The 57,671-nt window shown below is 42.5% G+C and carries 50 protein-coding genes and 2 pseudogenes (1 of these 52 running past the window's edge); 21 read left to right on the forward strand and 31 right to left on the reverse strand.

Features of this window, described 5'->3' with window-relative positions; genetic code table 11:
• The coding region (locus V7L01_RS08090; protein WP_442936953.1) for a WD40 repeat domain-containing protein at positions 1–529 on the forward strand (529 nt) is incomplete at its 5' end.
• 17 nt (positions 530–546) lie between these two features.
• Here the strand turns inward: V7L01_RS08090 and V7L01_RS35400 are convergent.
• Positions 547–636: a MerR family transcriptional regulator gene (locus tag V7L01_RS35400; protein WP_442936954.1), complete on the reverse strand. Its 90-nt coding sequence runs from the start codon at positions 634–636 to the stop codon at positions 547–549.
• 447 nt (positions 637–1,083) lie between these two features.
• On the opposite strand from V7L01_RS35400, the gene V7L01_RS08095 reads away from it, so the two are divergent.
• Genes V7L01_RS08095 through V7L01_RS08105 form a run of 3 tightly spaced genes read left to right on the forward strand, consistent with a single transcriptional unit; the run spans position 1,084 to position 4,144 of the window.
• The gene (locus V7L01_RS08095; protein ID WP_335033555.1) at positions 1,084–2,799 is read left to right on the forward strand and encodes a Mu transposase C-terminal domain-containing protein; all 1,716 of its coding nucleotides are present in this window, start codon (positions 1,084–1,086) and stop codon (positions 2,797–2,799) included.
• Positions 2,800–2,801: 2 nt separating this feature from the next.
• A complete protein-coding gene (locus tag V7L01_RS08100) occupies positions 2,802–3,638 on the forward strand; it encodes a TniB family NTP-binding protein (RefSeq protein WP_335033557.1) in 837 nt (278 codons plus the stop codon).
• Positions 3,638–4,144 (forward strand): TniQ family protein, encoded by a 507-nt coding sequence (locus tag V7L01_RS08105; protein WP_335033559.1) that lies wholly within the window; start codon positions 3,638–3,640, stop codon positions 4,142–4,144. The genes V7L01_RS08100 and V7L01_RS08105 overlap by 1 nt, the downstream gene beginning before the upstream one ends.
• A 154-nt stretch (positions 4,145–4,298) precedes the next feature.
• On the opposite strand, the gene V7L01_RS08110 is transcribed toward V7L01_RS08105, so the two are convergent.
• The 3 genes from V7L01_RS08110 to V7L01_RS08120 form a co-directional block, all read right to left on the reverse strand.
• Positions 4,299–4,496, reverse strand: coding sequence for a hypothetical protein (locus V7L01_RS08110; protein WP_118170740.1), 198 nt, complete (start codon positions 4,494–4,496; stop codon positions 4,299–4,301).
• 158 nt (positions 4,497–4,654) lie between these two features.
• On the reverse strand, positions 4,655–4,960 hold the full coding sequence (locus V7L01_RS08115; protein WP_335033561.1) for a helix-turn-helix domain-containing protein: 306 nt from the start codon (positions 4,958–4,960) through the stop codon (positions 4,655–4,657).
• Positions 4,957–5,499 carry a hypothetical protein gene (locus V7L01_RS08120; RefSeq protein ID WP_335033563.1) on the reverse strand — a complete coding sequence of 181 codons (543 nt, stop codon included), beginning with the start codon at positions 5,497–5,499 and terminating at the stop codon, positions 4,957–4,959. The genes V7L01_RS08115 and V7L01_RS08120 overlap by 4 nt, the downstream gene beginning before the upstream one ends.
• A gap of 173 nt (positions 5,500–5,672) precedes the next feature.
• Here V7L01_RS08120 and V7L01_RS08125 point away from each other — a divergent pair, with 173 nt between their 5' ends.
• Positions 5,673–5,846 carry a ribbon-helix-helix domain-containing protein gene (locus tag V7L01_RS08125; RefSeq protein WP_335033565.1) on the forward strand — a complete coding sequence of 58 codons (174 nt, stop codon included), beginning with the start codon at positions 5,673–5,675 and terminating at the stop codon, positions 5,844–5,846.
• Between the two features lie 647 nt (positions 5,847–6,493).
• Here the strand turns inward: V7L01_RS08125 and V7L01_RS08130 are convergent.
• From V7L01_RS08130 to V7L01_RS08175, 10 genes are all read right to left on the reverse strand, one after another.
• Positions 6,494–6,703 carry a hypothetical protein gene (locus tag V7L01_RS08130; protein WP_335033567.1) on the reverse strand — a complete coding sequence of 70 codons (210 nt, stop codon included), beginning with the start codon at positions 6,701–6,703 and terminating at the stop codon, positions 6,494–6,496.
• 154 nt (positions 6,704–6,857) lie between these two features.
• Positions 6,858–7,397, reverse strand: coding sequence for a hypothetical protein (locus V7L01_RS08135; RefSeq protein WP_335033569.1), 540 nt, complete (start codon positions 7,395–7,397; stop codon positions 6,858–6,860).
• Positions 7,394–8,164, reverse strand: a complete 771-nt coding sequence (locus V7L01_RS08140; protein ID WP_335033571.1) for a TIGR04255 family protein — start codon at positions 8,162–8,164, stop codon at positions 7,394–7,396. The genes V7L01_RS08135 and V7L01_RS08140 overlap by 4 nt, the downstream gene beginning before the upstream one ends.
• A gap of 134 nt (positions 8,165–8,298) precedes the next feature.
• The gene (locus tag V7L01_RS08145; RefSeq protein WP_335033573.1) at positions 8,299–8,646 is read right to left on the reverse strand and encodes a M48 metallopeptidase family protein; all 348 of its coding nucleotides are present in this window, start codon (positions 8,644–8,646) and stop codon (positions 8,299–8,301) included.
• On the reverse strand, positions 8,643–11,747 hold the full coding sequence (locus V7L01_RS08150; RefSeq protein ID WP_335033575.1) for a type I restriction endonuclease subunit R: 3,105 nt from the start codon (positions 11,745–11,747) through the stop codon (positions 8,643–8,645). Before V7L01_RS08150 ends, V7L01_RS08145 begins: the two co-directional genes overlap by 4 nt.
• Positions 11,744–12,949, reverse strand: coding sequence for a restriction endonuclease subunit S (locus tag V7L01_RS08155; RefSeq protein ID WP_335033577.1), 1,206 nt, complete (start codon positions 12,947–12,949; stop codon positions 11,744–11,746). Before V7L01_RS08155 ends, V7L01_RS08150 begins: the two co-directional genes overlap by 4 nt.
• Positions 12,950–12,960: 11 nt before the next feature.
• Positions 12,961–13,383 carry a type II toxin-antitoxin system VapC family toxin gene (locus tag V7L01_RS08160; RefSeq protein ID WP_335033579.1) on the reverse strand — a complete coding sequence of 141 codons (423 nt, stop codon included), beginning with the start codon at positions 13,381–13,383 and terminating at the stop codon, positions 12,961–12,963.
• Complete coding sequence (locus tag V7L01_RS08165) at positions 13,380–13,634, reverse strand: DUF2281 domain-containing protein (RefSeq protein ID WP_335033581.1); 255 nt, start codon at positions 13,632–13,634, stop codon at positions 13,380–13,382. Before V7L01_RS08165 ends, V7L01_RS08160 begins: the two co-directional genes overlap by 4 nt.
• Before the next feature lie 37 nt (positions 13,635–13,671).
• On the reverse strand, positions 13,672–15,315 hold the full coding sequence (locus V7L01_RS08170; protein ID WP_335033583.1) for a type I restriction-modification system subunit M: 1,644 nt from the start codon (positions 15,313–15,315) through the stop codon (positions 13,672–13,674).
• A 45-nt stretch (positions 15,316–15,360) separates the two neighbouring features.
• Positions 15,361–15,789, reverse strand: a complete 429-nt coding sequence (locus V7L01_RS08175) for a MerR family transcriptional regulator (protein WP_335033584.1) — start codon at positions 15,787–15,789, stop codon at positions 15,361–15,363.
• A gap of 68 nt (positions 15,790–15,857) precedes the next feature.
• Here V7L01_RS08175 and cas12k point away from each other — a divergent pair, with 68 nt between their 5' ends.
• Complete coding sequence (cas12k, locus tag V7L01_RS08180) at positions 15,858–17,768, forward strand: type V CRISPR-associated protein Cas12k (protein WP_335033586.1); 1,911 nt, start codon at positions 15,858–15,860, stop codon at positions 17,766–17,768.
• A gap of 932 nt (positions 17,769–18,700) precedes the next feature.
• On the opposite strand, the gene mutS is transcribed toward cas12k, so the two are convergent.
• From mutS to V7L01_RS08200, 4 genes are all read right to left on the reverse strand, one after another.
• A complete protein-coding gene (mutS, locus tag V7L01_RS08185) occupies positions 18,701–21,334 on the reverse strand; it encodes a DNA mismatch repair protein MutS (protein WP_335033587.1) in 2,634 nt (877 codons plus the stop codon).
• A gap of 86 nt (positions 21,335–21,420) precedes the next feature.
• A complete protein-coding gene (locus V7L01_RS08190) occupies positions 21,421–21,945 on the reverse strand; it encodes a hypothetical protein (protein ID WP_335033588.1) in 525 nt (174 codons plus the stop codon).
• Between the two features lie 8 nt (positions 21,946–21,953).
• Positions 21,954–23,183, reverse strand: a complete 1,230-nt coding sequence (locus tag V7L01_RS08195) for an AAA family ATPase (RefSeq protein WP_335033590.1) — start codon at positions 23,181–23,183, stop codon at positions 21,954–21,956.
• 190 nt (positions 23,184–23,373) lie between these two features.
• Positions 23,374–24,975, reverse strand: coding sequence for an alkaline phosphatase D family protein (locus tag V7L01_RS08200; protein ID WP_335033592.1), 1,602 nt, complete (start codon positions 24,973–24,975; stop codon positions 23,374–23,376).
• Between the two features lie 348 nt (positions 24,976–25,323).
• Here V7L01_RS08200 and V7L01_RS08205 point away from each other — a divergent pair, with 348 nt between their 5' ends.
• Positions 25,324–26,697: a sensor histidine kinase gene (locus V7L01_RS08205; RefSeq protein WP_335033594.1), complete on the forward strand. Its 1,374-nt coding sequence runs from the start codon at positions 25,324–25,326 to the stop codon at positions 26,695–26,697.
• Positions 26,698–26,787: 90 nt separating this feature from the next.
• Here V7L01_RS08205 and V7L01_RS08210 read toward each other — a convergent pair whose 3' ends face one another.
• From V7L01_RS08210 to V7L01_RS08235, 7 genes and pseudogenes are all read right to left on the reverse strand, one after another.
• Positions 26,788–27,891: an AI-2E family transporter gene (locus V7L01_RS08210; protein WP_335033596.1), complete on the reverse strand. Its 1,104-nt coding sequence runs from the start codon at positions 27,889–27,891 to the stop codon at positions 26,788–26,790.
• 785 nt (positions 27,892–28,676) lie between these two features.
• Entirely contained in the window at positions 28,677–29,249 is a 573-nt protein-coding gene (locus V7L01_RS08215; protein WP_442936955.1) for an ISAzo13 family transposase, read from the reverse strand.
• Positions 29,143–29,384 (reverse strand): annotated as a pseudogene (locus tag V7L01_RS35405) (ISAzo13-like element transposase-related protein). The gene V7L01_RS08215 and the pseudogene V7L01_RS35405 overlap by 107 nt, the downstream one beginning before the upstream one ends.
• A 4-nt stretch (positions 29,385–29,388) precedes the next feature.
• Entirely contained in the window at positions 29,389–29,604 is a 216-nt protein-coding gene (locus tag V7L01_RS08220; RefSeq protein ID WP_335033598.1) for an ISAzo13-like element transposase-related protein, read from the reverse strand.
• 90 nt (positions 29,605–29,694) lie between these two features.
• On the reverse strand, positions 29,695–29,865 hold the full coding sequence (locus V7L01_RS08225; protein WP_335033600.1) for a hypothetical protein: 171 nt from the start codon (positions 29,863–29,865) through the stop codon (positions 29,695–29,697).
• Positions 29,866–29,990: 125 nt separating this feature from the next.
• Positions 29,991–31,460, reverse strand: coding sequence for an eCIS core domain-containing protein (locus V7L01_RS08230; RefSeq protein WP_335033602.1), 1,470 nt, complete (start codon positions 31,458–31,460; stop codon positions 29,991–29,993).
• A 434-nt stretch (positions 31,461–31,894) separates the two neighbouring features.
• Positions 31,895–33,736, reverse strand: a complete 1,842-nt coding sequence (locus V7L01_RS08235; protein ID WP_335033604.1) for an eCIS core domain-containing protein — start codon at positions 33,734–33,736, stop codon at positions 31,895–31,897.
• A 189-nt stretch (positions 33,737–33,925) separates the two neighbouring features.
• Here V7L01_RS08235 and V7L01_RS08240 point away from each other — a divergent pair, with 189 nt between their 5' ends.
• The 13 genes from V7L01_RS08240 to V7L01_RS08300 all read left to right on the forward strand — a co-directional run bounded on the left by V7L01_RS08240 (position 33,926) and on the right by V7L01_RS08300 (position 53,177).
• Positions 33,926–34,165, forward strand: a complete 240-nt coding sequence (locus tag V7L01_RS08240; protein ID WP_335033606.1) for a hypothetical protein — start codon at positions 33,926–33,928, stop codon at positions 34,163–34,165.
• The gene (locus V7L01_RS08245; RefSeq protein ID WP_335033608.1) at positions 34,165–34,824 is read left to right on the forward strand and encodes a phage tail protein; all 660 of its coding nucleotides are present in this window, start codon (positions 34,165–34,167) and stop codon (positions 34,822–34,824) included. Before V7L01_RS08240 ends, V7L01_RS08245 begins: the two co-directional genes overlap by 1 nt.
• Before the next feature lie 23 nt (positions 34,825–34,847).
• Positions 34,848–38,633, forward strand: coding sequence for a hypothetical protein (locus V7L01_RS08250; RefSeq protein WP_335033610.1), 3,786 nt, complete (start codon positions 34,848–34,850; stop codon positions 38,631–38,633).
• A 38-nt stretch (positions 38,634–38,671) separates the two neighbouring features.
• Complete coding sequence (locus V7L01_RS08255; RefSeq protein ID WP_335033611.1) at positions 38,672–39,283, forward strand: CIS tube protein; 612 nt, start codon at positions 38,672–38,674, stop codon at positions 39,281–39,283.
• Between the two features lie 68 nt (positions 39,284–39,351).
• Positions 39,352–41,205, forward strand: a complete 1,854-nt coding sequence (locus V7L01_RS08260) for a VgrG-related protein (RefSeq protein ID WP_335033613.1) — start codon at positions 39,352–39,354, stop codon at positions 41,203–41,205.
• 17 nt (positions 41,206–41,222) lie between these two features.
• Complete coding sequence (locus V7L01_RS08265) at positions 41,223–41,726, forward strand: PAAR domain-containing protein (protein ID WP_335033615.1); 504 nt, start codon at positions 41,223–41,225, stop codon at positions 41,724–41,726.
• Between the two features lie 795 nt (positions 41,727–42,521).
• On the forward strand, positions 42,522–44,879 hold the full coding sequence (locus V7L01_RS08270) for a family 2 encapsulin nanocompartment cargo protein terpene cyclase (RefSeq protein ID WP_335033617.1): 2,358 nt from the start codon (positions 42,522–42,524) through the stop codon (positions 44,877–44,879).
• Between the two features lie 68 nt (positions 44,880–44,947).
• Positions 44,948–46,357 (forward strand): family 2B encapsulin nanocompartment shell protein, encoded by a 1,410-nt coding sequence (locus V7L01_RS08275; RefSeq protein ID WP_335033619.1) that lies wholly within the window; start codon positions 44,948–44,950, stop codon positions 46,355–46,357.
• Between the two features lie 104 nt (positions 46,358–46,461).
• Entirely contained in the window at positions 46,462–47,871 is a 1,410-nt protein-coding gene (locus V7L01_RS08280) for a family 2B encapsulin nanocompartment shell protein (RefSeq protein WP_335033620.1), read from the forward strand.
• Between the two features lie 316 nt (positions 47,872–48,187).
• Positions 48,188–48,601, forward strand: coding sequence for a GPW/gp25 family protein (locus V7L01_RS08285; protein WP_335034171.1), 414 nt, complete (start codon positions 48,188–48,190; stop codon positions 48,599–48,601).
• Complete coding sequence (locus tag V7L01_RS08290; RefSeq protein WP_335033622.1) at positions 48,598–50,799, forward strand: putative baseplate assembly protein; 2,202 nt, start codon at positions 48,598–48,600, stop codon at positions 50,797–50,799. Before V7L01_RS08285 ends, V7L01_RS08290 begins: the two co-directional genes overlap by 4 nt.
• 89 nt (positions 50,800–50,888) lie before the next feature.
• Positions 50,889–51,917 (forward strand): phage tail protein, encoded by a 1,029-nt coding sequence (locus V7L01_RS08295; protein WP_335033624.1) that lies wholly within the window; start codon positions 50,889–50,891, stop codon positions 51,915–51,917.
• A 60-nt stretch (positions 51,918–51,977) separates the two neighbouring features.
• Entirely contained in the window at positions 51,978–53,177 is a 1,200-nt protein-coding gene (locus tag V7L01_RS08300) for a DUF4159 domain-containing protein (RefSeq protein ID WP_335033626.1), read from the forward strand.
• Between the two features lie 227 nt (positions 53,178–53,404).
• Here the strand turns inward: V7L01_RS08300 and V7L01_RS08305 are convergent, their stop codons facing one another.
• The 4 genes from V7L01_RS08305 to V7L01_RS08320 form a co-directional block, all read right to left on the reverse strand.
• Positions 53,405–53,764: a type II toxin-antitoxin system PemK/MazF family toxin gene (locus V7L01_RS08305; RefSeq protein ID WP_335033627.1), complete on the reverse strand. Its 360-nt coding sequence runs from the start codon at positions 53,762–53,764 to the stop codon at positions 53,405–53,407.
• Complete coding sequence (mazE, locus tag V7L01_RS08310; RefSeq protein WP_335033629.1) at positions 53,751–53,981, reverse strand: type II toxin-antitoxin system MazE family antitoxin; 231 nt, start codon at positions 53,979–53,981, stop codon at positions 53,751–53,753. Before mazE ends, V7L01_RS08305 begins: the two co-directional genes overlap by 14 nt.
• A 162-nt stretch (positions 53,982–54,143) precedes the next feature.
• On the reverse strand, positions 54,144–54,938 hold the full coding sequence (locus V7L01_RS08315; RefSeq protein WP_335033631.1) for a Tab2/Atab2 family RNA-binding protein: 795 nt from the start codon (positions 54,936–54,938) through the stop codon (positions 54,144–54,146).
• 287 nt (positions 54,939–55,225) lie between these two features.
• Positions 55,226–56,059 (reverse strand): ice-binding family protein, encoded by an 834-nt coding sequence (locus tag V7L01_RS08320; protein ID WP_335033633.1) that lies wholly within the window; start codon positions 56,057–56,059, stop codon positions 55,226–55,228.
• Positions 56,060–56,183: 124 nt separating this feature from the next.
• Here V7L01_RS08320 and V7L01_RS35410 point away from each other — a divergent pair.
• A pseudogene (locus V7L01_RS35410) lies at positions 56,184–56,261 on the forward strand (ribbon-helix-helix domain-containing protein); the annotation flags it as partial.
• A 131-nt stretch (positions 56,262–56,392) separates the two neighbouring features.
• On the opposite strand, the gene V7L01_RS08325 reads toward V7L01_RS35410, so the two are convergent.
• Positions 56,393–56,662, reverse strand: coding sequence for a YciI family protein (locus tag V7L01_RS08325; protein ID WP_335033635.1), 270 nt, complete (start codon positions 56,660–56,662; stop codon positions 56,393–56,395).
• Positions 56,663–56,767: 105 nt separating this feature from the next.
• Positions 56,768–57,671 carry the end of a phenylalanine--tRNA ligase subunit beta gene (pheT, locus tag V7L01_RS08330; protein WP_335033637.1) on the reverse strand. Its footprint extends 1,547 nt past the window's final position, so 904 of the gene's 2,451 nt are visible here — the last part of the coding sequence; the start codon falls outside the window, past its right edge; its stop codon occupies positions 56,768–56,770.

A 57,671-nucleotide genomic window follows, 5' to 3' on the forward strand; every position in this document is an offset into this window, starting at 1 on the left:
CCCCATTGGTCAACCTTGGCACGGACATGAAAAAGAAGTTAATTCTGTCGCCTTTAGCCCTGATGGTCAGTGGATTGTCAGTGCCAGCAATGATTTGACAGTGCGCTTATGGGATATTCACGGCAACCCCATTGGTCAACCTTGGCGCGGGCATGAGTATTGGGTAAATTCCGCAGCTTTTAGCCCTGATGGTAAACTGATTGTCAGTGGTAGTCTTGATGGAACAGTCCGCTTGTGGCAATGTGGGTGGCAAGAATGGTTGCAAGTTTGCTGTAACAGATTACATTATCATCCCGTCTTTCAAAATCCTGAAAATGGCAGTGATGTAGAAATTGCCCACCAAACTTGTCAAAAATATGTATGGAATCCACAATGCCCTAAACAGTTGCACAACCAAGGTGCAGCAAAGCTAAAAGAGAAAACTTTTTCAGCAGCTTTGGAGGACTTTAACCAAGTAGTTCAAGTTAATTTCACATCGCACTGGAAACATCACCTTGCTTGGCAATCAGTACCCACAGAGAACCAATAACTCGACCTACGGTTTGTTTAATCCCTCTCTCGCCAATACTGTAGCTGGCGAAGGGTGCAGCCTGTGATTTCAGCAGCTTCTTTGCTTGTGAAAAATGTCTCCTGCATACAATTTATTTTACAGAAGACTTGTTTAATACAATTATGTTAGTACTAGACAATATTGTTTAAAAGCGAGAGCTAATACAAGTTGACCGCATAGTTAATGCGGACATTATTTTGGCAATACGGACATTAATTTGTCAACGCAAACAAATAATTTGGCAAACGACAATATCTGTACATTAACTAATTAATTGTCCATTTAACAAAATGTTGTCACAAAGCTATAAATACCTAAAACCCTGACATAGCAAGGATTATGTCAGGGTTTCTCCTATTTAAGACAGTAATACCCATCTAAGTCGGTATTCACTAATTAGATGTCAAATACCAGATATTTCACAATTTAATTGTTAATTACCAGAAACCTGGAAAAATCATGAGTTTTCATAAATTAACAAATTATTTGTCACTTTAGTAGTATAATACAACTATGTTTTGATAAGACACTGTATGCAAGATGCAGAATTCTCTACAACCTCTACGACTTGGGCAAGCTCCGCAGATGTTAATAATGATCTTGCTGAAGCAAACGTTATAGTTTCTAAACTTTCAGATGAAGCTTTGCTGAAAATGGAGGTGATTCAAAGCCTTTTAGAAAATAGCGATGGCACTACATATACTCAAAAGCTCAAGGAAGCGGCAGAAAAGCTTGGGAAGTCAGTACGTACAGTGCGACGGCTAGTAGAGAAATGGGAACAGGAGGGTTTGGCTGGGCTAGTACAAAATCAACGAGCAGATAAAGGAAAGCATCGAGTTGATGAAGACTGGCAAAAGTTTGTATTGGAAACTTATAAGGAGGGTAATAAAGGTAGTAAAAGAATGACTCGCAAGCAGGTTTTTATTAAAGTGGAGGCAAAGGCTGAAGAACTGGGAGTTAAGCCTCCTTCCCACATGACGGTTTACCGAATTTTGCAACCCTTAATAGATAAAATTGAGCAAGCTAAAAGTATTCGCAGTCCGGGTTGGCGTGGTTCACGGCTATCAGTTAAAACTCGTGATGGAAAAGACTTACAAATAGAACACAGTAACCAAGTTTGGCAGTGCGACCACACCCTTGTTGATGTTTTATTAGTAGACCAGCATGGCAAAATTCTTAGTCGTCCTTGGTTAACAACGGTTATTGATAGTTATTCGCGCTGCATTATGGGGATTAACTTGGGCTACGATCCACCAAGTTCTCAAGTTGTAGCTTTGGCGTTACGTCATGCAATTTTGCCCAAACAATATGGTTCAGAATATGGACTTCATGAAGAATGGGGTACTTCTGGTTTACCGCAACACTTGTATACAGATGCGGGTAAAGATTTTCGTTCTAACCATTTACAGCAAATAGGGGTGCAGTTAGGGTTTGTTTGTCATTTGCGCGATCGCCCATCCGAAGGCGGTATTGTTGAGCGTCTGTTTAAAACTCTAAACACAGAATTATTCTCAACTTTACAAGGATATACAGGTTCAAACGTTCAAGAGCGGCCAGAGGAAGCGGAGAAAGAAGCTTGCTTCACGTTGCGGCAGTTAGAGCAAAGGTTGGTGTGTTACATCGTTGATAACTATAACCAACGACTTGATGCTCGAATGGGCGACCAGACAAGATTTCAACGCTGGGAATCTGGTTTAATTGCTTCCCCTGATTTACTTTCCGAGAGGGATTTGGATATTTGCCTAATGAAGCAAACACGGCGACAAATTCAACGCGGGGGATATCTGCAATTTGAAAACTTGATGTATCGAGGTGAACTCTTGGCGGGTTATGCAGGGGAAAGTGTTGTGTTGCGATATGACCCCAGAGATATCACAACGATTTTGGTTTACCGCACAGAAGGGGATAAAGAGGTGTTTCTTGCCCGCGCGTATGCTCAAGATTTGGAGACAGAGGAACTATCTCTAGATGAGGCAAAAGCTATCAGTCGTAAGGTCAGAGAAGCGGGTAAGGCTGTAAGCAATCGCTCAATTTTGGCTGAAGTTAGAGAACGCGAAACATTCCAAACTCAAAAGAAAACTAAAAAAGAGCGTCAGAAAGTAGAACAGGCTGAGGTCAAAAAAGCTAAACAACTTATACCTGTTGAGGCAGAGTCATCAGGAGAGGCAGTATCTCTTGACAGCGAACCTGAGCAAGAGATGCCAGAAGTTTTTGATTACGAACAAATGCGTGAAGATTACGGGTGGTAAAAATGACTTTACAAGAAGCTCAAGCAGTCGCTCAACAATTGGGTGATATTCCCGTTAATAGCGACAAATTACAGGCGGAGATTCAACGATTAAATCGTAAAGGTTTTGTCCCACTCGAACAAGTGCAAATTCTCCATAATTGGTTGGAAGGAAAACGCCAATCAAGGCAATCTGGTCGTGTGGTAGGTGAATCGAGGACGGGTAAAACTATGGGTTGTGATGCCTATAGGCTTAGGAATAAACCCTCTCAAGTTGCAGGAAAGCCCCCAATTGTACCTGTGGCTTATATCCAAATTCCCCAAGAGTGCGGTGCTAAGGAATTATTTGGGGTAATTATGGAGCATTTGAAATATCAGGTAACTAAAGGAACGGTAGCAGAAATTCGAGATAGAACGCTGCGAGTTCTTAAAGGTTGCGGGGTGGAGATGTTGATTATTGATGAAGCTGACCGCTTTAAGCCGAAAACTTTTGCGGAAGTGCGTGATATTTTTGACAGGTTGGAAATAGCAGTGATTTTGGTAGGAACCGATCGCTTAGATGCAGTGATTAAGCGGGATGAGCAGGTTTATAACCGTTTTCGGTCTTGTCACCGTTTTGGAAAGATGTCAGGGGAAGATTTTAAGCGAACAGTGGATATTTGGGAGAAGCAAATACTGAGATTGCCAGTTGCTTCCAACCTTTCGAGTAAGACGATGTTGAAGACCTTAGGGGAAGCAACTCGAGGTTATATCGGTTTGATGGATATGATTCTCCGAGAGACTGCAATTCGGGCTTTAAAAAAAGGACTGCAAAAAATTGACTTGGAAACTTTGAAGGAAGTAGCTGCTGAATACAAGTGATGGAAGCGGAAAATATTAAGCCTTGGCTGTTTAGAGTTCAACCCTATCAAGCAGAAAGCCTGAGTCATTTTTTGGGTCGCTTTCGACGGGCAAATGATTTAACCCCTACTGGATTAGGTAAAGCAGCAGGACTTGGGGGTGCGATCGCCCGATGGGAAAAGTTTCGGTTTAATCCCCCACCGTCTCGCCAGCAATTAGAGGCATTGGCTAAGGTTGTGGAGGTTGATGCTGATAGGCTAGCGCAGATGTTAGCGCCTGCTGGGGTGGGGATGAAGCTTGAGCCGATTCGGTTATGTGCTGCTTGTTATGTTGAGTCACCTTGTCACAAGATTGAATGGCAGTTGAAGATAACGCAAGGGTGCGATCGCCACCAATTAATTTTGTTGTCAGAATGTCCAAACTGTGGAGCAAGATTTAAGATTCCAGCAGTGTGGGTGGATGGTTGGTGTCACCGATGTTTTCTGAGTTTTGCCGATATGGGAAAGTATCAAAAGTCTTATCGATGACGGAGTTTGTGCAAACATAGTAGTACTTTTCAAATGTTAGCTACAAATCATCCCCCCTTGCTTTCATGGAAAAAAAGGAGCAAGGGGGGATATCTTATGTTTCAATAAACAAGAGAATTTGCTACAAGTTAAGTTGACTTCCAGAACGATGGAATCATGGGGTAATTTGCTCTGGTTGCTCGACTGCTGGATTGAAAATGATTGTGAAAGTTGCACTTGGTATCAGTCGGTGTAGAGCTTGTGAATGAGCCTCTGCGTCACTGCGGCGACGAAAACGAGCAACTATTTGATGTTGCATACTAGGAAAATGGCGGACTATACACCAAGGATTTAGCTTTTCAATGTAGGTCATAAAAACCTCCTGCTCATACTTATGATTTAGCTGGTAAATTGCAGTCGAATAATAGACAAAAGTGACTTAAACATTCTCAAAACTAAAGCCACCCTACTGTGAGAGTGGCTGGTAAAAGAATGTCAGGATGACATTGCAATTGGTTGACTTTTCGATTCCTACTTATGCACTGCGAGAGAACATAGTATATTCAGACATTCTTCGGGAATTTCCTCGAAGTGTTCTAGCAGGAAGTCCATCAGGGCAAGATGCCGTAAATCACTGGGCATGGGACTACGATAATTGCGACCCTTGGAAAACCAACGCCGGACAGTTGAGAGTGAACGAGAGCAAATTCGAGCGATCGCCTCATGATTAACATCCCATTTGGCATAAAAATTCTTGGGTGTCATTCCTAATTGACAATGGCTATAAAGGTCAATTAAACTTTGCTCTCGTGCCTGTAAAGGACGCGGATTAGTCATAGCATTGGCTCCGCTTCTATTGGCTCTAAATCCTCTTCCCAAGCAATATCGGCAGATGTCCAAGCGGCACTGGGGCTATCTTTGCTCAACCAAATCAGGTAGCACCAACTCCAGCAGCAAAGATGGGGAGCAAAGCTATAAAATCTGCCGATCGCTGTTCCCCAATCGGTGTCAGAACCAATCCAACGCAATTTGTCGCCATACAAAAAGCGGGGTGTTTTTGCTGTGTTCGCAAAGTCGTCGGGTAAATCAACAGAACTCGCAGAAAATTTCTGGTTAATTAATCTTGGGAGTAAATCGTGGCGATTGAGCGCGATGCCTTCGGCAAAGCTAGGAGCCAACGCACTCAAATAACTAGCAACTAGTTCAGCATCAAGACTCTGAGTTAATTGGGAAATCAACAACGCTGCTAAAGTTTGTTGTTCTTGCTGTTCACAATAGTTATTGAGTTTCGCTAATAGTTCAGCAATACCGAAGTCATCTAAAGCTTGTAGATAACTTCTGTGTTCATCTGTTTTGTGGCAAACAGGTCTTAACATAGAATATGTCTCCTGTGAGAAGGAGCCAGAAGCCAGTGCGTCAGCCCTGAGAAAGTTGCGCCCTGGCTTTTGACTTATCAGTAATTATACATAAATTTTATGTGCTTCTATTTAAATTTATGTGTTTTTAGTGATTTAATATAAAAACACATAGAGAAGCTGATAATAGTCACATGGGAAAAGTAACATTGAGTATTTACATGGAAGAAGAAGACAAAGAAGCTCTGCAACAACTGGCGGATGCAGAGGAGCGTTCTTTGTCGCAAATGGCAGTGTTAATTCTGAAACGAGCTATTAAACAAGCGCAGGCGGATGGAACGATTTCGCCGCCTAGTAAGGGCAAGTGAGGCGATCGCGTATTGTGGCAGAAGATAGGTTGTCCCTTCGATGAAGTGGCTTGGGACTGTAAATTAATAATGTTTACTTAGAATGCGATCGCCACAAGTTAAGCTTGCTTTCAGAATATCCCAACTGTGGGGCAAAGTTTAAAATTCCTGCGTTGTGGATTGATGGTCATTGCCAACGGTGTTTTTTAACATTTGCAGATATGGCAAAGTCTCAGAAGACGGTTTAACTACACTTTGTAGCCTTGCTGCTCCAATGCTGAATTGAAAATAATTGTGAAAGTCACTCTTGGGATCAGCCAATGCAGGAATTGTAAATGATCCTCTGCATCATTAACGCCGACTAAAACGAGCCACAATTTGGTTTTTCATACTAGGGAAAAGGTGAACTATAGGTTCTGACGCTGTAGGTTGATGGGTGGTGTCAGTAATGTTTTATGCTTTTTGCGGAGATGGCAAGTAATTAGAAGCCTCACCAAGACTAAGCTGTTACGCTTACAAGTTGCACTCTTGGAGTTGTGGGGAGATGGGGAATTGGAAGCTCGAAAGAGAAATTGACGATTTTCCTAACGGTTAATAAAGTGCGAATTAAATATGCGACACCTTAAAACATTTACTCCACTATTATGGCTAAACTCTCATTGTAAGTATTATTTAGCCCACTCTTGAACTTTGTGCTGATATTGCTTGCTGACTTCATTCATATACTTTGCAGCTACTTTCCGCATATTGTTTTTATTAGGATCTGACTTAACAAAATCTGCAAAGTCACCATTACATTTAAGAAATAATTCTATTGCTGCTGTTAACTCAAGGTCATCTGTGGTACACAATTCATAATAGTAACGTAATTCACTCACACCTTATATAGCAATCCTAAATTACATAAAACCTAATGATACATTTATACTAACCTGAAGTTCTTTATTAATCACCAAGAATTTGATTTTTCTAAGCTGATCAGTGTACGCTCTGTTCGGATCTCAAATAAGATTGCTACCTCAAATAGGATTGCTATAGTGACTCCAAAAATTCACGTACAAATGTACTTTCTTCATTTTTAAGCAAATTCTTGGCTTCTGCAAGTATTTCTTCAGCAATAGGAACTTCACCTAGAGCAAAGCTAATTGCTTCTAAAGCAGCATATCTCACTTCGTCTGCTGGATGCTGTAGAAGCACATTGATTATGGAAGCTGCATCCTGAGAATAGGCTTCATTTTCTAAAAGAGGACTCAGAAGCCTTGCCACAGCTAGAAGTTGGAAAACACTTAAACGTCTAACTAGTTGCTTAAGAATATTTACGTCTTCTTTGGAAAGTGCAAGATGACCTTCCAAGAGTTCATCTCGAATCTCTTCTACTCTATTCTCAAACTCAGAAATATCTAAATTAGAGAATAAATACAACGATGTATTATATTTCCATGCTTTGGCTTCTAGCCTATGTCTTTGAACCTGTTGGCTTGCTTTAATTATTTCGTAGTGTTCATTACTACTACCACTGCTAGAAGTCGTACTCAAAAACTGACTGTTATCTGTAGCTAGTAACGTACTCATTTGAAAAGATCCTCTGTTTTATTGGTAATGCTCTTAAAAAATATTTCGTCTCTGAAGGATCGCAAATTTAATTCAAAAATTTTATTGATTTCATCATCATCATTATGCTGAAGATTTACTTGTTGGAAAACATCTATATCAAATATTAAAGGAACCGCTTTTTCACCCTTTTCATTTTCGGTTACTTGACCGATTGTTTGATTAATAATTCCTCTTGAGGGTTGATATTCTGGATGGACTACAATTATTTGCATAAAATAGCCTTCCATTATTACCGATAAATTACTAGATATTTCTGGTAATATTTTTACGTAATTTTTTAGCTCTATTGTTCCTGTTGCAGGTATCATAATTTGGTTGACATACCGTAGAGCAAGACGGACTACTTCTGTAGGAGATGTAATTTGAGCATACTTTTGCCATAACTGATATGCCTCTCCATAAAAGCTTTCCCAACTCTCATAGGGCTTCAACCTACTGAATGTAAAGCCATTTAGCCTAGCTTGAATAATTCTTTTTTGGTCATTAGAAATAAAAATATATCCTTCAGGTTTATTAGATACTGAAAACAATTGAGAGTTGATTTCATCCGAGTTTTCTAAGTCAAATTCAAAACCCCCTTGAAGTGCCATTCTCTTTTGAATATTTGGAAAAGAGTCTTTAATATTTTCATGGAACTTCAAAATTTCTTCATGATTAAAATTATCATGAAGATTGACTGTTATATCAATAATGGCTTCGGTGATAGGTGGGTTAAGGAATCTCATTTTTCATTTATTTAGAAACCAGTTAAGGCTCATAACTAAAATTTAGTATCTATAATCTTAGTCTACAAGACTTTAAGGTTCTTGTCCGTATCAAAAACATAACGATATAAGTCCTTTAAAGGCAGTTTCCCGCATTACCCCACAAAGCCCTGCAATCGCTTCTCCTTCTCTTCCCAATCAGGCAAATAAGCAGACATAAAGCACTTAAATAGCTTACCGTGGTTGGGAACGAGGAGATGCACAAGTTCGTGAACGATCGCAAACTCACCCAATTCTTTTGGTAAATCTAGCAGTTCAGTATTCAGCGTTAAACGTCCTGTAGTAGAAATGGATGCCCACTTGCGCTTCATCGGACGGAGTTGAATTTGTTTGACTTGGACTTTAATGCGATCGCTCCATTCTCCCACAGCGTCCCTAAGTGCTTGCGCGTCTTTCCATTGCGTTGCGGCTTCGAGTTTTTCTGGTAAAGGAGTCGTGTTCATGATTCGACTCGTTCGAGTTTCAGCAGGTTATTGGTGACTTCAATGGTTTGGTCAACTGAGCTTGTAATAGGATAAATAGTAGCGTAAAGTTCGGTTCTTAAATCAATTTCCTGACGCGCATCCCACCAGTAATCAGGGAAGTTGCTATAAATGGCGTTGATGGTTTCGGCTTGGTTGATATCAAGGCAATCAACTGCTTGCTTGATGACAGTGTAAATAGCAAAGGTGTTTTCATCAACCTTGAGCCGTTGCCGTTCTGACTCTGCCTCTATGCATTCATTGGCAATTTGATCTAGTTTAGCTAAAGCTTCTTGCGCCTCTATTTGGCGGTTTTCAAAGCTGGCGCGTACAGTTTCTGCACGTTCGCCAATGGAAATCAAAAAAGGCGATCGCTGACTTTGCTCGTGTACATCTCTAAACAGTGCCTTACTCAAGTTTAGAACTTTTACAGTATCCGTCGTGCTATTTTGGCGGAATTGTTCTAATTGTTGGGAATTGAGTTCGTGGATTGTCCCTGGCATTTCTAACTCGCCGATTGTGACGTTGCGGCGTACCAGTTCTTTGGTTTTGGCGGTGAGTTCAATATCAATATAGGGACTAGTATTATAAGCAGCGCGGATTGTTCCGTAAAGCCTAGCGATCGCTTGATAATTTTCCATGAAGGGGCGCAAGTCAGGATCGGGAGAGAGGATCTCGTAAATTGATTGTAATTGCCGGACAAATTTAAAGAATTTCTCCCGCAAATCTTTGTCTGCAAAGTGCGCCGCAGCCCTTTCTTTTGCTTTGTCGTCCCATCCCTTAGCTAGCGGTAAATACTCAGGTGCAGTATTTTCCATCATGGTTTGCAGCAGGTTTTTGATCACATCAACATTTTGGATGATGTCGTTAACTTCTCCTGACTCAAAGGCAAGGGCTTGCTCTAGTTTGTCACCAAAGATACCGATAAAATCTAGAACAAAGCCATAAGGCTTAACTAAACCTTCTGCGTCTTCATAGGGGCGATTCACACGGGCGATTCCCTGCAAGAGAACGTGATCCCGCATGGGTTTGTCGAGATACATACAGTAAAGTATCGGCGCATCAAACCCCGTCAATAGTTTCTCGGTGACGATGAGAATTTTGGGCAATGCTTTGCGGTAGTCTTCGTAAAGTTGGCGAATTTTTGTCACAGCATCAGCATCGCCACCGCAAAGGCTTTCTAAATTTTGAGCATCTTCAGCAGAACAATAACCTGTAAAACTTAGGGTTTTGCTAGTGTAGTTAAAATCTTTGGGTCGCAATCCGATAAACTCGATTACTGCATCCGGTAAGGATATTCTGGCAGAAACGACGGATTTTTTAATAAAAGCTTTGCGGACTTCTTTCTCTTCGGCATCAGTCAGGTTGTACTCGCGCAGTCCTTCGGCTGTAGTCCGGGAATAGACGACTGTTGAGTATTCAGCAGGGAGATATTTGTCTAAGGCTTGTTTATAAAGTCTACAAGCTTCCCGATCTACACCAACCATAAAAGCTTTAAAGCCCATTGGTTCAACGTAGTCGCGGAAGTGTTCGGCGACAAATTTAGCTACTTTATCTACTCTATCTTCACTTTTGAGAAACTCTTTTAATTTAACTGCGCGATCGAGAATGCCATCCAGTTCCTCAATATCGTTAATATCTTCTGCGGCTTTGAGTTGGAGAAATTCTTTTTCTAAAATTTCTTGGGGAACGCGAAACTCTGATTTAGCAAGGGCATAATTTAGCTTCAGGGTTGTGCCATCTCGTACTGAGTCGGCGGTTGAATAGGAATCTAGGCTGTATTTTGGGTCAGTAGGTTCGCCGAAGGTTTGGAAGGTACTTTGTCCTTTAGCTGCTTTACTGACAGGTGTACCTGTGAAACCAATAAATGTGGCGTTGGGGAGGGCAGCCATCAAATATATGCCGAAATTACCACCTGTGCTACGGTGTGCCTCATCGACTAAGACGGTAATCGTAGAACGCTTATTTTCTACCTTCATCTTGTCGAATTTGTGAATCATGGCGACGATTAACCCGCGATAATCATCTTGGATTAGTTTTTCTAAGTCTGCTTTACTGTTTGCCACCTCGTAGCTTTTGATGCCATAAGCTTTGAGGTTTTTGTCTAGTTGGTTTTCCAGTTCGTTGCGGTCAACAATCATAATTACGGTATTATCGCCGCTAATATTGCGGAGTTGGGCGGCAATTGTAATCATGGTGAGGGTTTTACCACTGCCTTGGGTATGCCAAACTAGTCCCCGTTTTTTATTCGGGTCTTGGATACGTTGCAGGACTTTTTTGACTGCACGGGTCTGGTGTTGCCGTAGAACAACTTTGGTTAAGCCGTCATCGCGTTCGAGGAAAACAATGTAATATCTAAGAATCTCTAAAAAGCGTTGATGGTCGAAGAAGGTTTTGATTTTCTCTTCATAGTCGCCTTCTTGAATTGTGTCGCTTTGTTTGTTCAGTTTCCATTCAAACAAGTTTTTGCGGTTGGTATTCCAGGTTAAGCCATACCAGAAATTCCAGAGTTCTGTGACTTCAAAAATTTGGGGAAAGGCGAGCAATTCGGGGGTTTGGTTGTGGTAGCGGTGAATTTGGTCAATGCCTAGTGCTAAACCATCAGTTTTCTTTTCTCCTTTGGTTTCAGCAATGGCGACGGGGATACCGTTAATTAGAAAAATAATATCAGCGCGGTTGGGAAATTTTACGCCTTTTTGCGACCATTCATCTGTGACTTGGAAGATGTTATTTTCTGGGTTGTTAAAGTCAATGAGGGTAATGTTTCTGTCGCGGTTTTCTTCTTGGGCGACAAAAATAGATTGTTTGCCTTGCAACCAGTTTAAAGCTTCGCGGTTGCCTTCGATGGTGTTGTCAATGTTTCGCAAGCGGCGAAGAATTTCATCTATATTGTTAGAGGTGACAACGCCAGGATTTAGTTTAATTAGTTGACTGCGAAGAACATCGGCAAAGTAGCGTTCTTTGAGTTTTTCCTCTCCCTTCCCTTCCCGCCGTTGTAATGCTTCTTTTGAAGTTAGGTATTCCCAGCCAATTTGATAGGCATATTTCAGCATCGGTCTTTGCACGGCGGAACTTTCGCTCATACGTAAGTCTCAGTTAAGGGTTGGGTGGAAATTTTACCTGTCATCAGTTGTTCTAGCATGGCGTGGAAGAGTTCGTCGATAAGGGTGAGTTCTTTCTCTAGGGCTTGAATTTTGCGATCGCAAAATTTTAAGACCTTGGCAATTAGTTGCTGTTCTTCTATTTTTGGCAAAGGTATTGGAAGAGTTTTTAGAGAAGATGTAGGCAATCGTTTCGTTCCATGTGCTGAAGTTCCAACAAATCGCAAAAGATAGTCTTTGAGATATTGAATTGCACACAGTAAGTATTCAGCCTCAATCTGAGAAGATGGAACAAGTGCCTTAATATCTTGATTAAAAGCCATAGATACTTCTGTTATTGCCACTGGAATATTTTTTGCAAGACACATACCACGAACAGCGACTAAAAGCGTTTTTTCAGAAACCAGGCGGGAGCCATTTTCTAAGCCTTCTTTTGAAATATGGTCGATAGCGTCTGAAAGTCTCGGTTGTTTTAAATCTTTAGTACTTACCCAAGGAATACTACCTTGCCACCATTCTGGATGATTTTTTGCAGGAGTTCCTCCGCTAAGAAACTCAACAAGTGAATCGAGTTTAACTAATTTCCAACTTTCTGGAATCTCACCTATTTCCTTCTCCTCGCGGGTTTCATTACGAGTGCCATGAGTAAAGAGATATTGCATCAGTGCAGCTTTGCGTTCCCGTTCCAGTTCTAACTCTCGCTGACGGGTTTCTTTGGCTTTCTGGATGGTTCGCAGAGTGTGTGCGATCGTTTTTTGTTCAGGAAGTGGGGGAAGATATAGATATAAATCATGAATAATACTTTGTGTAATTAGGGGTTGTCCGCCTCTCCTTTGAAACCTATTTAAATTAAAAAATTTTAGATATTCTGCTAAAAAGTCAATATATATATCATTAATAACCCATTTTTCTGAGTATAGAGCATTATCAGTAATCCAATTAGGTGATTCTGCAATGTGTACGCATCCACAGTATGCACCAACTCGACCAATAACTAGAAGTCTTTGATTTGAAAATAAGCTATTAGTATAACCTAAGATACCATTGCCACCATATACAGGGATTTTCTTCTCCTCACTGGGTTGATATACTGTATCTTTAGGTTTAGAGTTTCCACTTTTAAATTTGACAATTTCCCCAAGTTTGATTTTATTCCAATGAAGCGGCACTTGTATCTCGTCCATTCCTATCCCTTTCATATTCCATCAGCAATAATCAAATTCATCATTTCATTTTTATTTTTCCAATAAACCCAAAAATCACTATCCAACGTCAACAAACAAGTACCTAAAATTAACTCACTCATTCTTATAAAACACACATCAGCTAGTGACATCGGCACATTCTGATATCGCTTCATCAACTCTCTAACTGTTCCAATTTCACCACTGATACGAAAAGAAATTTGAATTATGCCAGTATCTAATAAAGACATAACAGCACCTTCACCGCCATAAAAATCTCGCAATATAAAACACGTCTCAGTAATTACTGCTTCGCAAGTAAAGAAAGGCGGTTCAATCTTTTTCCATTCATTAACCGCCCAATCAGGCGAATTTTCTCGATTATTGATAAATGCAACTAAGGGGCCTGTATCTAGAAGTATCTTTTTCCTCATTTCCAACCGAAGCCTTCTAAATACTTCTTATTGGTAGCTAGATCGCCAGGCCCTCCATCAACACAGCCAGCAAACTCTTTTGCAGCTTCATAGGCGGAAATAGGTTCTTTCTCTTCTTTATGCTGTACATCCTGCTTTTGCGCCTTAAACTGCAAAAATTCAATAAAATTTAATACCTCCTGCTGCTTCTCAGGAGATAATTTTTTAAATTCATCAATCACTTTTTGTTCCTTATCAATTGCTTGAGTCATTATCCTATCCTCCTGAAAAAATTAATCCAAACAAAATCTAAAGTCTCAAATTAGTAAGCACCTCAGCTAAATCTTTATCCGCCCATTCTCTCTCTTGTCTTGCTACCGCCAAATCTGTCAAAATATCCTCAATGGAACGATGCACAACTTTATCGCTAACATCCACAAACTGCGACGGACTAAGATTATAATCCGCTTCTCTCAACTCTTCTAACTTAACAACTTTACTCAGCTTATCTCGCGTTTCCCAATTGCGATAAACCTCAACAACCGCCTTAATCCCTTCCTGCGTCAAAATATTCTTCGGATCGCCTTTCACAAAATAATCAGCAGCATTAATCAGCAAAAACTCGTCCTTACGATTCAGAGGTTTCAGGCGATTTAACAAAATTATCACCCCTGGTGCAGTCGTGTTATAAAACAGGTTTTCAGGTAGTAAAATCACCCCTTCAACTCTGTCCCTTTCCAAAAATACCTTGCGAATGTCCCTTTCTTGATTTTTGTTCTGACTCCCCGAACCGCGAGACACCGCACCTGTATCCAAAACAACCGCCGCCCGTCCGTTATCTTTCAGCGATGCCCAAATATGCTGCACCCATCCCCAATCTGCTGAAGATTTCGATGCGATTCCGTCTTTAAACCGTTCAAAAGAATCTTCTTCGTAAGCATCTGCGCCGTAGTTGTCCTGATTCCACATCGGATTAGCAACCACATAATCAAAGCGCATTACCTTCTTGTCAACCGTAAATTTAGGTTGCCTAAATGTATCGCCAATCTCAATCTGAGTATCAGTAAAATCCTGCAAAAACATATTCATTTTAGCGATCGCAAAAGTTGTCCAGTTCAACTCTTGCCCAAATAAGCGAGGTGCTTTACTCTCCTCCCCTGGATGCTTACGGTTGAACACCAGACGCGGCTTAGTTAATAACCTTCCCGATCCACAAGTGGGGTCATAAATTTTCGTGTAGGGTTCAGGGTCAATAATTTCCGCAATCAACCAACCCACCTCTGATGGTGTAAGAAACTCCCCCGCACTTTGCCCCTGTCCTTCGGCAAACTTCCGCAGCAGATACTCATAGGCTTCCCCCAAGACATCCGCATTGGTATTCTTCAACCCCAACCGATGCCGACTGATGACTTCAATCAAGTCCTTTAAACGGTCATCATCCAAAACGCGCTGATTGCTTTGCTTCTCGTTATAATCCTTCAGCGTCAGCGTTCCCGATAACCCAGGATTGCGCTTTGCCACTTCCCGCATCGCCGTTGTGATAAACTCTCCTAAGCCATCTTTAGGATGAAAGCGAATCGCATCCCAACGGTATTCATGGGGGACATAGTAACGCACAATCGGCTGACGGTTATTTTTAATTGCATCTTTGTGATCTGCTTCAATGAAAGCACGGGCTAAGTCTCCACCCCCAAACTTCTCGGCGCACTTTTCATACTCATCATCAAACACATCAGACAGTCGTTTGTAGAAAATTAGCGGCAGAATAAAATCTTTGAATTTTGGTGCATCCGTTGCACCGCGTATCTTACAAGCAGCATCCCACAGCCATTGTTCCATTGCGGGAATGTCCAAACGCTCATCAGCTTGGTTCGCTAACTGTAGAAGTGGTAAATCTCCAGAACCGTTTTCCTCTGCTTGCTTTTTACTGTTTTTCCTTGTTCCACGCGGCACTTTATTTAACTCCTGCGATCGCTTTTATCTTATGAAAGAGAATCCCTATTTTCCCAGTTTCTCGGCTAATTGTTGATAAATGATATCTAACCACACAGGAATCACAGGTTGACCTTGTTCTAGAGATGCGATCGCCTTTTTTCTGTCAAACTCCACAAGCTCAAGCGATCGCTCCTGCCCTTGGGACAACAACATAAACCGCTTACCTTTACCTGAAGTAAATAGCTCCGGCTCTTGGTCTTTCAGCTTTTTGAGCGTGGTGCTGGCTATGTCAAAACTTAACCCCACAGATAGCCAATATGACATTGCAGCTAGTTCCAGCAAATTTGACTTGGAGTAATAAATACTACGTCCTGTCCCAGTATCACTGATTACAGGAACAATCACCCCTCTCTCTCGCCAATACTGTAGCTGACGAAGGGTGCAGCCTGCGATTTCAGCCGCTTCCTTGCTTGTAAAAAATGTCTCCTGCATACAATTTATTTTACAGAAGACTTGTTTAATACAATTATGTTAGTATTAAACAATATTGTTTTAAAGCGATGAGCCAAATCACTATTCAGTGTCGTCTTGTAGCCTCAGAATCATCACGCCACCAACTATGGAAGTTGATGGCAGAGCTAAATACGCCACTGATTAATGAACTATTGCATCAAGTAAATCAACATCCAGAGTTTGAAACTTGGCGACAAAAGAGCAAACACCCCAATAGTGTCGTCAAAGAACTCTGCCAGCCTTTGAGAACTGACCCTCGCTTCATCGGTCAGCCTGGACGGTTTTACGACAGCGCGATCGCATTGGTGAACTACATATATAAATCATGGTTTGCGTTAATGAAGCGATCGCAGTTCCAACTAGAAGGTAAAAATCGCTGGTTGGAAATGCTCAACAGTGATGTTGAATTGGTAGAAAGTAGTGGTGTCAGCTTAGATAGTCTTCGCACTAAAGCTGCTGAAATTTTGGTTCAATTTGCTCCTCTGAATACTGCTGAAACTGAATCAACGAATGTAAAAAAAGCTAAAAAGCGCAAAAAAGTTCAAAATTCAGATAGCGATCGCAATTTATCAAAGAATTTATTTGAGACTTACCGCAACACAGAAGATAACTTGACTCGTTGCGCCATCAGCTATTTGCTCAAAAATGGTTGCAAAATCAACGAGAAAGAGGAAGACGCTAAAAAATTTGCTCAACGTCGCCGTAAACTTGAAATTCAGATTGAACGCCTCAGAGAACAGCTAGAAACACGAATTCCCAAAGGTAGAGATTTAACATCTGCCAAATGGTTAGAAACCCTTGTCGTTGCCACTCATAACGTTCCAACAAATGAAGCCGAGGCGAAATCTTGGCAAGACAGCCTTTTAAGACAATCTAGTAAAGTACCTTTCCCAGTAGCTTACGAAACTAACGAAGACATGACTTGGTTTAAAAACCAGTTTGGGCGCATCTGTGTAAAATTCAACGGTTTGAGTGAGCATAGTTTTCAAGTCTATTGTGACTCTCGCCAACTCCACTGGTTTAAACGCTTCCTAGAAGATCAACAAATTAAGAAAAATAGCAAAAACCAACATTCTAGCAGCCTGTTCACCCTCCGTAGTGGGCGTATTGCTTGGCAAGAAGAAGAAGGTAAAGGCGATCTTTGGAAGGTTAACCACTTAACCCTCTACTGTTCTGTAGACACACGCCTGTGGACGACTGAAGGAACCAATCAAGTAAGGGAAGAGAAAGCCGAAGAAATAGCTAAAACTATCACTAATACCAAAGCCAAAGGCGACCTTAATGAAAAACAGCAAGCTCATATAAAACGGAAAAACTCTACCTTAGACAGAATTAATAACCCTTTCCCTCGCCCCACGAAACCTTTATATAAAGGACAATCTCATATTCTTGTCGGTGTTAGCCTCGGTTTAGAAAAGCCCGCAACAGTAGCAATAGTAGACGGGACTACAGGTAAAGTCCTTACTTATTCCAGCATTAGACAACTACTTGGTGAGAACTACAAACTGCTAAATCGACAGCGACAGCAAAAGCACTATTTATCCCATCAACGCCAAGTAGCTCAAACGCTTGCTGCACCGAATCAATTTGGAGAATCGGAGTTAGGAGAATATATTGACAGATTACTGGCGAAAGAGATTATTGCGATCGCTCAAACTTACTCTGCTGGAAGTATTGTTCTACCTAAGTTGGACAATATGCGAGAGCAAGTTCAGAGTGAGATTCAAGCCAAAGCCGAGCAAAAATCAGAATTACTAGAAGTCCAAAAACAATATGCCAAACAATATCGAGTTAGCGTCCATCAATGGAGCTACGGTAGATTGATTTCTATCGTTCAAAGTCAAGCGGCTAAAACCGGAATTGTCATAGAGGAGTCAAAACAGCCGATTCGAGGTAGTCCACAGGAGAAAGCGAAAGAATTAGCGATCGCTGCTTACTATTCCCGCAAAATAAACTGATTGACAAAACACTGAACCTTGACAATAAAATAAGAAAATTCAACAGCGCCGCAGTTCATGCTTGTTACAAGCCTCTGTGCTGTGTAAATTTGGGTTAGTTTGACTGCTGTTAAACAACAGTCTTGCTTTCTGACCCTGGTAGCTGCCCACCTTGATGCTGCTATCTCTTGTGGATAGGAATTAGGTGCGCCCCCAGTAATAGAGGTGCGGGTTTACCGCAGTGGTGGCTACTGAATCACCTCCGACCAAGGAGGAACCCACCTTAATTATTTTTTGGCATGGTAAAGCGGGGGCGATTTCCCTGGGACTCCTGCCAAAACTTTAAATCGCTTGTTTAATAAGGTTTATAGCCTTTAGTGTGTCAGTTGATTTCTTTTTTAAGTATTAACTGACGGGCGATTTTGGGAGACGTGACAAAAATGCCTTCATAACTATTGTTAAATCAAGGGTTTGAAGCGCAGAGTTTCAACACCCCTCCCAGCTAGAGGCGGGTTGAAAGTATGAATTATGGCGATTTCAAGAAGTTGTTCTAAGTTTCAACACCCCTCCCAGCTAGAGGCGGGTTGAAAGCGCCAAGTACAGATGTCATCGATCAGCTGATGGCAAGTTTCAACACCCCTCCCAGCTAGAGGCGAGTTGAAAGAGTGGAGTTAGTCAATTAATCAATCAATTAAATTTGATTTTCAAAAGTAATGTCAGAGTAGGGTGGGTTGAAAGATGGGGCAAATTGAGAATAGAAAAGTTAAACACAACGTGAGCTTTAAAAGCTGTGTTATCGTGTGCCAAGTTTTATACATCACATAACACATCACGCTGAAAAGTTTAATGAGATTATTTTATTAATAGTTAGCCAACACAATTTGAAGACAAAAAATTTGTTAAAAATGACATTAATCTGTTAACAGTGACAAATAATTAGTTAATGTACAACATCAATCCAGATTTTGCAGCCCCATCGCAATTTTACTATGCTTCTCAATTTGCCCCATCACTTGTTTTGCTCGTTGAATAACTACGGCTGGTAAACCCGCCAATCTTCCCGCCTCAATACCGTAAGACTTATCAGCACCTCCCGGTTGAACTTGATGCAAAAAGATAATTTGGTCGGGTAATTCTTTGACTGTCACCTGATAGTTAGCCACATTCGGCACAATGCTAGCCAGTTCATTCAATTCATGATAGTGAGTAGCAAAAATCGTTCGCGCCCGAATATCCACTGCTATATATTCCGCCACTGCCCAAGCTATGGAAAGACCATCAAACGTTGCCGTTCCGCGACCAATTTCATCTAATAACACCAGCGACCTAGATGTGGCATGGTTGAGAATATTTGCCGTTTCATTCATCTCCACCATAAAGGTAGATTGACCAGTTGCAAGATCGTCTACTGCACCTACACGGGTGAAAATGCGATCGCATATTCCCAATCTGGCAAACCTAGCGGGTACAAAACTACCAATCTGCGACATTAACTGAATCAATCCCACCTGACGCAAATAACAACTTTTGCCACTGGCGTTTGGCCCGGTGAGAATAATCAAATCGGGATTGTCATTTGTCATTTGTCCTTTGTCCTTGGTCATTTGTTCTTGGTCATCTGCTAATGACACATGACTAATGACTAATGACTCTTGACCCAATTGCGTCGAATTCGGGACAAAGAACCCCGCAGGTAAAGACTGTTCCACCACCGGATGACGACCATCAACAATATTTATCTCCCTTCCCGGCAACATTTCTGGACGACAGTAACCTTGATGCACCGCCAACTCAGCCAAACCACACAACACGTCCGCCGCCGCGACTGCACGAGACAGATTGCGAATTACCTCCGCCTCTTGTGCTACCTCTTCCCGCAACGCCGTAAAAATCTCGTACTCCAACTGATTTAAATCATCCCGCGCTGTGAGAATCCGGGCTTCCCGTTCCTTCAAATCTGGGGTGATATAACGTTCTTCATTCGTCAGGGTTTGCTTGCGGATGTAATTAGCGGGTACTTGGTCAGCTTTGGTGCGGGAAATACTGATATAATAACCAAAAGTTTTGTTAAATCCTACCTTCAGAGTAGAAATACCCGTTTTAGCTCTCTCATCAACTTCTAAATTGGCAATCCATTGCTGATCCGCTTCTACAGTTGCCTTTCTCTCATCTAACAGGGGATTTACACTAGGGCGAATCAATCCGCCTTCTTTGATTAGTATGGGTGGCGACTCTACCAGATGCGCGTGTAACTTTTGTGCTAATTCTTCCAACACAGTTGGGACTTTTTGCAAAGCTTTGAGAAATGGAGAACGCGCTTCAGTTACTAAGCTGGATAATTCTGGTAAGCGTGAGAGAGAATCTGCCAAAGCTACTAAATCTCTAGCATTAGCTGTACCAGAACCCGCCCTGCCTGTGAGTCGTTCCAAATCATAAATTTGGCGTAACAATTGCCGCAAATCTTGACGCAGAGGCGTATTTTCCATCAATTCTTCGATAGTATCTTGCCGCGCCCGAATACCTTTAATATCGAGTAGGGGTTGCAATAACCATCGCCGCAGAGCACGCCCGCCCATCGCTGTACTAGTTTTATCTAATGCCCAAAGTAGAGAACCGTGAAAAGTGCCATCTCGGACAGTTTGGGTAATTTCCAGGTTACGGCGGGTTTGATTATCAACAATTAAATAGTCAGTGACAGTGTAGCTGCGGAGTCTTTGAAGGGGGACTGGGTTTTCTTTTTGAGTATCTTCCAAGTATTCCAGAAGACCGCCAGCCGCACGAACGGCAAGGGGAAGACGATCGCAACCAAGTCCTTCGAGCGATCGCACCTTAAATTTCTGCAATAATCTAGGTCTAGCTTCGCTTTGAGAAAAAGGAACTTGCGATCGCAAACTATAACAAAATGATGGTGGCAAACACTCCGGGAGATGGGGCGAAGTTTCTCCGGGACGCAGCAAACTACCCAAATCGGGCGCATTTGTCGGAACTAACACCTCTGATGGTTGCAAGCGCATTAATTCTTGTGTCAAATGTTCTAAATCGCTACCTTGAGTCGTGAGAAATTCCCCTGTGGAGATGTCTGCATAGGCTAAACCCCAATGATTTGCGGCAATTACTACTGCTGCAAGGTAATTATTGCGACTTGATTTGAGCATTCCCTCTTCCAGCAAAGTGCCAGGAGTCAGGATGCGCGTTACCTCCCGTCGTACCAATCTACCAGCAGCTTCAGAAGCATCTTCTACTTGGTCGCAAATTACGACTGCATAGCCTTTTTCTACCAGCAGCGTTGCGTAGCGTTCCCAAGCGTGATGCGGAACACCAGACATCGCCACTCGTCCCTGTTCGCCAGCTTGTTTACTAGTGAGAACTAATTCCAATTCTTGCGCTAGCTTTACAGCATCTTGGAAATAGCATTCAAAGAAATCTCCTACCCGATACAACAATACCGCGTGAGGATATTTATCCTTCGTCTCGACATAGTGCAAGTACATTTGACTTAGCTTACTGCGATCCACCTGTTGATGGTCAGAAATAAAAGTACTTGCATCGGGCTTGGTAGATGGAGTTTCAGAGTGAGAGGCGGTCATAGATGCTATCGAGTTACGCGCGGAAATTCCACAATATCCGATGATAACGTGATGTGAAAGTTGAATGGCGATCGCTCAAGGATATTTTACCTTTTTGTTCGACTGCTTCGCCGTGTAGGTGACTGTGGCGGAGGTGGTTCCTGAGATTTTAGCTTGTCATCATCAGTTAAAAATTCTACATGGAAACCCTTTTGGTGATAGTGCCAACCCAAGATGACAATACTAGCATCACCCATAGAAGTCTTTTCTACAGCTTGATTGGGGAATTTAGCGGCTAAGTTTTTCAATTGTTCCTCTTCCCAAAGAACAATTTGCTCACGGAACTTAGCCCAAGGTGTAGTTTCATCAGCTGCATAAGTCATAATTTCGGCAAATTTTTGAGCTGCTATACGTTTACTTTCTGAATTTGCTGTTTTAGCTTGTGCAATGTGATTACCTGTTTCTATAACAGCAGCTAAAGGTAATACCAGCGTTGTTAATTTTACGATTTCTGCTTGAATTTTTTGATTTACACGTTCAAAATCCCATTCATTATTACCAGCAGTTTCTCTACCTGGAACTTGTAACCAAACGCATAAAAGCGATGTATCGATGAGTAGCACCTTTCTCATATTAATAACTATTCATTACGAGAAAGGCTTCTTTCAATTGCACCCTTAGTTGTCATATCACCCAAAGAATATGATGCAAATAGCTTAGAAAAATTATCAATATCTTCTAAAAGCGTAAGTTTGCTTTCTCCAGTTTCTTTATCGCGGTGTGCGACAACCACAAAAGGAACTATCTCTGGGTCTAAAGCATCAAGCAAAGCTGGGTTATGGGTAGTAATTAAAATATCAATTTTTCTTTTCTGACCAATTTCTCGCAGTATTCCGACAAGTAATTCTGCACGCGATGGATGCAGCCTGTTATCTACTTCTTCAATTACTAGTTGACTACCTTCCGGTTGAGTGAGTAATGCTGTGAGTATTGCTAGAAAGCTGAGAGTTCCATCTGACATAATTTTAGCATCTATTAGTGTCATCTCTCCATTCCACTCTTCTTCACAGTAAAGCATCGCATCAGCTTTAAGTCTACCAACTGGTTCTGCCCATACTTTTTGAATATCCATTTCTGGTAAATATTTGATAAAGTGAGACAGAGTTAATTCTACTTCATTTTTTCTTTCTTCAGTTAATGCTGCTAACACACCAGCAATGTTAGAACCATCACTTTCCAACCTGTCAGATAGTGGTGAATAATGCCGTATCTTAGAGGGAATAGAATCCAAGATAAATATATTTTCTAGACTTTGAGAAACAACATTAATTGCTTCAACCATTTTCATGGACAGTCCTATTAACTGGCTCAGTATAGACTGATTGCGTCTAAAATCTTGTGATTTGATAATATTTGTATCATAGGAATTTACAGTAATACTGCGAGTATTAAATGATGAATTATCTGTTTGAAATAATTTTTCTTGACATGGTTCTTCATTATTCAAGCTATATTTAATTAGCATTAAAGACTCATCTAAAAGCTGCGTATGCGGTTTAGTTTCCACAGTAATAGTGTAGAGGTAATCAGCTTTAGCATACTTACCGGTTACTAACACATTGAGTGTAAATTTAGTTTCTGGTTTAAGTGCTGCCCATTCTACACCACCTCGAATAGAACTAAGCGTTTTATCTCCTGCTAACGCAGCTTCAATATTCTCACCTCTAGCAATTCTTTGTAAAAATTCCAAAGCTTCAACTACATTAGACTTCCCACTTGCATTTGTACCAATCAGAACAGTCAACGGGTCAAGTGGAAGCTCCGCATAACGGAAACTTTTCCAGTTTTCTAAGATGAGTTGCTTAAGCATGATCAACTCCAAAACTCTACCTACCTAAATTTAGCTCCTATCAGTGGCGTTGGCAAAGCCCGCCGTAGGCATCGCACAAGATTTTTATTATTCGACATCTCAGCAAAAAAACTGCAAAGCCAGCAGACAAAGTAAAAAATTGCGTAATTACTCTATCTAACTGGCTAAATTTTGTTGCACTTTTGATGATTTATTTTTCTGGCGGCAAATCTACACTGTAGAGAGTTTTCCCAGTCAAGTTACGCAATGTTACCGTCATCACCTTTGTATTTCCATCAATTTTGACTCCTCCAAAGAATTGTAAACCTTCACTTGGCGGTCGATTTGCTTTTGTACCTGGAGGAAGACTTTGAAATACTAATTGCGGCCCAAAGGTATTTTCTAATTCGTTTGGCCCAAATGTACCAGAGTTAAGAGGCCCGGCGACGAACTCCCAAAAAGGCTTAAAATCGGTAAACTGTGCTTTAGCGGGGTTGTAATAATGGGCTGCTGCATAATGTACATCAGCAGTTAACCAAACAACATTCTGGATATTTTTATTTTTGATAAATCGTAGTAAATCGGCAAGTTCTAATTCTCTTCCTAAAGCTGGGCCATTTCCATTTGCCCAAGCTTCAAAATCAGTACTACCGTCTTTAACTATCAGTCCCAAAGGCATATCACTCGCAATCACTTTCCATGTTGCTTTTGATGACAGCAATTGCCTTTTCAACCATTGCACTTGTGTTTTGCTCAAAAAGTCTGTTTTTTTACTTGGTACTGGCTGATTATTGGGAGAGTTTGGCCCCCGGTAGGTGCGCTCATCCAGCATGAAAATGTCTAATAATGGGCCATAGTTGAAGGAGCGATAAATTTTCGCTTTATCTGGATCGTTTGTTTCATACCCAATAGGCAAATATTCCAAAAATGCTTGCCTTGCCCTTTCTGCTAGCAAATTAACATCCTTAACTGTGTAGCGGTCATCGTTCAGGATAATTTGCCCAGGATACCAATTATTCCTTGTTTCGTGGTCGTCCCACTGTGCCAATATCGGAACTTCAGCGTTGAAACGCTTGATGTTTTCATCCAGTAAATTGTAGATATAGTTACCACGATATTCTGTGAGAGTCTCTGCTACTTTGGATTTTTCTGGTGTAGTGATGTTTTTCCAAATAGTGCCGTCGTCTAAAGTTACTTCTGATTGAATGGGGCCATCGGCGTAAATATTATCGCCAGAATGAATGAAAAAGTCGGGATGAAGTTGGCGCATAGTTTCGTAAATTTTCATCCCACCAAAATCAGGATTAATCCCCCATCCCTGACCGGCGGTGTCGCCACCCCAAACAAAGAATATATCTCGTCCAGATTTGGGGGGAGTTCGGAAAGTGCCTTTGACAGGAGCGCTGTAAGTGCCTTTATAATCTAAATCTTGGAAAATTACCCGATAAAATAATTGTTGGTCTGGTGGCAGGTTCCTTAAATAAAGTCGTGCTGTAAAGTCGCTATTTTTTAAAGCATTGGGGCCCACAACTCGCTGCACATTTCTAAAAGATTCGCTGGTAGAATATTCTACGATCATTTTGGCGGGGCGATCGCTGCGGCTCCAAATAACGATGCGATCGTTGCAGATATCTCCGCTAGCTACACCATAAGGTATAGTAGGACGCATTTTGTCAGAGGTGATAATTGCAGGTGCTTGAGCAAAAACTTGTGATTTGGATACAAGATTTGTGGCAATAATTCCACCTGCTGTGATAGTTGAACGGAGCAAAAACTGGCGGCGGTTTAGCTTCAATGAGCGATTAGATTCCATGCTAAATAATGGCAAGCTTAAGAAGTATTACTGGATAAATTTTTAGCATATTCTGCGATCGCAACAAGTAAAGCTTAGGTTATCCAAGGATTAATAAAAAACTAAACCTTTCTATATTGAAAATATAATCGTGAAAAAGCGATGTCTAAGGACAAGCCGCTAAATATCTACGCAGCCAGAAAAGTATTAGATTCGCTGGAGTACTTTATATTCCCACATCTACACTGTAAATTTTGGGTAGGAATCTGGGAAAAATAAGTTTGTAACAATTAATGAATTTTGAAATTATAGAGACGGATATTCAGGATGTTACCAAAAATATTACCTCATGAGTCAAGGTTTGAGAGTATGCTCACTATTGATGGCATGACAAATGCAAATGAGTCGAACTTGCGATTAGAGTCAACTTTGCAAGAATTACCCTTTTGGCAGGTTGAGATTGAAGTAGAGCGTCCGGGCAATGATTTAGCTATGCTCTTTAAGCAAGAGCCTTTACTACCGGGAATTATCCTAAATAATAATCAACAGTATGTAGGGATGATTTCGCGGCGGAAATTTTTTGAGTATATGAGCCAAACCTATAGTTTGGCACTATTCACTATAAGACCGATTAAAATTCTTTACAAGTTTTTCCAGCAAGAGATATTAACACTTTCTGAAGATACGCTCATTGTTAATGCGACTCAGGCAAGTTTGCAACGATCGCCTGAAATTGCTTATGAGCCAATTTTAGTTAAAACTACTTCTGGAAAATATAAGCTTGTCGATTTTCATCAATTACTCTTAGCCCACTCCCAAATTCATGTTTTAACACTTGTTGAACTACAGCAAGTAGAAGAACAATCTAGAGTCGCTAAAACAGGCTTTCGCGATCTTCAACAGAACTATACGCGATTAATTCAGAATGAAAAAATGGCTGCTTTAGGACAACTCGTTGCTGGTATTGCCCACGAAATCAATAACCCCGTCAACTTTATTGCTGGTAACCTTGTTCACGCCATCGAATACAGCCAAAATTTACTCAATCTCATTAGATTGTACCAACAATGTTATCCTGAACCAGAAGCGGAAATTCAAACTGCGATCGCACAAATTGAACTGGATTTTTTAAGCACCGATCTCCCCCGTCTTCTCACCTCTATGGAGGTTGGCACTGAGCGAATTAAGCAAATCATTCTTTCCTTAAGAAATTTTTCTCGTCTTGATGAATCTGAGAAAAAATTAGTTGATATTCATGAAGGTATTGATAGCACCCTGATAATTTTACAAAATCGTCTCAAAGATCGCAAAATAGGTGAAAGCATAAATATAATTAAGGAATACGGTGAGCTTCCCCAAGTTGAGTGCTACGCTGGGTTACTCAATCAGGTATTTATGAATATTTTGGCGAATGCTATTGATGCTATAGAAGAGTCATTAGACATTAGCGATCCGTCATGGGTAAGGGATAAAAGAAAAATTTGCATTCGGACTGAACTCACTGATGACAACCAAGTAATTATTCGCATTTCCGATAATGGGCCGGGAATTCCAGAGAATTTACAAAAGCAATTGTTCGATCCCTTTTTCACCACTAAACCCGTTGGTAAAGGAACTGGATTAGGTCTATCTATCAGCTATCAAATTATTGTGGAAAAACACGGTGGTCAACTGCAATGCATATCGGCTTTTGGCGAAGGGACTGAGTTTATGATTAAAATTCCAGTTTTACTTAATTCTTAACAATTTCAGAAAAACAAGCAATAAGCAACGGATAGACAATTTTATAAATAATCAAAATTGTCTAGTTTTGCTTCACTTACATATTGAATTTTAACTATAAGTTCCTGCTCTCTCAGTAGCGATCGTAACAGGTTCTGACTCGATATCATCTATCTTATTAAACTCTCCAGCCCGCCAGCTATCTGTTATATCCTTGATAAAACTGGCAATAGGGATCGCAACTAACAAACCCAGCACTCCTCCCAACTTTGCCCCCAACAGCAAAGAAATCACCACCCACACGGGATTTAAACCAGTCAAATTACCAAGAATTCGAGGTGCAATAAAATTAGAATTAACTTGGTCGATCGCAACAGCTACACCTAAGACTTCAACTCCTAACCAAAAGTTTTGCAACGCCACCAATAAACTTACTATGGCGATACCTACCCCTGTACCAAAGGGAAAGAGAGAAAATAAACCAATACCGATGCCAAAAAGTAGAGCTAAGGGAACTTGCAGCGCCAAAAATGCCAGTGTAATTGTCATCCCTAACACAGCTCCCAATGTTGCTTGACCGATAAAGTAATTGTGGAAATCCTCTCGCAGTAATTCCCGTACTTTAAACCCAATGTTAGGGGGAAACCACTGAAAAATTCCGTCCCAAAGACGTTCGCCGTTTAATATTAAATAGATAGTCAGCACTACCGCCAGCAGCACGTTGAGGACAATACCAATGGTATCAACAGCAAAACCAAGAATTCTACCAGTGAAGGACTGAAGTTGATTAGATAATCGATCCAGAACTTGGGTAAATAAACCACTTAAATTAATCGGAAGCTGTTGTTGACTTAACGCCCAATCCTGGAAAGCTTGCAACTGCTGAGTACCAGAATCAATCCAACTGGGCAAAATATTAGCTAGCTCGTTGAGCTGTTGGATAATCAGGGGAACCAAGGTGATGCCTAAACCCACTAAAACCACCACAGTCAAAAGCAACACTCCTGCGATCGCTAGGTTGCGTTTTACCCCTTGTTCCTGGAGAAACTGGATTGGATAGTTCAAGACAAAAGCCAGTAAGATGGCGGCAGCAATAATGCTGACTAGGGGTTGAAAATATTGCACAACCTGGAGCAATAGCCAACCATTGAGGATGGCAATAGGAAATGCCAATCCTATAGTTAACCATCGCGGCAGTTTGTTTGCTGATTGCATTAGTGGTGACTCCACAAGTTTATTTTGGCTTTTGGCTAGTAGACTCATAATAAAGGCATATCGCTATCTAAAAGATAGGGTTGTCAGTCAGGAAACTATAGAATATTAGATTATCTAGTTAGGTAAACAGAAAATCAAATTTTTTTGTATACGGTGGATGGATCGCGCTGTCTTCTATTATATTGACTTGACATAGCTAATCCCATACCTGCAAAAATAGCAATTACAAAAAACCCATAGCCCAGGCTAGATTAATGGACTTGTGCGTGTAAGAATTGTTAGTTATGGCGATTCTTATTTGAATGGGTACTGGGTAGGGGCGCAAGACCTTGCGCCCCTACATGAACCGACATTACCATTTTGAAGGATTAACTAGATGCAATTGATCTGTATTCCAAGATAGGAGATTTCTCTGCACATATTCACGAATTTTGTATAGTGTTGCTTCATAGGGAATGATATGTTCGTAGTGGCATTGCTATATCGGCAGGCTAAGTGTATCTCACAATACATTATTAATCCGCTTTGTCACACCCATTTTAAACCCTGCAATCAAAGATCCCAGCGAGCGCGGTTTTCGACTGAGTATATTGGTTGCTTGGAGCGCATGGGATTGTAGGGGCAAATAATTTATTTTTTGGAAGTCCTTATAGGGAAAATAAATTAGGTGTAGTTTTATTGTTTGGTGTCGGTACTCAACCCTACCTACAAGATCGGCGATCGCACTACAGGAGAACACCTCGGAAACCGCGTAAACTCTCTGGACAGACTCTTAGGATCGTGGATTAAATAACCTGTAACTCTGGTTTAGCGGTGTAATTCCATTGCGGCAAGAATTCATCAAAAACAATCTTCATATTTGATTTGAAGTCAAGAGCCACTTTTCGGCCCGTTTGATAGGTTTTATCGAGAATCGTCGTCAACACTTTGAGTCCTGTACGAGTGGTAGCGGTTGCCATGAGGTCTTTTACAGTCTGGACACTCTCAAAAATCACCCCCTGACAAACGCGAGAGATATGAGGAAACAAACGATGCTCAATCGGATTGTACTTGGAGGTGTAAGGCGGATAATGAGCAATGCGAATTTCGATGCCCAGTTCATTGACCAACGTCTGTAAGTCCTGTTTGAAGATGTAATAGCGAGAGCTATTGCTACCGCCCCCATGACATAATAGCAGAATCGAATTTGCTGAATGATAGCGCACCTTACCATAAGTGTTCCACCAGTAGCGAATTGAGTCACAGGCTAATTCACTGGTGTCGTGGCTGATGCCAATCTGGATATAGCCCACATTGTCTGTCATGTCGTACAGTCCCGTGGGGAATGGCAACTCCAGTCGCCAGCGTAGGCCAATCATGGTCAAATACCTCGATCGTTTCTTGGGTGTACAGTTGTCCATCTCGGTATAACTGCCCAATTAATTCTTTTTTTTGGTGTCCATACTCATGACTGGATTGCCTGCCATTTGATAAGAGTGTTTAAGTTGCTCAATCGTCTCAAATTGCTCGTTGCGATGTTGATTCTCTCCGGTTGCTAGGGTTTATTACTGCTTTGCGTTTACGAAAGTTGTGTTTCTCCAACAACTGGTCTACCACTGTCACACTCACTTTGATTCCTTCATTTTCAAGCAATCCGGCAATCTCATGACGCTTGAGATTAGTCCACTTGACGCTTTCATCCATCGGTGAACCTGCGGTGTGCCGCTCCAACACTCGCAAAAACGCCTCATCTAAGCCAGCAATCCAGCAATTGTCTCAAACGCTGATTTCCGTCCACCTCCGGGTTGGCGAATCCGCTCCTGCTCAAGCACTAGTTTCGTCCTGAAGTTCCCGCAAGCCCAACTGTAAGGTTTCGTGATGGCATAAGAGCAAGCTGCGGATGTATGCCTGTCCGCCGTACCCTAGTTTTACCGCTTCAATCGCGGCATATCGGCGGCGATCCTTCTCTGACAACGACTCATAGTATCGTTGCATTTGAATCTCAATCTCAATCCTGTAAGGGCGCATCATCTACCAGTTCATCCATTTACCCCTCTAGTGTATAGATATCATTGGCAGTATTACACCTTATTTAATCCACGATCCTTAGTAGTCACGCGCTAAACAGGTTTCCACTGCGCGGAAAAAGCACTGTGTGCATTTTGGATCAAATTGGCTGTGCTGAGAAAAATCGTGTTTGCTTCCATCAAACCCACGATCTCTTGTTGTCGTTCCAGAAGTTGTTGCAAGTTGGGCACCATTTCGTTTGCACGTATTGTGTCTTCAATCTGATTTTTTTCGTTGACCAAATCTGCCCACTGCGGTTCATCCATCGCATCTCGAAAACCAAGCGGCGTATAGAATGGTGCCCGTGCATCGGTCACATGCCTTGCGATGATATACTTAATATTTTCTTCTTGTGCAAGCAATCCGAGATGGTAGGCCAAAATTTGACCAATTCGCTTGCTTCGAGGACTTGCATCGACGACCTTGATCTCAATGACCGTTGCCTTTCGATAAGCAGCCCCTAATGCGCTGTTGTCCACCTTTGCAAGTGGCACGGATGTCCTGCTGAAATTTAAATGTGCTTGGATAGGGTCTACAGTTATGGCATCACGTCGCAAATTCCCGGTCATCGTAATCTGATTAGCGCCTACCGCCACATCCGAGGAAATACATGAACCATCAGCACGATCATAGCCTACCCTTTGCACCAAGCTGGGGGTTCCGCCTAAATTCGTGCTCTGATTGACAGGAATATAGTCTGCTGCCGGAGCACGTTGAAAAGGGAATGCAGATAGAGTTTCGATGGCTGGGTGTTGCGGTAATTGCTGCGATGATAGAGGCGATCGTTGCACCGCCCCGCCATTTTGCTGCACAACATGGGTCAACTCATGCGCCAACAACTCTTGCCCGCCCCGACTCTCTGGATTATATTCCCCCTGCCGAAAGAACACATCCTGTCCCGTCGTGAAAGCCCGCGCCTGAATTGACCGATTCAACTGGTCAGATTGACTGTCCGTGTGAACCTTCACCCCACTGAAATCTGCGCCAAATGCCTGTTCCATCGGTTCGCGGATGTTGTCTGCGATCGCCTGTCCACCACCCCGCGCTTGGTTAATAGACTCTTCTAAATCAGGCACAGCAGCCGTTCTAGCCTCAGCCTGACGCTGCATCATCGGCTTCATCTGCAATTCTTCCTCATCCTTTGGTAATGCTTCTCGTTGCACCAAAGGTGTGATGGAGTTTGCTAGAGGTTTCATTTGCAATTCTTCTTCATCTTGCATCGCCTCTCGTTGGATAGACTGACGATTTACAGGCTGTGCCATTCTCTGCATTACCTGCTGTGCAACGTTATCAGCTTCCTGTTCGTAAATGTCTCCAGGCTGGCTAATTGAGAGTTTTGCTTGCCTACGCAGGGGTATGCGACTGATATCGTGAGTAACTGGTTTATGGAGTGGTTGTATATCAGGAACCGCTTGGCGTGAAATTGCCGACGACTCCGAACCAAAGCCAGGTGTTGGGTGTTTCAGGGATGGAATTGAGAAGCCTGTAGTAGTTTTTTTCTTCTGGCTGACGTGTTCTCTCATTTTCTTCTCCTGTTGCCCAAGCAGTAGCTAGATGAATATTTTGCTGTTACTAACATCTAGAATACTGCGATCGCACTTGTAACACAATTCACTCAAGGTCTAAATTTTTGGCAAACCCACTTTTTAGTATCGGGCGATCACACTCAACCCAACCGATAAGATTCGCGATCACCTCTGGCAAGCGGGTACGCCACCATCGCATGTGAATATCTGCTTGTGAGCCAAACTGAACCCTACATTGAGCAGAGTATCACAATCTCGATCGTAACAGTAACGATTGCTGGCTATGGCAAGTTCACTCTTACCTTGAGCGGGCGATCGTTCTCTACAATTTAAACGTAGAACTTCCGTTGACTGAAATCTATCGTCGCATTATTTTTTCAGAGTGAGTTGTCAAATGTTGCTACAGTCCATAACTTTTTTCAGGTAAATTTCTAGTAAATGCTCCCGTTGTAAGGATTTTTGATTGCTTGATCAGGCGGCAGAGCGTTAGGAGCAACCTCAGTAACATGGACAAATGATGTGTTGCGAAAACTACCAATCTTTGTGATTTGGAATGTCACTGAATCTTTAAATAGTACCTCATGCTGACCCTTTTCCTGTCCTGAATACTTAGCAATGTATTTACCTGTTCTTCCATTTATGATAAAGTAAACCTTAGGATGTGATGTGGTTCCATCCTCACCCCAAGTTCCGGCCGACCCACTGATACGGAGCGCACTGGTAGACCAAAATGTCGTATCTCGAATATAATCTCTTACATTGATACTTCCTCCATAAACTGAAGTATTTGCTACACCAGCTTGGCGATAAGACATACCATCATGGTCTGGTAGTGCATCTAATGCTCCTCTAATATCATTTCGTGCCTCATTGAGTAATTGAGTACCAGCTTGTATTTTTTGAGCCTCTGAATAGGTGTTAAAAAGGTCGGTATTGTTATTCTGATCGTCTAACATATATTTCAGCGTACCGATTTGCTTATATTCATCTTCGGTAAGTCTGCCGCGCAAATGCTTTCCGATCATGTTCCAATTAATTCCCCTTTGCGGATCACCAGAAACCCACATTCGCAAACCGGCTTGCACAACTTCGTTAGTAGCAGTTGCATTCCCATATTTGGAAATAAGGGCGAACTTTTCTAAAAATCCTGACGGTTGATTTTCTGTAACAATGTTTGTTTTTACGTTCAACTTATCATCTATAAACTTGATTAATTCCTTATTGTTATGAGTGTCTGCTTGTTTGATCTTGGTGTACAGTTCCGCTAGTGATTTTCTCCTGCCTTCATCATGCAGTAAATTGATGAGTGATTTCGCGGCATCCAAATTATTTGTATCCAAGTCTGCTGTTAGCCCTGCTACCGTATTTTGTGGGATAATCACACGCTGTATACTGCGTGTTGGTAAAGAAGTGGTAGAGAGAAAATTCAAATTCTGTATCCCCTCCTGTGTCTGAGGCGATTGCTGCACCGCCCCCCCATTTTGCTGCACAACATGGGTCAACTCATGCGCCAACAACTCTTGCCCACCCCGACTCCCAGGATTATATTCCCCCTGCCGAAAAAACACATCCTGTCCCGTCGTGAAAGCACGCGCCTGAATTGACCGATTCAACTGGTCAGATTGACCATCCGTGTGAACCTTCACCCCACTGAAATCAGCGCCAAACGCCTGTTCCATCGGTTGGCGGATATTGTCCGCGATCGCTTGTCCACCCCCCCGTGCTTGGTTGATGGACGCTTCCAAGTTAGGCGCAGCAGCCATCCCAGCCTCAGTCTGACGCTGCATCATCGGCTTCATCTGCAATTCTTCCTCTTCCTCTGGCAATGCTTCTCGTTGCAGTGTGCTATTGTCCAGAGGTTTCATTTGTAATTCTTCCTCATCATCTGGTAATGCTTCTCGTTGCACCAAAGGTGTGATAGAGTTTGCCAAAGGTTTCATCTGCAATTCTTCTTCTGACTCTGGCAATGCTTCTCGTTGGATAGACTGGCGATTTACAGGTTGCGCCATTCTTTGCATTACCTGCTGTGCGACGCTATCAGCTTCCTGCTCATACTTATCCCCAGGCTGGCTAATTGAGAGTTTTGCTTGGGGACTACGCAGGGGTATGCGACTGATATCGTGAGTAAGTGATTTATGGAGTGGTTGTATTTCAGGAACTGCTTGGCGTGAAATTGCCGACGACTCCAAACCAAAGCCGGGTGTCGGGTGTTTCAGGGATGGAATTGAGAAGCCTGTAGTAGTTTTTTTCTTCTGGCTGACGTGTTCTCTCATTTTCTTCTCCTGTTGCCCAAGCAGTAGCTAGATGAATATTTTGCTGTTACTAACATCTAGAGTACTGCGATCGCACTTGTAACACAATTCACCCAAAGTCTAAATCCAGGCAAAAACTAAGTTCGACTTTTGGCTAATTTTGATTCTGATGCACTACCTTTAGCCTGGATTTAGGGAGAGTTTTTATTTATGGACTCAAATCAGCAACAAACTTTTTTCACGTTCGATGGAGATGTTGGCGGAACTGCTGGCTACGCTGGGGTTTCAGTAACTTCTGATGCCAGTAAGGTCGCTAAAACAGCAAGTAAATATCTCAATGATTCACTGCTGCTGAACCAACTCACAGAGCATGTGTATAAGCTCTTGCTAGAAGATATGCGATCGCAGCGCGAAAGGCTAGGTAATTATGGTTCTCAGAGGTGGTTGTAATGGCTCCAAAGGCTAATAATAACAAGGTTACTCCAAGTCCTAGTAATGCCAAGGTTACTCCAAGCCCTAGTAATGGCAAAGTTACTCCAAGCCCTAGTAATGCCAAGGTTACTCCAAGCCCTAGTAATGGCAAAGTTACTCCAAGTCCTAATAATGGCAACATTACTCACGAACTAAATTATGTCACTACTAATCGTTTCTATGTAGAGATAGACAATACTATTGCTGCATCTTTTACTGAATGTTCGGGATTAAGCGTTCAAATTAAGAAAAATGTTTTTAATGAAGGTGGTGTCAACGATCAGCAAAGAATTTATTTAGGTCATACAGAATTTGCAGACATAACTCTTAAACGTGGAGTTACCGATCATCCAGGTTTTTGGAACTGGATGAGTGCAGTTTTTGATGAAAAAAAGAAGACATCTCGATGCAATGTCAATATTCTGATTTTCAATCAAGCTGGTGAAACCATGATGAGTTGGACTTTGATTGGTGCTATTCCCATAGCCTGGAAAACACCTGCACTCCAAGCAGATGGAAAAGCAGTTGTCATTGAAGAATTAACTTTAGCTTATGAAGGTTTGCAAGTTGCAAGGGCTACAGGAGGAGGCATTTCTGTACAAAGAAATCCAAAATCAGGATATTTCGTTTCTAGCTAATTGGCTATTTTTCAACTATCACTATGCAACTTAATCAATCTCCACTAGGAAACAATATTCGTCCCCTTGGGGTAATCTCATATTTATCTCATCCTCACATAAGTTTATTGAGAAAAGAGTCTTATTCTCTACATTCACGAAGTAATTTTATCAGTCCCATACAAACTAAACCACCGTTAGCTACATCTTCTAAGTTTTTCTTGTCTCGCGAAAATGAACCGTCGATACAACCCTTAATAGGTTGGGATAGTTGGGAGGATCGCGATATAAATAGTGATTTTTCATTACTTGAGTCTGATTCTTTTGATTCAATAGCTCTACCCGAAAATAATAATATTAATAGTAGCGACTCAGTAAAAAACAGTATTCCAGAGATACTGCCAAATAGCATTGATAACAATACGAGTAATAATATCTCGACAAAACTAAATATTAAAGGTAAATCTAAATCAAAAAAACCAAATAAATCTCAACAGCCACAAGAGAAAAAATCAAAACCTAGAACTAAAAAAGCAGTCAAATCATCTGTGGCTAAGAATGACAACCAATTTGTTGATGAAAGCGATATTACCATTAATCGTAATGAAGATAGCTTATTAGCATCAGATGAGCCTTTGTCTATTGAAGCTTCGGAACCCCCCACTTTACAACTGGAGACTGGTTCAGAAAATACTACAAATGATAATAATGTTAGGAATCTGATGCCAGGAATAACGGCATCAGCTTCGCCTATTTTAGAAGATAATTCGACTTTACTCAGGGATATTACTAACGATGCTTTGCAATTAAATCCTGAGGTGCAATCTAGTTTTACCAGTGCAGAGTCATCTGTTACAGAAAGCATTATGTCCTCAGAAGGAAAGATTGAATTAGACAAGAATAAAAGTGGATCGGTCGAAGATTCGCCTAGAGAATTTCCTTTGTATAATGCGGAGGAAATATTTACTCCATCTAGCAACTTTACCAATAAAGTAATCCCTGAAGCATCAGAAGTACTTAATATCCCAGATATTCCAGTCAGCCCAACACCATCAAAACAGGATATAGAAACATCTCAAGCTGCTTCTATAGTTGATAATAAAACCACTGCTTCTCAAACAAACTTAATCCAAGCAAAAGAGGTGTCACCAAGTTTAACCTCTCCATTGCAGGAAAAAGAATCACCACATACAAATAGTAATCATGAGGCAATTACAGCCATTGAACCAAGTTTAATATCAGAAAGTATCGTAAATAATTTTGTCAGAGATAATACTGTTGTTGATAATTCTCTAACTTTGTCGTCAGCACTTACCTCATCTGATGTTAATGATGCACCAACTTTACTCCATCCTTTGGCGAATGATGAAAATACCGTAGGGGCGGATACCTATGCGCCCGCGCCCCTACCAGATGTTACTACACCTAATTCTGAGTCTTCAGTTGCAAAAAGCCCTATTGCAATACAACAAAAAATTGATTCGAGTATTTCGAGTGAGTTTCCAGCCAGTGCACCTGTTCAGTTAACACCTACCTCAGCCGATATTACCGCCACATCACCTGAAATTGGTGAAACACCAACAATTACTGGAACATCGCCTGAAATTGGTGAAACAGCGATCGCACCACTTACGACTACATCGTCTGAAATTGCTGAAACACCAACAATTACGACTACATCGCCTGAGATTGGTGAAACTGCGATCGCACCACTTCGCGCAACATTACCTGAGATTGGTGAAACACCAAAAATTACGGCTACATCGCCTGAGATTGGTGAAACTGCGATCGCACCACTTATGGCTACATCGTCTGAAATTGTTGAAACACCAACAATTACGGCTACATCGCCTGAGATTGGTGAAACTGCGATCGCACCACTTACGACTACATCGTCTGAAATTGCTGAAACACCAACAATTACGACTACATCGCCTGAGATTGGTGAAACTGCGATCGCACCACTTCGCGCAACATTACCTGAGATTGGTGAAACACCAAAAATTACGGCTACATCGCCTGAGATTGGTGAAACTGCGATCGCACCACTTCGCGCCGCATCGCCTGAGATTGCTGAAATTGCGATCAAACCAAAAATTACGGCTACATCGCCTGAAAATGGTGAAACTGCGATCGCACCACTTACCGCCACATCACCTGAAATTGTTGAAACACCAATAATTACTGCCACATCATCTGAGATTGGGGAAACAGCGATCGCACCACTTATCGCCACATCACCTGAAATTAGTGAAGCGCCAAAAATTACGGCTAAATCACCTGAGATTGGGGAAACAGCGATCGCACCACTTATCGCCACATCGCCTGAAATTGTTGAAACACCAACAATTACTGGAACATCATCTGAGATTGGGGAAACAGCGATCGCACCACTTACCGCCACATCGCCTGAGATTGTTGAAACACCAATAATTACCGCTAAATCACCTGAAACAGCGATCGCACCACTTATGGCTACATCGTCTGAAATTGTTGAAACACCAACAATTACCGCTACATCGCCTGAGATTGGTGAAACAGCGATCGCACCACTTACGGCTACATCGTCTGAAATTGTTGAAACACCAACAATTACCGCTACATCGCCTGAGATTGGTGAAACAGCGATCGCACCACTTCGCACAACATTACCTGAGATTGGTGAAACACCAACAATTACTGGAACATCGCCTGAAATTGGTGAAACTGCGATCGCACCAAAAATTAGTGCTACATCATCTGAGATTGCTGAAACACCAACAATTACCGCCACATCGCCTGAAATTGCTGAAACACCAAAAATTAGTGCTACATCATCTGAGATTGCTGAAACTGCGATCGCACCACTTCGCACAACATTACCTGAGATTGGTGAAACACCAACAATTACCGCTACATCGCCTGAAATTGGTGAAACTGCGATCGCACCAGTTAGCGCCGCATCGCCTGAGATTGGTGAAACTGCGAGTATTTTCAGGAAAACTATTGACAATGAACAAACAGTAGAATCAGAATTTACCTTTGCGGTAACAAATCCTGAAATATCAACCTTTGTTGATACCCCAGATAATCCAACCTCCCCACAAGATGAGGTGAGCACACCACCTGAAGTTGAGCAAAATAGTTTACAGACACTCAATTTTAAGGAATCAGAAGAAAAAACTTCTCCAGAGACTCCGACTAAAGTAGATTCTTTTCCAGACACTTCATTACAACTAAAAAGCGCTGAGACTCACTCACCTCAGATATCTAATTCTTTAATTCCTTCTTCCTTGGGGTTGGATATTGGAAAACAGAAACTTTCAATCCTTAATTCTCCACAGCTTAATCCTCTTCAAAACGAGACAATTTATGTAGGTGAACCTTCACCTCAATACTCATCGCCTCCCCTGATATTCCGAAAAGCAAATCCTAATACTACTAATACACCTTCCCAATCGTCAAACACACCTTCTCAATGGTCAAGTGTGGAAGATTTACTAAATGGAAATAATGATGAATTCACTAGCTTCAACTTTAATGATGTGGAATCTAACAGCCAAAATTATGAATTTTCTCATGTTTCCGAATCGCCACAAATTTTTGCTAAACACCTTCCCGCACCTAGAGGCTTTGCTGAGGATAGAAAGGTCACTCCAACCGATATATCTAGAGACATAGAACCAGTAACTCAGAAGATAGAAAATACTTATTTGTCTTCTAAACTAGATGCTAAAGATGATACGGCCGATCTGGAAGCTCTAGCCCGTGAAATTTATAGCAGATTACGGCAACGGATAGAAATTGAGCGAGAGCGTCATGGCGGTCACTCAGGTCGATTACCTTGGTAAATTCCCATTCAATAATTAATTTTTGGAGAAATACTCAGATGCCAAGTCCAGCAATTATTGTTATTCAAAAGCTTCAACCGCAACTTGAGAAAGCCAAACTTATAGCTTATAACAAGGAAGCACCAGATATTGAATTAATGTTTAATCCCACAGACATTAGTTTTGCTCGGACTGTTAGGTGGGAAAGTAAACAAGGTAATAGAGGAACTACTCTACTTCCCAAGATAAATTTTTCTGGTGTTGAGCCTTACAGTTTCACACTGAAACAATTACTTTATGATACTTATGAAACGAAAGAGTCGGTGATGAAAAAGTATATAGACAATATTAAGAAAGGTGTAGAAGCTATCACTAAAATGCCTGACAGTCGTCCACCTGTTTACATATTCACATGGAAAACAGAGTATTTTTATTGTGTAATCACGAGTCTAAATTACACTTTAAATATGTTTCTAAGTGATGGAACACCAGTAAGGGCACTGGTAGATATAGCCTTGCAAGAAGTAGATCAAAAAAACCTTCCTGGAGGAATTAAATCTGCATCTAAAGGCAAAAATCGTCAGCCAAGTAATAGTCTAGGAAATACTGGGAAACAAAATTCACAAAAGTCACCCAATTCACAAAAACCACCAAAGTCAGGAAGGAGATAAAAACTAATTGATCGCTAGTTTGTTCTTAAAGACTGCTCTGAACATTTCATAGTTGCAAAATAATAGTTATGCCTACTAAAGAAAGCCTTTATTTAAGTAATCTTCAAATTCAAATAGACGGAAAAGCTGCTTCTCCTGAATTAATGGAGGATGTGTTGCAAATGACAATAGAAGAAAGCCTTCATTTACCAGCGATGTTTACGCTAGTAATACATAATAGCTATAATCCTACATCTGACCAAACACAAAACCAGCCTTGGCGACATGAGCCGTTTTTTAAGATTGGGAAAAAAGTGACGTTGGGTTTTAATTCGAGTACTACTCAAGATAAGAATTTTCAAGACGAGAAAATAGAAAAAGTACTGATTGAAGGCGAAATTACAGGGATGGAAGTTCACTTCAATGAAAAATCTGAAGCTGAGATAATTGTTCAGGGCTATGATATTTCCCATCGTCTTCACAGAGGTCGTTATAATCGTTCTTTTTTGGAACAAACTGATGGCAACATAGTCGCAAAAATAGCTAAAGAAGTAGGGATAACAGTTGGTAATATAGACAAAACTACCCCAGTCAATGAGTATGTCTTCCAAGAAAACCAAACTAATATGGAGTTTTTGCGGGAAAGGGCAGCCCGCATTGGTTTTGAACTATTTGTTACAGATGGCAAAATAAATTTTTGTGCGCCAAAACCAAAAGCTAAAAAACCTTTACCACTAGAATGGCTAGTTGATATTAATAAATTTAGTACTCGCGTCACCAGTGCTGAACAGGTGAGTTCTGTAGAAGTACGTGCCTGGGACTATACCAAAAAACAATTGATTACCGGAACAGCTAACAAAGAGGAGCAACTCAGTAAAACAGGTAATAATCAAGGAAGTAGTACCAGTACTGCATTTACGAATCTTAAGTCCTACAAAATGACTGTTGTAGATAAACCTGTTGCCACTAAAAAACAAGCAGATACTATGGCTCAGGCTCTGTGTGATGAACTAGGAGGAGAATTTGTTTATGCAGATGCCAAGGCAGAGGGTAATCCTGAGATTCGACCGGGGCGAATTATTAATCTAAAGGGTATGGGCGATCGCTACAGTGGAGAGTATTATGTTACAGAAACACGCCATTTCTATACTAAGCGAGTTTATTACACTGATTTCAGCGTGCGGGGACTACGTTCTGGTGACTTATTCACAACTCTATCTACACAAAAACGCCTACAGCCATCTCAGACTTTATTAGTGGGAATTGTAACTGATAACGAAGACCCAGAGGGATGGGGTAGAGTAAAAGTCAAGTTTCCCACCCTCACAGAAGATCATACAAGTGACTGGGCGAGAGTTGTAGCTTTGGGAGCAGGAATAAACAGAGGTTTCGACTGTTTACCAGAGGTGAACGATGAAGTCTTGGTAGGTTTTGAGCATGGCGATATCCACCGTCCCTACATAATTGGCGGAGTATGGAACGGGAAGGATGCACCACCGGAAGACGTAGTTGACTCAGTTACGACAAAAGGTCTTGTAAGATTACGCACCTTTAAAACTCGTGTAGGACATACTCTACAGTTTGTTGAAGAGGATGAATCAATTGGTAAAAGGGGTAAAAGCGGTAAAGGTGGTAAAGCTGGTAGAGGTGGTAAAGCTGGTAAAGCTGGTAAAGCTGGTAAAGCTGGTAAAGCTGGTAACACTAGTAAAACAGGTATTCGCTTAGAAACTATATACGGTCATCAAATTTATCTCAATGATAGTGAAAAGTGTATAGTCATTACAACCAAAGGCGGTCATGAAATCAAAATGGACGACAGCCTTAGGTCTAAATCTGTTTCAGTGACATCAAAAGGTAATTTATCATTAGATGCACGAGGAAATATAGACATTACAGCCACGGGCATCATTACAGTCCAAGGCAAGATTATTAAACTTAATTAATTCGTTAGGAGGTTGTCATGCCAGGTAGAGCAGCAGCAAGAATTACCGACAATGTAGCGCATCCCTTACCACCAGTATTGACAGGAGGCCCAGGTAGCCGCAATGTGTTGATTGGGTCTTTACCTGCGTGGCGAGGTGTGCCTGCACCAGCAGTAGCGGGTTTGCTATCTGCCAAAACATCTTCTAATACGACTGTCCAAGTGGCTGAGGCTGCTACCAAGGCGGCGACTGGTACACCAGGGCAACCTGCTGCCCTAGCTGCCGAACAAAGTGTAAAGGCAACAGCATTAAGTACCATGAGTAGCGCAATCCGTTCTGCTGCGGCAGGTGCTGATATTCATAATTGCGCCACACCCTCGCCCGTACCTCCACATGGCCCCGGTGTTGTAATTGACGGTAGCAGAACAGTGCTGATTAATAACCTGCCTGCCTGTCGTATGGGCGATACTATTATAGAAGCATTAGGGCCACTACCCAATAAAATTACCAGAGGTAATCCCACTGTTTTGATTGGCGGCTGATTGGTGAAATAGGGGGGTGAAAAGTGGAATTCCGATCTGCGTCCACGAGTAAAAAAGACTTGTCCACGAGTGTTTTTTACCCATAAAAAGCCTTAATCTATACCGAACACACTTGCACATCATTCTCCCCCTGCCCCAGGCAAACGCATCTAAATATTAACAAGCCTGAATCAGGGTGAAATACACCAAGACTCAAACCAAATAAGGCTTTCAAAAAATTAAATCTCACTATGCATGAGAATGATAATCATTAGAAAATAAAGACTTAGACGCAAGCCTCATACCGTCATTACTGGAGTCCAAACTAGAGGAGAAAAGGGAAACTACAGTACGCAACGTGCAAGGTTTAACTCTCATTCTTATGCTTAACTGTTTGTTACATACCTACAAATTTTCTCACTTGGTTGTTTAGTAGCAATTAGTACCTTTTTTGCAGTGAATGGACGTGTATTTAGCTATAAAAGTATTGATTTAGTTAAGTGGAAAAGTGGGAAAAGTAGGACGTTTTCTAGAAACTCTTGATAATGCTGTTGATAAGCTGTAATTTAATGCTTGGTATATATTTTGCAAGACTAACTTGTAATTTTTTCGATTACTAGAAATAATTTCACTTAGTCAAGATTAACAGCGAATGTCAAATTATAGCTCCCACTCAGGGATGGCACAACATTAGATCGCTAGGTGTAGGGGCACGGCACTGCCGTGTTCCTACAGGTATAACTTACGTAAACTAGAACCACTATAACGCGACTTCAATCAAGACACTGAGCTTAAACTAATAGGTTTAAATGGACAATGACTTCAAGCAAGCAACCTTTTGAGTTGCCGAGTTTTTATGTGCCTTGGCCGGCACGGCTGAACCCAAACCTGGAAGCGGCACGGGTACATTCTAAAGCCTGGGCTTATGAAATGGGGATTTTGGGTGGAGTAGAGGGATCAGAAGATTATGGGATTTGGGATGAGCGCAAGTTTGATGCCCATGACTATGCGTTGTTGTGTTCTTATACCCATCCAGATGCCGATGAACCCATGCTCAATCTGGTAACTGACTGGTATGTTTGGGTATTTTTCTTCGACGATCATTTCCTTGAGCTTTACAAGCGTAGCCAAGATATGGCTGGGGCTAAGAAGTACCTCGATGGACTGCCAGCGTTTATGCCTGTGCAACCCCAAGAAACGCCGCCAGAACCCACCAATGCCGTAGAACGGGGTCTAATAGACCTCTGGGATCGCACCATCCCCAATGCCTCCCAAGATTGGGTAATCCGGTTTTCTGAGAGTACCATCAATCTTCTCAAAGAATCTCAGTGGGAACTCGCCAATATCAGCCAAAATCGAGTTGCTAACCCGATTGAGTACATTGAGATGCGCCGTAAGGTGGGGGGAGCGCCCTGGTCAGCTAACCTAGTGGAACACGCGGTTGGGGCAGACATTCCGGCGGCGATCGCCCCGACTCGGCCAATGCGTGTCCTCAAAGACACCTTTTCTGATGGGGTACATCTGCGAAATGACATCTTCTCTTACCAAAGAGAAGTGGAAGAAGAAGGGGAAAATGCTAACTGTATCTTGGTTTTAGAACGATTCCTGGATGTGAGTACCCAAGAGGCGGCCAATCTCACTAACGATTTACTAACCTCTAGGGTGCAACAGTTCGAGAACACCTTTGTCACAGAGCTTCCTTCTTTGTTCGAGGAACATAGTCTGAGTCCCGATGAGCGTCTGAAAGTAGTCCTATATGCCAAAGGACTTCAGGACTGGCAATCAGGGGGTCATGAGTGGCACATGAGATCGAGCCGCTACATGAACCAGACATCAGACAAATCTTCGACAGCAAGCTGGTTTTTAGGCGGCCCCACTGGACTAGGCACATCGGCGGCCCGTCTGGGAGCTTTATCCGATAGTTTGGGACTGAAACGGTTCAAAAGCTTTACTCATGTCCTCTATCAGCCTGTAGGGCCAGTAACTCTGCCCCAGTTTTATATGCCCTTCTCCACCAGCTTGAATCCTTCTCTAGAGGAGGCTCGGCGGCATTCTAAGGAATGGGCGCGTCAAATGGGGATGTTGGACGTACTGCCAGGGATGCCCAGCATTTACATCTGGGACGACCATAAATTCGATGTAGCTGACGTGGCATTATGCGGTGCCTATATTCATCCCAATGGATCTAGTCCTGAGTTGAATATCACAGCTTGTTGGCTCGTTTGGGGAACCTATGCCGATGACTACTTTCCGGCATTGTATGGCTATAACCGAAATATGGCAGGAGCAAAAGTCTTTAACGCTCGGTTATCAACCTTTATGCCCCTTGATGGAGATCCCATTCCCGAAGCAACCAACCCAGTCGAACGGGGTTTAGCGGATATTTGGGCGCGGACGGCTGGGCCGATGACAGCTAATGCTCGTCGCCAGTTCCGCCGGGCGATCGAGAATATGACGGAAAGTTGGTTATGGGAACTGGCTAACCAAATCCAAAATCGCATTCCCGACCCCATAGACTATGTGGAAATGCGTCGTAAGACCTTTGGCTCCGATTTAACCATGAGCCTGTCTCGACTTTCCCAAGGGGATGAGATTCCACCAGAGATATTTCTCACCCGAACTATGCAGAATATCGATAATTCAGCCGCAGACTTCGCCTGTTTGACAAACGATATTTTTTCTTACCAGAAAGAAATCGAATTTGAGGGCGAGATTAATAACGGTGTGCTGGCAGTTCAGAATTTTCTTAACTGCAATATCCCCCACGCTGTCGCCATTGTTAACGACCTGATGACCTCTCGTGCCCTTCAGTTTGAACATATCGTTGCAACTGAACTCCCTATCTTGTGTGACGATTTCAACCTGGATACCAATGCCCGGAAGAAACTGTACGGTTACGTCAAGAAACTGGAACAGTGGATGTGCGGCGTACTCAAATGGCATAGGGCAGTAGACCGCTATAAGGAATTTGAATTGCGGAATAACTCGACAGAAAAGCGGTTACTCCAAGGCCCCACAGGGTTAGGCACTGCGGCAATTCAGATTAGACCAAGTGTTGGTCAGAAAACAACCCAAACCAATGTTCAGCCAGTGGTGCAGAACTTGCTAAGTAGTCCAACAGGGTTAGGGACTTCAGCTATGCAAATCAGATCGCTGTTAGGAAGGAAAGGTTAGCTCAATCTGAGTCCCTATTCCGGTCAATCGAATAACTTGTCAACAAACATTACCAATGGAGATTCATCATGACTAATACAGCAAACACTCCCCTAGAAAATCTAATTGAGCAACTGCCAATGAGTTTGCAGACTGAAGCGGCGCGGAAATTGGCAGGCACCACCAAAACCCAACCCCAGATGCAGGGAATTACCTCACGGTGGCTTTTAAAACTACTGCCTTGGGTAGAAACCGTGGGGGGTAGCTATCAAGTCAACCGCCGCTTAACATATACGGTTGGGGATGGACGGGTCAGCTTTACTAGTACAGGAATCCAAATACAGGTCATTCCGCAAGAACTCACTGAGTTACCTTTATTGCGGGGATTTGAAGATGTCGAGGTGTTAAATGCCTTAGCTAGTCAATTTGTACAACAAGAATTTGCTGCGGGTGATGTCATCATCCAAGAAGGTCAACCAGCCAATAGAGTATTGCTGATTGCTCATGGTAAAGTCAACAAAATTGGCGCAGGCAAGTATGACGATCGCGTTGTTTTGAGTGTATTAGCCGATGGCGATCATTTTGGCGACTACGCTTTAGTCGAAGCCGAGGATACTTGGGATGTGACCCTCACAGCGATTACCCGTTGCACCATCTTGTCTCTGCCTCAAGCAGCCTTTCAAAACCTGGTTAACCAGTCTGAGGCGTTACAAGCGCAAGTGGATCAATTCAGGGAAAAATTGCGCCAACCCAAAAACCAATACGGGGAAGCCTCGATTGATATTACCTCCGGCCACCTCGCAGAGGCAGTATTACCTGGGACTTTTGCAGATTATGAACTCAATCCACGAGAATATGAGTTAAGTGTCGCTCAAACCATTTTGCAAATCAATACACGGGTTGCTGACCTCTACAACGAACCCATGAATCAGACTGAGGAACAATTGCGCCTCACCATTGAAGCATTACGGGAACGCCAAGAACACGAAATGATTAACAATCGTGACTTCGGACTGTTACACAATGCCGATCTCCAACAACGCATCTTCACTCGCAGCGGCCCTCCAACTCCTGACGATCTCGATGAATTGATCTCCATTGTTTGGAAAGAACCGAGCTTTTTCTTAGCTCATCCCCGCACCATTGCCGCGTTTGGTCGGCAATGCAACGCCCTTGGACTTTATCCCAACCCTATCCCTATGGGTAACAGTGCAATTCCGTCTTGGCGTGGTATTCCCATCTATCCTTGCAATAAAATTCCCGTTACGAAAGAGCGTACTAGCTCGATCCTGTTAATGCGTGTGGGAGCAAGCAACCAGGGTGTTATTGGTCTGCACAAAACGAATATTCCCGATCAATATCAGCCTAGTTTGTCTGTCCGCTTCATGGGTATTAACGAAAAGGCCGTTATTTCTTACCTAGTTAGTGCTTACTACTCTACAGCCGTTCTTGTTCCTGATGCACTAGGCATCCTTGAAGATATAGAAATTGGTCTCTAAGTAGTCGGACATCCTCTCCAAAGTAGGGGCGAACGACCGTTCGCTCTTACTCTTTGATGCTCTCTCTTAGGAATGTAAATTTAGTTGTATGAAACGTTAACTTTATGACAGATGCTTTGATTAGGCCTGATTTAGATCGAGAAAACCGACAACTCCAGATAAGCTTAAGCACAAAAGGGGCGCGGAATTTAGCCAAAACCACGAAAACTCCGCCCCAGATGCAAGGCATTACCCCCAGGTGGTTGTTACAGATGTTGCCTTGGGTACAAGTTAAGGGTGGGGCCTATCGGGTTAATCGTCGCTTGACCTATGATGTTGGTAATGGACGGGTCAGCTTTACCAATACAGGGAGCCAGGTGCGGGTCATTCCCCAAGCCCTTTGTGAACTATCTTTACTGCGTGGTTTTGAGGATATTGAGGTACTCAACGCTTTAGCAGACCGCTTTGTACAACAAGAATTTGCCCCAGGTGAGGTAATTGTAGAGGAAGGTCAACCAGCCGACCAGGTGTTATTAATTGCTCATGGTAAAGTTAATAAGCTGAAGGCAGGCAAATATGAGGCGGAAGCTTTACGGGATATCTTAGCTGATGGCGATTGTTTTGGTGGCGAAGCTATAGTTCTATCTCAAGAAACTTGGGAGGTTAGCCTGAGAGCTGTTACGCGCTGCATAGTTTTGTCTTTGTCGGTACAGGCATTTCGGGAGTTGATGAACCAGTCTGCAACGCTTCAGGCTCAGGTCGATCGCTTTAGAGCTATATTGAGTAAACCCCAGGATCGGCATAATCAAGCGGCGATCGCCATGACTGCGGGTCATACTCAGGAAACTGAGTTACCCAGGACATTTGTTGATTACGACTTGAAACCACGGGAATATGAGTTAAGCCTCGCTCAAACCATTTTACGGGTGAATACACGAGTTGCTGACCTCTACAACGAACCCATGAACCAGACGGAGCAACAATTACGGCTGACTATCGAAGCGTTGCGGGAACGGCAAGAATACGAAATGCTGAATAATCTTGATTTCGGGTTGTTGCACAATGCCGATCTCAAGCAACGCATCTTTACCCGCACCGGGCCACCAACTCCAGATGATTTTGATGAATTGCTCTCTCGGCGGCGCAAATCCCATTTTTTCCTAGCTCACCCTCGCGCGATCGCTGCTTTTAGCCGGGAGTGTAACCGTCGTGGAATCTATTCCCCAAGCACGGAGGTCAACGGCAAGATTGTACCTGCATGGCGCAACTATCCGATTTTTCCTTGTAACAAAATTCCGATCTCCAAGGAGGGTACTAGCTCTATTTTGATATTCCGGACTGGAGAAGAAAACCAAGGGGTGATAGGTCTACACAAAACGGGTATCCCTGATGAATACCAACCCAGTTTGTCTGTGCGGTTTTCGGGTATCAACGAAAAAGCGATCGTTTCTTATCTTGTCACCGCCTACTACAGCGCAGCCATTCTCATCCCCGACGCACTTGGCATCCTGGAAGATGTCGAAATTGGGCGCTGAGGGAAGGGTAAACCTGACTTTTTTTACAGTGACTAAATTAAATGTCGTCGTGACAAAATGGAGATTTCGCCTACTCCCCAGATAGACTCCCCAGATAAGCAATTTGCTAGAGTGAAGCTGAAGCCCAAAATCACAATTGCTGACCACTTTGCAGTGATAGAAGATCCACTTGAAATCTTTTTTAGTTTTTATTAGTAAATAAGATTCGTTCGCCCTGCCCCCTGCCTCTTCAACCTCGACCTTTGGCGAATAGGCTTAAACCTTCTGTGCCGATATCTTTGAAGATATCCATGTAACAGCTGTCTAAGTGCCAAATATGGTTTATGGTGAGCAAAGAGACTATTTAGGGACAGGTTTGGCTTATCCACTGCATTTAAGTGTGCAAGGTGGGATACAACTTAGTCGTGAAGAGCAAAAAGTTAAAGAATCTATTTGGATTATCCTCCGCACTGGAGTGGGTGAGCGGGTTTATCGACCTACGTTTGGATCTCGCTTGTCAGAACTGGCGTTTGCAACCTTGAATAGCGAGACTCTACTGCGAATCCGGCTTTATGTCTTAGAAGCTTTAGAAGTTTGGGAACCACGCATTATTATCGATGAAGTTCTGACCGATCCTGACCCCGTGCGTGGCAGAGTGGATATCATCATCAATTATCGACTCAAAGACGGCCCCGATATTTATAGCTTTGTTTATCCTTATTATTTGGTTTCAGGTGGGGAGGAATCGTGAACTTTGACTTTTTACCGAAATTACCTTCTTCTAACTTAGACGATCGCGCCTTTGATGATTTGGTGGAAGAATGTATTATGCGTATTCCTCGCTACTGTCCAGAATGGACAGACCATAACCTCAGCGATCCAGGGATTACGCTAATTGAGTTATTTGCTTGGTTAACTGACCAGATGTTGCTCAGATTTAACCAAGTACCTCGAAAAAATTATGTAGCTTTTCTAGAATTACTGGGTATTCGTCTCCACCCTCCCGCCCCAGCCCGCACGGAATTAACTTTTTATTTAAGCGCTGCACTGCCTGAAACCTTTACTATTCCGGCAGGATTAGAAGCCTCAACTATCCAAACTGAAACCACAGAAGCTATCACTTTTAGTACAGATTATCCTTTAATTATCGGCACACCCCGGATACAACACTTCCTAACTGCCCAAACCGCCGAAGACATTCCCCAATCTCTGCGAGAAAGAGTCACAAGTTCGTGGACTCGTCAGCCTAACGGTTTCTGGACAGGCAATGAATTATCGATATTTGAAGAGGAACCCCAGCCTGGTAACTGCTTTTATTTAGCGATCGCTTCTGACGATCCTTTAGATGGTAATGTTCTAGATATTACTTTTCAAGGAGCCGCAGCTACGCCTGCTGGTATTAACCCCAATCAACCGCCTCGGAAGTGGGAAGCCTGGGATGGAGAACATTGGCAACCAGTTTTATTGCAAGAGTCAGATGATGACACTCGCGGTTTCAGTTTTTACGAACTTGCGGAAGAGGGTGTTAACCCGTCTCAAGGAGCAGATGTCCGTCTGCATTTACCGCAAAATTGGCCTGTTACCAACTTTACCTCTTACCGGGGTCGCTGGCTACGCTGTACCTTTACTGTCACAGAAACAAATCAATCTGGTTACAATCGTCCACCACGAATTACTGGTTTAGCAGTGCAGTCAATGGGTGGTACGGTACGGGCTAGTCACAGTACTTTCATTCAAGATGAGCGTCTAGGAATCAGTGATGGTAAACCTGGACAGACTTTTGAATTACAAAGCATACCGATTTTAGAACGCAAAGAAAATGAATATATCTTAGTTACTCCTGCTGGTGGGTTGCCTCAGAAGTGGACTGAGGTGAGAGATTTTGCTGATTCCGGGCCGCATCACTTTCATTACACCATCGATTCGATCGCTGGTACAATCCAATTTGGGCCGCTGATTCGAGAACCTAGCCAACTTAAACAGCAAACACAAGTGCGAACGCGAATCCAGCAACCATCACAAAACGACACATCTGTACAAGTTAGTACTCTGGAAAACAACCAGTCTCAACACCAGTACGGCGCAATTCCTCCCCGTGACTCAGAGATTAAAATGGTTGCTTATCGTACAGGCGGTGGTAGAGAAGGCAATGTTCAAGCTGGGACAATCCAGTTTTTGAAGTCTGCATATCCATATATTGCTAGTGTCATAAATCATGTACCAGCAATCAATGGTGCGGATGCTGAATCACTGGAGCAAGCTGTAATCAAAGCTCCCCGTATCCTCCGCACGCGCGATCGCGCTGTCACTGCCGAAGATTTTGAAGTTTTAGCTCAACAAGCAGGCGCAGGTGCGATCGCTCGCGTCCGCTGTTTGCCAGCGAATTCTCAAAGACAAGCTGGTATAGTTAGTTTGCTGATAGTTCCCTATGCAAACACAGATGCGATCGCTCAAGGCGATGGCATGGCACCAGAACAATTTGCCCTTAGTAATGCACTCCAAGAGCAAATTTTGAGTTACTTAGATGAAAGACGGTTATTAGGGGTACAAATAGAATTAGAAGAACCGAATTACGTAGGAGTTTCTGTACAGGCAGAAGTTGCTTTAGAGCCTACCTATGATAACCCTTTTGCCAGAGAAGAAATTCTTCGGAATTTAAAGCGATCGCTGTATAAATATTTAAATCCATTAACTGGAGGAATCGACGCCAAAGGTTGGCCATTTGGGCGACCCCTTTATACATCGGATATTGTAGTCTTGTTGCAACAAACTCCAGGCGTGCGTCATTTAGGCCCGGTCTTGCTGTTTCCTATCCGCAAGCAAGGAGAAAATTGGCGACGACAACCATCGCCAGAACAGCTGATTGACCCAGGATCGGAAGGTTTGATATGTTCTTGGGCTGATACAAATCTGCGTTCTAATCACGATATTCAGATCCTTAATCGCTGATTAGTCATTTGTCATTTGTCATTGGTTATTTGCAAACAACAAGCGACAAAGGACAAACCCATTTACATTTAGTAATCAGGAAAGAAGCTATGGTTCAAAGTCGCTCTAGTCCATCTGTACGCATTCAATTAACGCCAATGCAAATTCCCGAAGCTTTACCTGTGGCAGGTTTAGCTTTTGCAAATGCGACTATGGATGTAGCTGGACGTAGTTTACTCTTGCATCCTGGGCATCCCAGCGAGATGATTGTGCAAGTACAAAACTTAGAACAGCGTCCTTTGCGGGTGAGCTTGAGCGTTGAGGGAAACTTTCCGTCCCAGTGGTGTCAGATTGGCACAGAAGGCAGCGAGATACCGCCTCGCGGACAAATGGATGCTGTCCTCTACTTCTTAATTCCCGACACATTTTTTGAAGACCAAGAAGCGATTTCCCCTGGAAAAAAAGACAAACTAACTCTCAATTTTCGCAGCCTAATTACTCTACATATAGACCCAGGCACTGACAACGAACAAATCGAGAGAAGCGAGTATTTCGATTTATATATCCGTCCCTACACTGCCTACATGGAGTTCTTGCCAATTTTGTATCGGGAAGTAGACTTTATTGGTCGCTTCATGAAGATATTTGAGCAAGCTTTTCAACCAATCGTTGATAGTTACAATGTCATGTGGGCAAACCTCGATCCTTTGACAGCACCGCAAGCATTACTACCCTTTATGGCTCATTGGGTTGCTTGGCAAGTAGATTCTGTTTGGGATCTTCAGCAACAGCGGCGTTTAATTCGCCGGGCTGTAGAACTTTATCGCTGGCGGGGAACTCGTAAAGGATTGCGTCTCTATTTACATCTTTATACTGGTTTACCTCTAGACGAAGATTTACCGAATGAAGCTGATAAACATATTAGTATTACAGAACCTTTTGGCCCAAGTTTCATTATAGGAGGCGCACAATTAGGAAATGCAGTTTTAGCAGGTGGGCAACCATATCATTTTATAGTGCGTTTGCGTTCAAATATTTCTAGTGGCATCATCAACGAACAACTTATCCAAAGAATCATAGAACAAGAAAAACCTGCTTTTTGCACCTATGAATTATCTATCGAACAGCCTCCTAATTAAATAAAATCCCAAATTGAATAGCTAGTATTATTAATTCCAAATCTAAAATCCAAAAATGCTATGTCCCATCCTTTCCCACCCCCACCAATTAAATCTTTTGAACGCCTGCAAGCCGCAGACGGGTTACTAATCAATGCGGAACGCTGGCGCACAGCCCATGATTACCACCGGAATCGGCAAAATGCTCAATATCAAAGTTTAAATCAACCAGGAATTGTCTGCGGTTTAGGCATCCGAGATGTGGCTGCCCCAAGCCAAGTAGAAGCTAGATATCGAGATGGACGTTGGGTGCAAATTCAGCCTGGTATTGCAATTGATTTAGCAGGTAATCTAATTGTTGTACCGACTTCTTATGATTTTCCTATCGATCTAGAAGTAGCAAGTTCAGAACCACTCACGATCTACTTAGTAGTTAGCTATGTAGACCCTGATGAATTGCGGCGCGGACAGCAAAGAGATGTTGTTCAAGAAACTTATCGAATTGACCAAATAAACTCTACACCAGCTAGTTCAGAAATAGAAATATGCCGCATACTCCTGCAACCAGGACATACTGAAATTAACCAACCTGCGGATGCTTTCTTTCCTGGATATAACAATATTGATTTGCGTTATCGCCGTCAAGCACAAATGCGTCCCCAAGCACTTGTGTGTATGGCGCAGGCGAATCATAGCGATCCAGAATGTGCGCGTAATTTTTTCAGCCTTTCGTATTTGTTACAAGCAGTAGAACCTTTATATCCTAGTTTGCGAGGGGCTGATGAACCAGGCCAGGTTTCTTTAGGAGAAAATATCCAAGACTATGACATACTTTATCTAACAGGTGGACAGGCTATTTCTTTAAATAGTCTTGAATTTGAATCTTTAAAAAATTACTTAAATTTAGGTGGTGTGCTTTTTGTTGATGCACCAACAAATGCTAATCTTCTGATTGAGAGTACTCAAGCATTGGCACAACAGTTAGAAAGTCCTTTAAGACCTTTAGAAGAATTACAACGGAGTCATCCTTTAAGGACAAAACCTTTCTTATTTGCTGCCTTGCCAATGGTTAATCAACAGCAGATTAAACTATTAATTGGGGGAGGAATTATTTTAGGTATTGGTGATTTAGCAACTGCTTGGGGACTGGATAGAGATTTGAGTTTACCCAGATTGACTATTCGTACAGCTCAGGAACTCGGAATTAATATTCTTCACTATGCTTGGAAGCGGCGACAGTTGATAGGCTTGCAACAGGAAGATAATTCAGGGCAGTGGTGAAAGGCAACTTAGTGAGGTGGGCATTACTTTAAATAATATTGCACCTATTCCAGATTTTTTTGGCAATACCTACCCTATGATATCGAGCGATCGCTTTCGCCTCACTTTACAGCTATTTTCAGGTAAATAGACCACGCGGTAGGGGCGCAAGGCCTTGCGCCCCTACGACAGGTGTGGTTCAAATACATGATTTCTGCTGTAATCTCTATTTGTATTCCCTAACACCCCTAAACCACAAATCCCAGAACTACATTTAAAGCTGTACGAATAAGTTCCCAGTATTCTGACTCCAGCACACCCACCAAACCCAAAATACGACTATGGTCAACAGCACGAATTTGCCCAACATCTATAAAACGGTCTTGGTCTAGTCCATTATTTGGTGTTGCTTTCACATTTACAACATAAGGGGCTTGTTTACTTCCGGGCCGAAATGGCATGACAATTGTCAGCAACCCATACTGATTCATGATGTCATTTTGCACAATTAAGCAAGCGCGGATTTTTTTTGCTTCAGCCCCCATTGTTGGTTCAAGATTCACCCAACGTATTTCTCCTCGCCGATAAGTTAAATTACTCCCTGGCATTTATGCCATCCCCAACAACACTATCCCAAGCAGCAATTTCAGCTTGAAATTCTGGATCTTCAGCATCCTGCTTCAGGGCTGCAATCATTTCTGCTGCCAAAATTTGGCGGCGGTGTTCTGCCAACAGTGTATTGATGTATGCACTACGGTTACCCTCTGCATACCGATCTACAAATTGCAAAATGTCTTCTTCTAAGGTAATTGTGACTTTGAGCATCTATATTACTTTTTAGTATTACTATTTAGTATGATTTTATCATCATACTAAAATTTGCCAAGTTTATATACCTTACTTACCTACATAGGCACGTTAGACATCGGCTTCGCCTCACTTTTTAGCTATAGTAATTAAGCGGACAAATATTTTTGGCAATCAATATCAATCTTCTGCCCGCAACAACCAAAAGCCGCTATAAGTCATCCCGGAATCATCAGGTTGAACTAACAAAAAATGCAATCCACGGCTTTGTTGTTTCCGTTGTTCAAATGTTTGGGCTGCTGTTGTAACTTCTGGATCTTCAAATGTGGCAACAATCCACCTATCTACCAAGCCAGCCTCTAATACTAAGCCATCTGGTGCGCCAGATATGTAATTCAAGCCTACAGGACGGGCTTGCTGCAACCACCGGGCTAGGCGCATCGATTGCCGTCCCCCATAAATTATCACACCTGGGACGGGGACTGTTGACGCTAAACCCAAATTGATGGGTTTAAGATGTTCTGGGATGTGCAAAATGGGAATGGGGCGATCGCTAAATCTCGTTTCTACATCACTAGCAGTTAAACTTGCAAAACGCCATTGTTCTCCCCAGAGGTTTTCTGGTAATGGTGCTGGGGGTGGTTTATCCAGCGTTGAGGGATATTGCTTTTCTTGTAACCACTGCTTTAACGCCAAGGTGTGGCGGGTAGGTTCGACATTAATACTTAAGTTGCGTCCAGCCGCTTCAATTAAGCTTAAAGACTGAGGACGAAACACCTGAATTACATCTGGCAATTTTTCACCAGCAGCTAGCTCAAGTTGAGTCGCAACCCAATTAGAATTTGCTGCTGACTGGAGACAAGCGGCTTCATACTTAAAGCTGCGAGTTGCGTCACAAATCAACAACTCCCATAAAATTTGTCCAGACGCATCTTGTGAGGGACGACGATAAAAATCAACCTGCCAAATTTTCATAAGTGGGGAATGGGGCATTCATGAGAGTTTAAGATAAAGTGCATTTTATCAATCAGTTAAAATACTCAAAACAGTCTTAATAAGAATGATAATCGGCTATGGGGAGAGGGGGATGAGGCGAACGTTGCTCGCCTCATCCCCCTCTATTTAATTATTATTATGCTTTTGGTAAAATACTGGTAACATTTTAAACAGATAAGTCTGATTAACAATTCGGGGCCTATCTTTTTCTACCATAGATTGCTACACTCTTTGCCAATCAAGTATTTCAAAAAACTATTTGCAACCTACCACCCTTTTCTAAATCTTTTGTTGAAGGCGAATAATAGACCCACCATCCCAGAGCCGATAACACCAAGTGATGAGTCAGGTTCTGGAACCTGTGCTGCTACTTCCTGTGGCTTTGTATAGCAGGTGCTGGAGACCTTGTTGGTATCCATCGTCACGGCACCATTTTGCGCCAAGGCTCTACCGCAGTCAATGTTTACGCCAGTAGTCAGGGTGATGCTCGTGAGCGCTAGAATATTTCCCATGAACTGAGTGTAGGTTCCGAGAGTCGCGGAGCTGCCGATCTGGAAAAACACATTGGGAGCTTCACCGTTGGTTGTGACAACAGACGAGTTGCTTGCGGTGGTGAGCGTGCTGGCTATCTGGAAAACGAAGAGCGCATTGGGGTCGCCTAGATTGTCGAGCGTGAGTTTTCCTGTCAACTGAGCCGATGAGCTAAAAGAATAGACGCCAGGTGTGAGCGTCATTCCACCCAGATCCAGACCAGTCAACTCCTTAGTGGGACTCAATTTTGCTAAATAATTGTACGCACTTGCGTTATCCAGTTGAGCCTGAGCCGCAACTGCATCAGATGTGAATATCCCTCCGTTCACGACCCCGACCGCTGGAGAAAAGCCAGTGGCTGAAGAACCTGCGTTGACACCCAGAGATTGCATGATGACGGACGGGCCGGTATTAGTCACCGTCGAGCCACCCAAGACTCCGAAGTCATTCGCCGTTCCCAGCAGAGAACCGGCTTTTGCTGGAGCTTGAAAACTGGAGAATGCCACGATTCCCAAGAGTATTGCGTACTTGTAGTTCATTTTGAACATTAAATTTTTAAGTGTTGTCACTTATTGGTAGGCTGTCTTAACAAGTACAAGTGTGCTTGACCTCAAAGAAAAAAATTGTGTTTTATTTAACCTTTACACAATCTTTAGGGTTGTATAAAGGCGGGATGAATTTGCACTTGACAAAGACCGAAGTAGTCAAGGATTGCTGGCAGAAGCTTTAAATGATTTATTTGAAAAATATGGCAGGAGTCCGATTGCTTAAGCTTGCACAAAAAATTAAATAGATTTTTATGCAGTATTAGTTGACTTGGGAGACGCGGTAGCTGATAAATTAGCTTTACCATTTGACAAAAGTCTATTTACCTTAACCTGTCAAGAATGCCCCATACCAATTTAAAAAGCCTGAATCCATTCTTTGACAGAATATTCAGTCCAGATGCCATTTTTCCAGTAAGGATCGTTTTCAATCAACTGGCGCACAGTGGCTTCGTCTTCGGCTTCGTAAATCCCAAAAATTTTTGTAACATCCTTGGTGGGGCCGATGGTAATCAGCACACCGGATTCTTTCTGTTTTGCTAATCCGTCTAAATGAGCTTCACGGTGGGGGGCGCGTTTTTCGAGAACGTCTTCGCAGTAAGTTCCCCAGAGTACATATTTAGGCATGGTTAAGACTATTTTGGATTTTGGATTTTAGATTTTAGATTTTGCAGGCTGTGCATCGGGGAGTGAGGAATTATTAATTTCTCACTCTTAGCAAATGACAAATGACTAACTTCTCAAGTTCACGCCGAATTTTTCCACTAAAGCTTCGCGGACTTTATTGTGTACTGGTTCGACTTCTGCCTCAGTCAAAGTGCGATCGCTAGCCCGATAAATTAAGCGGAATGCTAAACTCCGCTGTCCTTCGGGGACATTTTCGCCGCGATATTCATCAAATAATTCCACCGATTCGAGCAAATCTTTACCAGCTTTGGTAATTACTTTTTCAATTTCGGAAACTGAGATTTTCACGGGTGCGAAAAAGGCGATGTCGCGATCGCTAGCTGGATAGGTAGAATAAGGCTGGAATGTTGGCACAAGAACTTCATCTTCTCCCAGAGAATCTAAAAGCACATCTAGATTCAACTGGAAAACATAAACGGAATCTGGTAAGCCTTTTTCTCGTCGCAGTTGGGGATGGAGTTGCCCAAAAATCCCCAGTCTGTTACCCCGAATCCACAGGGAAGCGGTGCGTCCTGGATGTAAGCGATCGTCGCGGCGATCGGGTTGAAATTCGATTTGCAAGCTAAGTTGCCGAAATACACTTTCTAAAATGCCTTTGGCTTCAAACCAGGTGATGGGTTCTTCGCGTCCACTTTTTGACCATTTGCCTAAAGTGCGATCGCCTCCCACAATCCCAGCGAGGGTTTCTGTTTCTTGCAAACCGTCTTCTTCTTGCCAGAAAATCTGCCCGATTTCAAAGCCGTTCAAAGCACCATTACCCTGCTCTAAATTGTATTGAAAGGCATCAACCAGCCCAGATATCAAATCGGTTCGCAGCGCTGAATATTCGACAAATAAGGGGTTTGACAGTACTATATTTCTGTCTTCTCCTGGTTTGACTAAAGAATAGTGGATTAATTCTGTCAACCCTTCAGCCCGAAGGAAAGCTCGTAATTTGCGAATCAATTCC

Source organism: Nostoc sp. (assembly GCF_036917095.1).
In the GTDB taxonomy this organism is placed as follows: domain Bacteria; phylum Cyanobacteriota; class Cyanobacteriia; order Cyanobacteriales; family Nostocaceae; genus Nostoc.

Excerpts from the sequence above, each read along its gene's own strand:
- V7L01_RS08265 (WP_335033615.1), top strand. The coding sequence starts at position 41,223 with ATGCCAGGTAGAGCAGCAGCAAGAATTACCGACAATGTAGCGCATCCC.
- V7L01_RS08255 (WP_335033611.1), top strand. The coding sequence starts at position 38,672 with ATGCCAAGTCCAGCAATTATTGTTATTCAAAAGCTTCAACCGCAACTT.
- V7L01_RS08275 (WP_335033619.1), top strand. The coding sequence starts at position 44,948 with ATGACTAATACAGCAAACACTCCCCTAGAAAATCTAATTGAGCAACTG.
- V7L01_RS08165 (WP_335033581.1), bottom strand. The coding sequence starts at position 13,634 with ATGACTCAAGCAATTGATAAGGAACAAAAAGTGATTGATGAATTTAAA.
- mutS (WP_335033587.1), bottom strand. The coding sequence starts at position 21,334 with ATGACCGCCTCTCACTCTGAAACTCCATCTACCAAGCCCGATGCAAGT.
- V7L01_RS08325 (WP_335033635.1), bottom strand. The coding sequence starts at position 56,662 with ATGCCTAAATATGTACTCTGGGGAACTTACTGCGAAGACGTTCTCGAA.
- V7L01_RS08140 (WP_335033571.1), bottom strand. The coding sequence starts at position 8,164 with ATGAGATTCCTTAACCCACCTATCACCGAAGCCATTATTGATATAACA.
- V7L01_RS08295 (WP_335033624.1), top strand. The coding sequence starts at position 50,889 with ATGGTTCAAAGTCGCTCTAGTCCATCTGTACGCATTCAATTAACGCCA.
- V7L01_RS08175 (WP_335033584.1), bottom strand. The coding sequence starts at position 15,789 with ATGCAGGAGACATTTTTTACAAGCAAGGAAGCGGCTGAAATCGCAGGC.
- V7L01_RS08120 (WP_335033563.1), bottom strand. The coding sequence starts at position 5,499 with ATGTTAAGACCTGTTTGCCACAAAACAGATGAACACAGAAGTTATCTA.
- V7L01_RS08115 (WP_335033561.1), bottom strand. The coding sequence starts at position 4,960 with ATGACTAATCCGCGTCCTTTACAGGCACGAGAGCAAAGTTTAATTGAC.
- V7L01_RS08215 (WP_442936955.1), bottom strand. The coding sequence starts at position 29,249 with ATGATTGGCCTACGCTGGCGACTGGAGTTGCCATTCCCCACGGGACTG.
- V7L01_RS08230 (WP_335033602.1), bottom strand. The coding sequence starts at position 31,460 with ATGAGAGAACACGTCAGCCAGAAGAAAAAAACTACTACAGGCTTCTCA.
- V7L01_RS08210 (WP_335033596.1), bottom strand. The coding sequence starts at position 27,891 with ATGCAATCAGCAAACAAACTGCCGCGATGGTTAACTATAGGATTGGCA.
- V7L01_RS08240 (WP_335033606.1), top strand. The coding sequence starts at position 33,926 with ATGGACTCAAATCAGCAACAAACTTTTTTCACGTTCGATGGAGATGTT.
- V7L01_RS08260 (WP_335033613.1), top strand. The coding sequence starts at position 39,352 with ATGCCTACTAAAGAAAGCCTTTATTTAAGTAATCTTCAAATTCAAATA.
- V7L01_RS08100 (WP_335033557.1), top strand. The coding sequence starts at position 2,802 with ATGACTTTACAAGAAGCTCAAGCAGTCGCTCAACAATTGGGTGATATT.
- V7L01_RS08150 (WP_335033575.1), bottom strand. The coding sequence starts at position 11,747 with ATGAGCGAAAGTTCCGCCGTGCAAAGACCGATGCTGAAATATGCCTAT.
- V7L01_RS35400 (WP_442936954.1), bottom strand. The coding sequence starts at position 636 with ATGCAGGAGACATTTTTCACAAGCAAAGAAGCTGCTGAAATCACAGGC.
- cas12k (WP_335033586.1), top strand. The coding sequence starts at position 15,858 with ATGAGCCAAATCACTATTCAGTGTCGTCTTGTAGCCTCAGAATCATCA.
- V7L01_RS08305 (WP_335033627.1), bottom strand. The coding sequence starts at position 53,764 with ATGCCAGGGAGTAATTTAACTTATCGGCGAGGAGAAATACGTTGGGTG.
- V7L01_RS08135 (WP_335033569.1), bottom strand. The coding sequence starts at position 7,397 with ATGAGTACGTTACTAGCTACAGATAACAGTCAGTTTTTGAGTACGACT.
- V7L01_RS08125 (WP_335033565.1), top strand. The coding sequence starts at position 5,673 with ATGGGAAAAGTAACATTGAGTATTTACATGGAAGAAGAAGACAAAGAA.
- V7L01_RS08160 (WP_335033579.1), bottom strand. The coding sequence starts at position 13,383 with ATGAGGAAAAAGATACTTCTAGATACAGGCCCCTTAGTTGCATTTATC.
- V7L01_RS08195 (WP_335033590.1), bottom strand. The coding sequence starts at position 23,183 with ATGCTTAAGCAACTCATCTTAGAAAACTGGAAAAGTTTCCGTTATGCG.
- V7L01_RS08315 (WP_335033631.1), bottom strand. The coding sequence starts at position 54,938 with ATGAAAATTTGGCAGGTTGATTTTTATCGTCGTCCCTCACAAGATGCG.
- V7L01_RS08190 (WP_335033588.1), bottom strand. The coding sequence starts at position 21,945 with ATGAGAAAGGTGCTACTCATCGATACATCGCTTTTATGCGTTTGGTTA.
- V7L01_RS08285 (WP_335034171.1), top strand. The coding sequence starts at position 48,188 with ATGGTTTATGGTGAGCAAAGAGACTATTTAGGGACAGGTTTGGCTTAT.
- V7L01_RS08280 (WP_335033620.1), top strand. The coding sequence starts at position 46,462 with ATGACAGATGCTTTGATTAGGCCTGATTTAGATCGAGAAAACCGACAA.
- V7L01_RS08145 (WP_335033573.1), bottom strand. The coding sequence starts at position 8,646 with ATGAACACGACTCCTTTACCAGAAAAACTCGAAGCCGCAACGCAATGG.
- V7L01_RS08155 (WP_335033577.1), bottom strand. The coding sequence starts at position 12,949 with ATGGACGAGATACAAGTGCCGCTTCATTGGAATAAAATCAAACTTGGG.
- V7L01_RS08270 (WP_335033617.1), top strand. The coding sequence starts at position 42,522 with ATGACTTCAAGCAAGCAACCTTTTGAGTTGCCGAGTTTTTATGTGCCT.
- V7L01_RS08110 (WP_118170740.1), bottom strand. The coding sequence starts at position 4,496 with ATGACCTACATTGAAAAGCTAAATCCTTGGTGTATAGTCCGCCATTTT.
- mazE (WP_335033629.1), bottom strand. The coding sequence starts at position 53,981 with ATGCTCAAAGTCACAATTACCTTAGAAGAAGACATTTTGCAATTTGTA.
- V7L01_RS08225 (WP_335033600.1), bottom strand. The coding sequence starts at position 29,865 with ATGCAACGATACTATGAGTCGTTGTCAGAGAAGGATCGCCGCCGATAT.
- V7L01_RS08245 (WP_335033608.1), top strand. The coding sequence starts at position 34,165 with ATGGCTCCAAAGGCTAATAATAACAAGGTTACTCCAAGTCCTAGTAAT.
- V7L01_RS08105 (WP_335033559.1), top strand. The coding sequence starts at position 3,638 with ATGGAAGCGGAAAATATTAAGCCTTGGCTGTTTAGAGTTCAACCCTAT.
- V7L01_RS08235 (WP_335033604.1), bottom strand. The coding sequence starts at position 33,736 with ATGAGAGAACACGTCAGCCAGAAGAAAAAAACTACTACAGGCTTCTCA.
- V7L01_RS08300 (WP_335033626.1), top strand. The coding sequence starts at position 51,978 with ATGTCCCATCCTTTCCCACCCCCACCAATTAAATCTTTTGAACGCCTG.
- V7L01_RS08250 (WP_335033610.1), top strand. The coding sequence starts at position 34,848 with ATGCAACTTAATCAATCTCCACTAGGAAACAATATTCGTCCCCTTGGG.
- V7L01_RS08200 (WP_335033592.1), bottom strand. The coding sequence starts at position 24,975 with ATGGAATCTAATCGCTCATTGAAGCTAAACCGCCGCCAGTTTTTGCTC.
- V7L01_RS08095 (WP_335033555.1), top strand. The coding sequence starts at position 1,084 with ATGCAAGATGCAGAATTCTCTACAACCTCTACGACTTGGGCAAGCTCC.
- V7L01_RS08205 (WP_335033594.1), top strand. The coding sequence starts at position 25,324 with ATGCTCACTATTGATGGCATGACAAATGCAAATGAGTCGAACTTGCGA.